The organism is Microbulbifer epialgicus (assembly GCF_041447265.1).
In the GTDB taxonomy this organism is placed as follows: Bacteria; Pseudomonadota; Gammaproteobacteria; order Pseudomonadales; family Cellvibrionaceae; genus Microbulbifer; species Microbulbifer epialgicus.
This window is the reverse complement of record NZ_JBGMEK010000005.1, coordinates 57672-115342: the sequence shown is the minus strand read 5'-3', so window position 1 is coordinate 115342 and position 57671 is coordinate 57672. Positions and strand designations below refer to the sequence as shown.

The following is a 57671-nucleotide window of genomic DNA, read 5'->3' as shown; positions in this document are numbered from 1 at the left end:
AAAAATACCAGGTGGGGATAGCACTAACCGTTGTGCTGCATACTTGAGTAAAGTACTGAAGGAGCACTTGAGCCAGCATGACTGCCTAGCTGTGGGAGAATGTGGCTTGGACGCGGCTATTGATACCCCAATGAGCGAGCAAGAGGCTGTGTTTAGGGTGCAATTAGAAGTCGCTTGTGAGTTAGAGTTGCCGCTAATTTTACATGTGCATAGGGCACACAATGAAGTGCTGAGGCTTCTAAAGCAATACCGCCCTCCATGCGGTGGGGTGATTCACGCGTTCAGTGGCAGTGAGCAGATGGCTTTAGATTACTGGAAGTTGGGTTTTTATCTGGGGGTTGGTGGCATTATTACTTATGCGCGTGCGACAAAAACCCGTCGAACGATTTCCCGAGTGCCTTTAGAGAGTTTGCTGCTTGAATCCGATGCACCAGATATGCCCTTGTCGGGTCGGCAAGGGCAGCGTAACAGTCCGGAAAACCTGCCACTAGTTGCCGCTGAACTGGCTAAATTGCGCGGCATTTCCCAGCAAGAAATTGCCGATAATACAAGAAAAAATACTGAGATATTGTTTGCCCTATGAGTTTTTCTGCAGAAGAATTTAAGCGGCAGTTTCCGCTTTTTGCCCAAGAGGAAAATTCGGAACTAGTCTACCTGGATAATGCGGCGACTACCCAAAAACCTATGTCGGTAATCAATGCGATACGCGATTACTATATTCATAGCAGTGCCAATACCCACAGATCCAGTCATCGTCTCGCACGTAAGTCCACAGAAATGGTGGAGTGCGTGCGTAAGAAGGCTGCGCAATTTGTTAATGCAGTCAGCGAAAAAGAAATCATTTTTTGTCGTGGAGCAACCGAGGCGCTGAACCTACTCGCCCATTGTCTCTGTAGTGAGATGGAGCCCGGCGATGAAATTGTTATTTCCACCGCAGAACATCATGCGAATATTGTTCCCTGGCAGATGGCGGCAGAACGCCACCGCCTGACCATTCGCTATGTTCCCGATATTGCCGGCATTCCACAGTTTGATCGGCTTGGTGAAGTACTGAATGAGCGCACGAGGGTTGTTTCCCTAACGGGGGGCTCAAATGCCATTGGCTTGCGTCCGGATTTGGCGGCTATCAGCCAGTCATTGCGGCATGTGCAGGTTAAGTGGATTGTGGATGGTGCTCAACTTGCGGCACATGAAGAAATTGATGTACGAAAAATTGGCTGTGATTTTTTTGTATGTTCAGCACACAAATTCTATGGACCGAGTGGCATCGGCTTTCTCTACGGGAGGGAGGGACTTCTCGAATCTATGCCTCCATGGCTCGGTGGTGGGGAGATGATTTCAAAGGTGGAGCCGCAGACCAGTGGTTATGCGGACCTACCGCACAAGTTCGAGGCGGGCACATCGTCCTTGGCGGCGCTCGCTGGTTTAGGAGCTGCATTGGATTTTCTTGCTCAGCAGGATCGCAAGGCGATGGCGGAGCACGAGCAAAAACTAGTGCACTACCTACATCGCAAGTTAGCAGCCTCACCTGATTTTCGGCTGATTAGCCAAGCTAGTCATAATTTGGGAATTGTGGCTTTTGTTCCCGTTCATGGTAGTGCAACTGACCTGATGCACTGGCTGGATGAACGGGATATCGCAGTGCGGGTTGGACATCACTGCGCACAGTTACTGGGGCGGGCCAGTGGTAACTTGGTGACAGTGCGTGCCTCCGTAGCGGCATACAATACCGACAGCGACATCCGGACTTTTTTACAGGCACTGGAGGATTTTTGTGAAGTCCAGCAGCAGGCAGTTATAGCTCATGAATATGAAAGCGACAGCTGGACCCGCGATGATTTTTCGATGTTATTGTTGGAACGCTTGGCGTCCCAACACAACTGGCAGGGACGCTACCGAGAACTATTGCTGTGGAGCAAGGTGGTAAGCTCCAAGCCCGAGATTCGTCATCAGGAAAATCTGGTAAGCGGCTGTGAATCCGAGGCTTGGCTAGTACACAGGGAGAAAGGGGGGCGCCATTTTTTCGGGCTCGATAGCGATAGCCGTGTAGTGAAAGGACTTGGTGCCTTACTTCTTTCACAAATTGATGGGCGTACCCTGGAGGAAATTAGCGCACTTGATTTGCCCCAGCTCTTTAAAGAGTTGGGGCTGAGTAAACATCTCAGTCAATCGCGTACTAATGGCTTCTACGCCCTAATGCGCCGCGCTATGCACCAAATAGAAGAGGGCACTGCCGGGGTGTAATACGTTTAGGTGCCTTGGGGCACAGGATCTTGGTCTTGTGCCCCTTTTGATACCAGGGGCTTCAGGCCAAGCAATAAACGCAGTAGAGGCACCCGCCTAATGAGCAATTCGTGGATGATTAGACATCCCGCAATTGTGATTGCCAACACAAATATGGGCTCAGCTACTAGTCCTAAAGACAAACTTCCCAATTCATAGATCGCCGCTACAGTAATTGTCTGGTGCAAAATGTACCAAGGGTAGACCGCTTCTGTAGCATAGGGTAACCAGGAAAAAGGTCGGTTGAGGTAGTGATACCCACAAGCCAATACTGCCAGAAGCCAGAGCCAGCGATTTGCGTAAATGATTATCAGGTTAATAAAAGATTGTCCCGGGAAGGAGCCATCTTCTAGTACTCGATCGAAGAGCAGGAACAGACAAAAGCACAGTGATGCTCCAAACAGAAGAAAAATGCGCAGACGTGACAGCAGTTGCCAGGGGGGCCGGCTACTTACAAGTAGGTAGCCAATTAAAAAGAATGTAAAAAACTGGGCGTGGGTGTACCAGTCTCCCACCACTGAGTAGTTAATACCGCCGAAGCGTGGGAAGAGAAAGAGGCCGTACAAGGTGAGCGGCAGTAGTGGCAGAAGTAGTAGGTGCCAGGATTTGATACCCGATACCCAGCGTTTCATCAGTGGCTGTCTATTTCGAAGATAGTGGGCAACAGGGACAATGGCTACCGTGTAGCAAAGCAGGTATGGCAGATACCATAGGTGATTCCAGGTGAAACCAATATGGCTGCCTGCAAAGCTATCGGCAGGCCAAGGTTGAAAGGAGAAGTAGCGCCAAAGGAAGCTGAGGTAGCCGGGCTCTATTACGCCATTGCTGAGCGCTTCATAATAGGCTTGTGGTGGCACTATAACGAGCATGCCAAACAGCAGGGGAATCAATAGCTGTCGCAATCTGTGCAGTAGGAACCCGGCACTCCCCAATTTGCCAAACAGGAAGTAGGTCGCAGCCCCAGAAATCAGGAAAAGTAGTGGCATACGCCACTGGTTAACAGCCAGCATGATGAGCTGAAGCGTTTCACTTTGATGGCTACTTTTTACATGCCAGCCCCACTCGGCGACATAAGCCATTCCAAGGTGATATAAGATCAGCAGGCCAAATGCTATTACGCGTAGGGCATCGATATCGTGGCGACGACGAGAATTGTTTTCCATTTTTTCCTTCTTGTGGGCATGGTTCGAGTCGTCACTATGCTTCCCTCTTCAATACGCCGTTTGCCACTACAAAGGGCCGACTGGCACCCGTTTAGGTACCAGCGGTGGCTTATAGGGATAAATAGCAGTTAGACTGCCGCTGAAAATATATACAGGGATGAACTAAATGACGGTGCAGGTGTACCTGGCGCGTAGAAGGCTGTTTGAAGTAGGGTTTTGGGCACTGTTTTTTCTTGTGCTGTGGTTGGTGCAGTTTACGGTGGTGTACCTTGAACATCACGATGGTGAGTCAAGCTTTCAGCCTTGGGAGTTCCTGGTTTGGGAGGGTACCAGCATTCTGGCGCTGGCCATGTTATTTCCTTTGTTATTGGCCTGGGATCGCCGCTTTCCCCTGAGTAAAGGAAAGGTCCGGCGCAATCTGTTAGTTCATCTTCTGCTCACCCTGCCGTGGTCATTGCTGCATGTTGCTGGCATGGTGGTAATGCGTACTGGGATCTACCATCTGGAGGGGGGCTCCTACGACTTTGGTAATTGGCCGGTTGAGCTTTTCTATGAGTACCTCAAAGACTTCCGCGCTTATGGCTCTCTGTTAGGTTCTGTCTATTTATATCGCTTTCTGCTGCTTCGTATGCAGGGAGAGGCGCGTATATTGCAGCAGCCGGATGGCGAGGAACCGATTGGGCAGAATGAACGTCCCGAGAGGCTTTTGGTAAAAAAACTGGGCAAGGAATTTTTGGTCCATGTGCGAGATGTTGAGTGGGTGGAAGCCGCTGGAAACTACGTCAATTTGCACCTTGGAGATCGGATTTATCCCCTGCGAGGTACCATGACAAAGTTACAGGAGCGCCTGGATTCGAAATCCTTTGTACGCGTGCATCGCTCTTATATTGTACGGTTGGATTTTATTGCGGAAATTGAACCCCTGGAGAGCGGTGATGCACGCATTCACTTGCTAAATGGGCAGCAGGTGCCTGTGAGCCGGCGTTATCGTGATCGCCTTAGAGCCCAATTGGTGCCCGCTTAACTTTTCGATTGAAGGAGTCGCTCAATAGCTTTACCGGCAGCGATAAAACCAAAGGTACCCGTGACCATGGTGGCGGCACCAAAGCCGCCACTGCAATCCAGCTTAACCCCATCCTGCATAGCACTCTTCTGCTGGCAAACCTGGCCATCAGGCTTTGGGTAGACCATTGCTTCACTTGAATAGATAGCATCAATGCCAAACAGGCGCTTGCGGCTTTTCTGGAAGTTATGGAATCTATACAGGTGCTGGCGTACCTTGGCCAACATAGGGTCATTGATAGTACGCCCGAGATCAGTGCATTCGATTGCTTGGGGTGAGCGCTTGCCTCCGGCGGAACCTATGGTGATCAGGCGAAGTTTCCGCGCCTTACAGTAGGCTATCAGGGCGGCTTTTACCCGAGCGTTGTCGATAGCGTCGACAACAATATCAATGGGCGTTCTACCTGGATCAATTAACTCGGCCAGGTTATCTGTGGCGATAAAGTCCTCAATGGAATTGACCTGAATTTCGGGATTGATCTGCCGCAGGCGTTCCGCCATTACTTCGATTTTCATGCTGCCAATGGTGGCCGCCAGCGCGTGGCTTTGGCGGTTAGTGTTGGTAATACAGATATCGTCTAGATCGATAAGGGTCAGGGACCCGACTCCACTACGGGCCAGCGCTTCTGCGGTCCAGCTGCCAACACCGCCAATGCCGACGACCAACATATGGGCACTGCTCAATGTTTCCAAAGCGCGATTGCCATATAAGCGGCCGATGCCGCCAAAGCGTTGAAGGTATTGTTCAGACAGGCTCATTGGGGTTTTCTTCCGATACTTCTTCCAGAAAGCGATGCTCGTCTGCAGCTCTTGGCAGCAGGCAACTGTTACGCCGGCCAAACCAGCGATACCGGTTGCGGGCGATCAGGTCGTACAGGAGATCGCGCGCGGGACGTGGAATGTAGCGCAAAAGGGCAATTAAGCGCCAGTAGCCGGTGAGGGAGGCTGCGATACGCAGGGCAGCATCACTCTTGTGATATTGGTGGAATGAGCCATTTTCCCGCTCCAGCAAAACCATTGTTTCAAAGTCATGCAGAGGCATTCCCAGTTTCTGCAGAAGATACTGCCCTGCGGCTGACTGCGCTCGACAGAGGGTGAAATACTGTTCCTTGTCATGCTTCAGCAACAGACGGCTCCATCCGTTACAGAGGTTGCAGACGCTGTCGAAGATAACGATCTTGTTGGGGGTGGAGGGGAGCATAGGTGAGAAGAGGGCGGTCCAAAGGATAAAATCGGCTTCAGTACCGCCCAGCAGATCAGTGCACGTGGCCGTGGTCAATCTCTTCTGTGGAAGCTTCGCGAACGGAAACGACTTCGATATCGAAGTGCAGCTCAACACCAGCCAGGGGGTGGTTGCCGTTAATTGTCACCTCGTCTCCGTCGATATCAATGATTTCCACCTCGATAGGGTGACCATCAGTGCTCTCAGCGCGAAATGCCATGCCCACCTCCAGGTCTTCAACCCCACCGAAGGCACTGCGGGGCATTGTCTGAATCAGCTCGGGGTTTTGCTGGCCGTATCCGTCTTCAGGGGCAATTATGGCGGTGAATTTGTCCCCAGGTGCCTTTTCCAGCATTTCCCGCTCAAGTCCGGGAATGATATTGCCCACCCCTTGCAGGTACTTGAGCGGCTCGCCATTGGCAGATGAGTCGATGACTGTGCCGTCTGCATCTTTCAGGGTGTAGTGAATCTCCACAACTGTGTGGTTGGCAATCTTCATGGATAATCTCTGATTTAGAAGCGTGAGTGAAGTAGCGCTTACCGCTGCGCTGGGAAACGGAAGGTAAAGGCTGTGAAGCTCTAATTGTATTGAGAGGCTGGGCGCGCCGCAACATACGCGGAGCGCCCAAAAAATCAACAGGCGATGGAAAGGTCTTGCTCGCAGCCACCGTAGAGGCTGCTAGCGGTTTGCACGAGATTTTCACTGAGCTGCCAGGGGAACCCCAGCTCTATTAAGCGCTCCTCAAGGTATTCGAGCAGTGCATCAAACAAAGCTGGGTTCAGGCCCCGCGCGAGGAAGCTTGCCCGGCTACTGCGATCTGGTTCGGGCTGCTCTGAAAGTGCGAGGTTGAGGAACTGAGCCTGTCGGCTCTGTTGTTTGCGATGATCACAAATTTCGTAACTTGATAGGTGGCGGCCTATGGCCTCGTAGAATTCACTGACTGTGTGATTGACAAATTTAGCACCACCGACCTGATCTAACAGGCTGTCCATATCTCTCCCCCCGGTGAGCAGTTGGTACTGAAATAAAAATTTCCGCAGAGCCGAAAAATATTGTGATAGCGATAGTGCACAAAGTGCGTTGGCTCAATGACGGTACAACATTAATTGGTGAGCAGCGTAAGTCATATTCGCCCTTACTGCCAACTTGCTTTCAGTAAATTGTCATTCTGTTCGACAGGTTGTTATACACTTTGCTTTTATCTACGCCAAATAAAAAATTGCAATTTGTGTTAGTGTTTTTTGCCGCACAGCACTGTGCTTTTTTCTTCCGGCAGTTAGACTGCACGATTGAACCAAATACAAAAATGCAACTTATAAGGATGATTTATGGCAAGTATTTTTACTCAAATTATGAATGGGGATTTACCCGGGCATTTTATCTGGCGCGATGATAAAGCAATCGCGATCATGACCATTTCCCCGATCAAACCGGGGCACTGCTTGGTAATTCCGGTAGAAGAAATTAATCACTGGGATGATGTTCCTGCGGATATTGCGGCGCACTTAATGCTTGTTGCGCAAAAAGTCGCCAAAGGCCTAAAGGCGACTTACTCGCCAAAGCGTGTAGGTGTAATGATCGCCGGGCTGGAAGTTCCCCATACCCATTTACATTTGATTCCTGTAGATGAGTTGACAGATTTTGATTTTTCTCTACAGAAACCTGCAACGTCTGAGCAGTTGGCAGCTGAAGCAGAGAAAATCCGCGTAGCGCTAAAGAATCTGGGTTACAGCGAAGCTGATTGCGATTGATAGTGTATTGAAAAAAGTCGTTGACTGGTTGGTCCGCTTTTGACTCCTGTATTTTTTTGGAAGCGGTGCATCCAAAGCGAATTCTCAGGTAGTCTAGTTGAACGTAACGGTGATAATTACGAGAAACCTGCAATGGCAACTTTGAAAAAAGCTTTTTTAGCCCCGATACTCGCACTGTTGGCCATTTGTTCGGCCTACAGTGCCTCTGCTCAGGCTGAGAAAATGGAAAGCAAAACCTTCGATGTCAGTGGCTTTACCCGGGTGTCCCTTAAAGGGAGCTCCCATGTTGAGGTGATCCAGGCGGACCACTTTGCTGTGAGTGCAACTGGGCCGGCTGAAGCGATGTCGCATACCAAGGTGGCGGTGAAAGGCGATACTCTCGAGTTATCTGTGGAAGACAACACTCAGCGTTGGTTTGGCGTGGTCACTATTACTCGCGACCAGGAAGTACACTTCACGGTAACGATGCCCAAGGTGGAAGGGCTTCTTGTCACTGGCTCTGGCGACGCCAATGCCGGCAGTATTGAGAGCGAACGCCTGGATCTTGGCATCAGTGGATCTGGTGCAATTTATGTGAAAAAGGCGGCGGCAGAGTCCCTTAATGCATATGTGACCGGTTCCGGGGATCTGCTGGTTGATAAGGCACTGGCGGTTAATGGCGAAGTTGGTATCACCGGCTCCGGTGACCTGCATTTTCGCAGTATCACTGGCGAAAGCCTCTCAGCGGAAATCAAAGGCTCGGGAGATATGAAAATTGGTGGTCGAGTCGCTAGTGTCGACATCAAAATTATGGGCTCTGGGGATTTTGCTGGCCGAGGCCTACGCGCTGATAGTGCTTCTGGTTCGGTGACGGGGTCTGGAGATATTGTCCTGAAACGCCCACAGCGAGATTCTTTCTCAGTCATGGGCTCTGGGGATGTCGCCTTGGTGGACTGACCCTGGTCCTCGATATTATCTTGCGCACGGCCTTGCTGGCAGTGCGTTTCTCTTTGCGAGACTGGTTTTGTTTAGTCTCGCTCGCTATTTAGGAAGTTACCTCCCGCATGGAATCCCAGGTGATAGAGCCTCGGCAGCAGAGCCTCGAAAGCGGCACTGATCAAGATAGTAGGCACGGTAAACGCCTCAAGGAAAAATTGCGTCGCTGGGGGCGTGGAGCCCAGGAAAAATCTCACTGGGCAGCAGAGCGACTGATGGATCGCCGTGTATGTGTGGGGGTGACGGGGCTCAGCGGTGCCGGTAAGTCGACCCTGCTCACAAGTCTTATCTACCAGTTGAGCCATCCGCAAAAGGCCCAGCTGCCAGGGTTTGCCCCAGCGTTAAACGGTGACCTGCTCGGTGCCGAATTGAAGCCAGCCCTTGATTCGGGCCTTCCGGTATTTGACTATCAAAGTTGCCTCGATGCACTGATGTCAGAGCCACCTCGTTGGCCGCAAAGCACCCGTGATGTAACGGCGATGGAGCTACATATTCACTTGCGCTGCCATCGTCGTTTTCGTGGCAAGGGTTATAAAACCCTGATTCTAGAATTGCGCGACTACCCGGGGGAGTGGTTAATGGACCTGTCCCTGCTGCGGATGGATTATCGTGAATGGTGCCGTCATCAGGCGCATATCATCGGCTCTGACACCAGGGCCGGCCTGGCTCCCGAGCTTGTAACACGCTTAGCTGCTCTGTCACCCCGATCTCAGGCCAAGGAAAGTGAGCTTGCGTCACTCTGGGAGGATTACAGACGATTCCTTCAGGATTGTAGAAAAGAACGGAAGCTCAGTTACCTGCAACCAGGGAGAGCCCTTCTCGATAATGAGGACTATGGGGTACTGCCGTTACTCGATTTACGTGAGTTGAGTGCCGATGAGTTGGCGGCGATGCCGGACGACAGTAACTACCAGGTATTGCGACGCCGCTATGAGGCCTATGTTCAGGGGCAGGTAACCCCCTTCGTTGAGAGCCATTTTCGCCACCTGGATAGGCAGTTGGTGTTGGTGGATATGATTGGCACATTGTTTGCCGGAGAGCAGGCCCTCGATGATATGCGCCTGGCTTTCACCCATATCGCAGATACTTTCCGCTACGGGGAGTCCGGCCTACTGAGTAGACTTTGGCGCCCAAAAGTTAACCGGCTTCTATTTGCTGCGACCAAAGTGGACCAGGTTCTGGCGGCAGATCATGATGCGCTCCGCCAGTTACTCGGGCAGCAATTGCAGCAGATATTTACCGGTGCTAGACACCGTGGTCTTCCCATTTTTAGTGAAGCAATTGCAGCGGTACGCTGTTCTCGGGAAGATCAGCGCAATGGCCGGCGCATGCTCGTGGGCCACGATCTCAAGGGGCGTTATTTGGGGTTTGAAAATGCAGAGATTTTTTCACGTCTTCCAAGCGAGGCGGAGGGCTGGAGCCACTACACCGGTGCAGCACCTCCACAGCTGCGCCCTCCCCAGGGAATGGATTCCGGTACCATTCCCCATATCCGTGTTGATGCGCTACTGAATTTGCTGCTTGGAGATAAAGTTTGATGCAAGGTGACAATAATGAGACACAGCGGCGAACCACACGTATAGAGTCATTACAGGAACCTGAAAGGGAGGTGCCACACAGGGATACGACGCGGGTTGAAGCCTTACAAGAGGAGCGAGGGGATATTCCCAGATCCATCACAACTGGGGAGTCTCTGCCGGATCGTATTGCATTTTCAGAGTTGCGCCTGCCAGTTTTTCGACTCAAGTGGTTGAAACCCGCACTCCTTTCGGCGCTGGCGCTTACGGTGGGGGTGCTGGCGTGGGAGTTGCGGCAATTATATACCTGGGCGGCGGATAAACATTGGAGCCTGGGAGCCCTTGCAGGCGTGGTTATTGCGATATTTGCAGCCGTCATTGTCAACTCTGTGTGGGAGTTCTTTCGCGCTGGTCGTCCTCTGCGAAAGCTTGAAAAAACCCAGTCGATGGCTGCGGAAATGCGTGATTGTCGCAGTCACAAAGAGGCGGAGCCATTTCGTAAGCAGTTGCAGGAACACTTTGCCAACAAGCCCCAAGGGGTCCTGCTCAATCGTGTGCTTGATGAGGCGCCGGACTACTTTGATAGTAGTGAGCTGCTCCAGCATCTCGAAGTGACCTTTCTAGATGCCCTTGACCAAGAGGCGTTGCGACGTGTAGTGCGCCACTCCACAACGACCGGTGCACTGGTGGGGTTGAGCCCGTTTGCTAGTATTGACATCCTGGTCGCACTGCGCCAGTCACTTCGTATGATTGATGATGTGGCACAAATTTATGGAGTGCGTCCGTCGCTCGTAGTGCGCTGGCGTCTCTTCAAGAAGGTACTCGCCCTTGTGGCCTATAGTGGTGCCAGTGAATATGCCATAACGGAAATGTGGCCAGAGCTGGTTGGGGATAGCATGCTCAGTACGGTTTCGGCGCGCCTGGGGCAAGGGGTTGGAGCTAGTCTGTTTGTTGCACGCATTGGTTTGGCAACCATGCAGAGCTGTCGGCCTATCCCATTTGCGGATAAGCGTCGTCCACGCCTGGGCTCCGTAATGGCACGCATTGGGCTGGGGCTGAAGGAGAGGATGCCCCAGGTTTTCTCTGCTGTAGGATTTGGCCGTAAGGAAGCGGGGCCCACGCGTAAAGAGCATGCAGGGTTTTCCCGTTCTAGCGGTGATTAGCCCCTCCATTTTCTCTAAAAATCGCCCAGCCCAAATATGGAGAAGGGCCTGAGCTGGGTAATCAGGCTCCTCTGTTAAGGGGCAGAGCTTTCTTGGATTTTTTACTGGAACTGCTTCTTCATCAGCATACGGGTGTGGTGTCGGTCTACCAGTTGGGCCAGGGCTTCAAAACGACGCTTAACATAAGGGGCAGGGTTGTTATTTCCCGCATCGTCCCGATATTCAACTCCAGAGCGAACGTGTTGCAATTCACGGGTTAATTCAGTGATCGCGCTAAAGATGCTTTGTGTGTCATCTTCGCTGTGAAAAACATAGGTTTGTGCAGTGTCTTTGAGGTAATTATTGCACTCACTCAACCACTCAAGGCGTTGTTCCAGAAAGCGTATGGTATTGCGGATGCCTCCTTTGTACTCGGGGTTGAAGTGCTCATTGATATACTTGTCGAGACTGCGCATGCCTGAATCGACGAACTGTTCCACCACGCTGCTGCAGTACTTTTCGGTGAGGTAGGATGGATGGGTATTGGCGATGCTTTGGGTGCTGGCAAATAGCAGGCATAGGAGCCCGGTGGCTCGCAGAAATGCTGAGATAGGAGAGTTCATATTCTTGCCCATGCGTTGCTCTTTTTTGTGACGGTTATTCTATCCGCCTAACACGCATTATTGGTTTACGACTTTGTCCGGCGGAGTATTTTTTGTGACAGTCTTCACATGAATATCTAAAACGCCAAAAAGTGTCAACGATTATTAAGTGAGGAGTGACAGCTTTGTCCCAAATGGTTTGTCAGATGGTAAATTTCCTTCGGCTCTTTGTTGAAAAATTAAGTGAAGTAGAGGTTTGTTTTGGCTGAATACGAGTTTGATCTTTTTGTAATCGGGGCCGGTTCTGGTGGTGTGCGAGCTGCGCGTATGGCCGCTGCCCTGGGCATGAAAGTTGCTGTGGCGGAAGACCGCTACATGGGTGGAACTTGTGTCAACGTTGGATGTGTCCCGAAAAAGCTCTTTGTATACGCTAGCGGATATAGTGAGAGCTTTGAGGATGCCAAGGCCTACGGATGGGAGAATTCTGGTGTGAATTTTGATTGGCCTACCTTGAGGGACAACAATGCAAAGGAAATTAGTCGGCTTAATGGTATCTATCGTAACTTGCTCGATAATTCCGGTGTAACAGTAATTGATGGGCGGGCTAGAATTGTTGATCCAAACTGCGTGGTTGTGAATGAAGTTAAGTTTACAGCTGAACGTATTTTAGTGGCCACGGGCGGCTGGCCATTTATTCCTGATATTCCCGGTAAGGAATTTGTAGTGACCTCCAATGAAGTTTTTTCCATGGAGGAGTTTCCACAGCGCGTACTTGTAGTAGGTGGTGGTTATATTGCTGTGGAATTTGCCGGAATTTTTGCTGGTCTTGGTGCAGATACCCACCTTTCTTATCGCAGGGATTTATTTCTGCGTGGCTTTGACCGGGATGTCCGTAATTTTGTGCGCGATGAAATGGTTAAGAAAGGAGTTGATTTAAAATTCAATCATAAAGTTAGTGCTATTGAAAAATTACAGGATGGCAGTCTCCTTGTGCATGCTGAGGATGGCTCGAGCCTGAATGTAGATATGGTACTGTACGCGACAGGTCGGGTGGCTAATACCGGGGGGCTTGGCCTTGAGCAGCAGGGTGTGGTACTTCACAAAGATGGCACCATCTCGGTTGATGACAATTTCCGTACGAATGTACATTCAATCTATGCACTAGGGGATGTAACTGGCGAGCCTCAATTAACTCCCGTTGCACTTGCAGAGGCCATGGCTCTGGTTAAGCATTGGCGGACCGGCAATACTGCAGAGATTGATTACAACAATATCCCCACAGCGGTCTTTTGCCAGCCAAATATCGGCACTGTAGGCTTGTCGGAAGAGGAGGCTCGGGACTCGGGAATCCCGGTAGCGATTTTCAGGTCCGAGTTTCGTCCAATGCGCCATACGGTGAGTGGTAATTCTGAGCGGACACTGATGAAGTTGGTGGTTGATACTAATACTGACAGAGTTATTGGTGTGCATATGGTGGGTGATGATGCGGGGGAGATCATTCAGGGAATAGCTATAGCTCTGAAAGCGGGTGCAACTAAAAAGACCTTTGATGAAACCATCGGAATTCACCCAACAGCAGCAGAGGAGTTTGTCACGATGCGCACGCCGGTGGGCGGGTGATTATCGCCCCGGTCAGTGGTTCCCTTTTGTTTGTATAATAGGGGACCCCTTGGTGGTGAGCCGATTGCGGTATGTTAGGTTGGATTATCCGGCTGCTTTTCAAATAGTCGGTTTTCAGTAGCAGGTGATACTTGCGGAGAGGCTGCACCGGGGTGCTGCCTCTTTTCCGGATCTCCTCGAATAATCTTCCTTATTCCTCTACTTCAACTTCGCATAGCGCTTGGTGGCGCTGCGCTTTTCTGCGCTCGCTACGCTCTTTCAGGCAGCGCTCAGCTGAAGCAAATGTATCATTAACCGCTCGGTGGATGGATTCATTTTCACTGCTGATAGTCACGGGGTTGCCACTGATGGCAAGCTCCAGAGAAGCTCGAAATTGTCGACCTTTGCTCTTGTGTTGGTGGGGGGCTTCCAGGACTACACGACTGCGAATGATGTCGCCACAATAACGTTCCAGCTTATGTAACTTTTTGGATACCGTGGTAGCCAGGGCGGCTGATTTGTCGATATCGCGGAACACAATGTTATCGTTAGGCGCAGATTTCATGGGCAAATACCTCCGGTTAAAGGAAACCATGCAGGCCGCGTTTGCGGTTTGCTAGAAAAAGGTAGGGCGCCCTAGTGGGAGGGGTCGTGTCTGCAGTGGAAGCACCGAGCCGCCGGGAGCGCAACGAATATTTGCTGGTAGAACAGCTATGGGTGTTTTACGTCCGGGTCGGGTTTCCGCTGTGGTCAGCGATCTTCTCCCTGCTATCCATAATGCTTCCGCTAAAAAAAAAATCAAGCGCTATCGCAGGAAAATGTCACATAAAATTTGACGAATCATCATTAAGATGACTTGTGCTTATGAGTTTTGGGGGTTTATTGAGCAAGTGAGTACTAAAGGTGGACGAGAGGTCATTGCTCGCGGGCTGCAGCCTGCGTAAAATTGACATCACTGCGCGGCGAATTTTGAGATGTTTGAACAAAATTTAAGCTCAGCGCTTTTATCTCACCACTGACAAAAAATCGAGAAATGGGTTCTGTACAATGGCGGTAATGCGGTACTGCTCGCTCTTTCTGGCGGGCTTAGTAGTTTTTGGCGGGGCTGTAGCGCAGGCGCAATCAACCCTGGGGGTGGAGAAGAACCGGCTTGCTCGGCTGGAACAGTCCCTTGAGAACAAGCAGGTTGAGCTGGAGGATATTGAAAATGAGCTTCTCTCCTATGAATATAAGCTGGAGCGTGCTCAGGAGTCCCTAAACGGGCTGCGTAAGGAGTTCGAGGAGAGTCGTCTTGAGTTGGAAGAGGCGCGCCGGGCACACGAGTCCAACGCAAACTCGGATACGGAGCGTCGCCTGACCAAAGCGAAGCACGGTTTTGCTATGGCGGAGCGCGGTGTGGATAGCCGTAGTCGTCGACTGGAGTTTATCCAGTCGAACCACAAGGAGCTACAAGCCAAGCTTACGGAAGAGCGGAAAGCAGTAGTGCAGACCAAGGCTAAGATCTCCGCACAGCAGGACAAGATTAGTCAAATGGTGGAAACTATGCTGGCTAAGGCTGAGGAGTCTGAGAGGAGGGCTGCCCTGGCCCGAAGCGCTAAGGTTGAGAAACCTAAGCCTCCAAAGCTAAAGACTGCTGCGATAGAAAAGCCAAAAAAGAAGGAAGTTGCCCCTAAGTCGCAACCGGCTCCGGTTGTGGAACGGAATATCGATCCGGAATTGCTGTCTTATGTTGAGCGTGAACAGGAGCGCCTAAGCACCCTGTTGGCTGACAAGGATGGGGAAAACAAACAGACCTTCCGTAATCTTGAGTTGCGGCCCTCTGGAGGTGAGCGACTGCCTTTCGAGTTCCTGGGTAAGAATCAATACCGGCTGGTGACAACGGTCGAAGCGGGTAGGCAGACTTACAAGATTAATACCTGGAAATTCCGTCGCACGATTCCAGCTGAAGATGATGGTACACGTTACGTATTCGTATTTGATGCGCGACGCCTCTCAAGGCCTCGCCTAGTGATGTATCCCGAATACGTTTTGGACTCCCTGAAGTGATCACGCTAGGAAAGCCCGCATTTGCGGGCTTTTTTGATTCATCTTGCATCCCCTGCGCCTGCTAATCCTGCTTCGAAAAGTGATTGATAGTGACTGCTTTCCGGGGCAGGGTTGCTTTGGTAGAGGATAATATTGTCAAGCCAAAGGGGATTATCCAGGGCAGCGGTAAATAAACTGGAAAAACCATCCTGACAACGAGCCAAGGTTATATGTGGGCGGTAGTCCAGCTTCTCGGGCTCCATACCCAGATTCATAATCAGTCTTTTGCAATCCTCATGCGCTTTCAGCAATTCTGGACTGCATGTCAGCTCAACGGCGAGTACTTTTGAATTATTTTGGGGGAAGGGGGTTATTGAGCTGATATGCCCCTCAAATTTCGCGGTGCTTTTCGCGATTTCCTCTAATCCACTTTGGATTGGCGGTATTTTTTCGTTTGGAGTCTGGCCTAGAAATGCCAGTGTCAGGTGTCGGTTCTGTCTGCCTGTCCAGCGTATCCGGTTTGATACCTGTGGGTGCATTTTCTTCTTGTGGTGTGTACATAGATCATCAAGAAAGGCCTGCGCATCGACTGGTGGGCGAATCCCAATAAATAGGCGTGAAGTGGTTTTAGGGGTCTGATTTGGTTCTTTTGACATGATATTTCTCTTTACGCCCTTGAATTACTATTTGTTACCCATATCTCTGTAGTGCGGGAGGTAGCTTTATTCAAAGTGTTTTCTGCAAAAATGCTCGGGCCTTGTGCCGAGCGAATTTTAATATTGCTCTGAATTGAGGATATAACAATGCGTAATTTTGATTTTTCCCCTCTTTACCGCTCTGCGATTGGGTTTGACCGAATGGCCAGTTTGCTGGATGCCATGACCACCAGCGAGCAAAAACAACCTTCCTATCCTCCTTATGATATAGAGTTGACTGGTGAGGACAGTTATAGGATTACTATGGCGGTAGCGGGTTTTGAGCAATCGGAGTTGGATATCCAGGTTGAGCAAAACCGCCTGACAGTGTCCGGCAAAAAGCCGGATGAGTCTTCCCGAGGAAATTTTCTGCACCGAGGTATTGCAGCCAGGAATTTTGAGCGGCGCTTCCAACTTGCTGATCACGTTAAAGTAACAGATGCGAAGCTTGCCAATGGATTGCTGCACATAGAGTTGGTACGAGAAATTCCCGAGGCAATGAAACCTCGCAAGATTCAAATCAGTGACGGTAATTTACTACAGCATACTGACGGTGAGAAAAAGTCAGACACGGTAGCAGCCTAATTTGTCACATGTATGCCCACTGTGCCGCCATGCGGCGGTACAGTTTTACTACCGCGATAAGTTCCGCAGTTATCATCAGTGTGATCGCTGCGCGTTAGTGTTTGTGCCCGCTGAATATCATCTTACCCTAGATGAAGAACATGCCTATTACGACCTTCATGAGAACTCCATGGAGGATGAGGGGTACCACCGTTTTCTCAGTCGTTGTGCTGCTCCGTTGCTGGAAGAGTTGGCACCGGCAAGCGATGGCCTGGATTTTGGTTGTGGTCCTGCACCGCTGCTAGCCAGAATCCTGGCGGATGGTGGCCACAGAGTTGAGTTATACGATCGTTATTATGCCCCCACCACTGGCGCCCTGAAAAAGTCCTATGACTTTATTGTTGCGACAGAAGTGGTAGAGCACCTTGTATCGCCTGGAGATGAATTGGCATGCCTTTGGCAGAGGTTGCGGGATGGCGGAGTGATGGCACTGATGACAAAGTTGGTGATTTCCGCAGAGCGCTTTACCAATTGGCACTATATCCGCGACCCCACACATATCTGTTTTTTCAGTGTGCAGACCTTCCACTGGCTGGCAAAGAGGTTGGGCGCGGAGCTTCAATTTGCCGATAGTGATGTCATTTTCCTGCGCAAATCAGGTGTTTACTCTGAATAATTTTGCCCGCACAGTAGTTCGATATTCACTGGGCGTTGTGGCCAGGAATTTTTTGAAGAGCGCGGTAAAGTGACCCATATCCTGATAGCCAACTTTTTCTGCAATCTCGTTAACCGACAAGTTGCTGGATTGTAAGAGTTCCCGAGCCATATCTACCCTTACATTCTGCAGGTATTGCAGAGGTGTTTGACCGGTAGCCAGCTTAAATCGCCGGTTAAATGACCGCACACTCATATCAAACATTTGTGCTACTTCGCTCAAGCGTACTTCAGAATTGCAATGTTCTTTAAGCCAGGCCTGAGCCTGAACGATATCTTCATCCGGGTGCAAGTGCACAGCGCCCTCGGAATAGGCGATCTCCTCAAATGGCCTGCGGATCTCATGGGAAAAATTTCTTTCTACATGACTCGCGACTGCTGGTCCGTATAGCTGGCGGATCATATGCACTGTGACATCAGCGAGGGCGTTGACACTTGCGGCACAAAAGAGCTTATCCGCCTGAGTAATAAAATACTGTTGTTTTAATTTAACTTTGGGGTAGTCAGAGCTGAAACGGTCAAAGTAATGCCAGTGCGTGGTGGCGGGTTTGCCATCAAGCAGACCAGCTTCGGCCAAGAAGCAAACTCCAGTACCAACTGCGTTGATCGCGGCCCCGGCTGCTGCCTGACTCTTGAGCCAGTCCAGGATTGGTACGCTTCGCTTGAGTGCGGGGCGCGGATTGCGCCACAGGGCGGGAATGTAAATCAAATCGCTGTCCGGTGCCTCGCTTAAGGCAACATCGGGCTGAAAAGAAAAACCACAACGGGTATTGACCGGATGTCCATCCAGGCTGGCAGTGACCAGCTGCAGGGATTCTTTTTTCCCCTCCACCCGGGCGCGACTCTCGGCACCGCGCAGCATTTCAAGTGGAAGTACTGTGCCGGTTGCCAGCATTTGATCAATCAGGAGAAAGGTAACCGTTCGCATTGCATACCCAAGCGCACTTGCGCCATTGGCCAAAACACTCAATTTTGCTGGCCAGTATGCCCATAACTGGGCGGAATCGCCACCCCCTACACTCCTCAATTACAAAATTTAGTGTTTAGTGCTTGGCTGGAGATCAGGATGCAGCGCCTTCCCGTAATCACCGCATTTGGCGGTTTTAACCCCGCAGGGCGTAGTTCCTTCCATCGGGGGTATTCCCGTTTGGTGCTGGACAAGCTCAGCCAGAAGGAGCGGATAGACACTCTTTCAGATCTTGCTGCGCTGATGGGGTTGCGCGCCGGAGTTGAAGCCGGAGGTCCCCTGGGAGCTGAACTTGAGCAGCAGGTGTTATGTGGAACTCTGGTTCGTGAATTGGAGACCCGCTTTTACGACTACCGCAAATGCCACTTCCACCAAGCAGCAAACCTGAGTAGCGCCGATGGCATCACTTTTGAGATGTCGGTGCGTCAGCTGCCGCATCCCCAGCCAGAGGAATGGCTTGTCGAGGCTATTGGCAGTGGCAAAGTGAGAGTGACCGCTCCGAGCCTATCGGTAATGTTGGATAGCTACAGGGAGATTCCTGTCGGTGCCGGTGGGCAACTGCCCAGTGGGTTTGAACCGGGCGATCACTACAATTCCCGTTTCCATCCCCGCGGCCTGCAGTTGGCTGTGTTGGGTGCTTCGGATGCTGTGCGTTCGATGGGGGTCGATTGGGAGGCAGTTGTCGCAGCTGCCGGGCCGGGTAATATTTCCATTTACGCCTCTTCGGCGATGAGCCAACTGGACCACTTTGGCAATGGCGGCTTGATGCAGTCTCGCCTGCGCGGTTCGCGGGTGAGTTCCAAGCAGTTGGCCCTCGGCTTAAACAGCATGCCCGCAGATTTTGTAAATGCGTACGTACTGGACAATGTTGGATCTACCGGTGCAGTGACAGGAGCTTGCGCGAGCTATCTCTATAACCTACGTGCCGGAGTGGAGGATATTCGCAGTGGCCGTGCGCGAGTTGCTGTTGTCGGTGCTGCCGAGGCGCCGCTGGTACCTGAAGTTGTAGATGGTTATTCCACCATGGGTGCCCTGGCAACGACTGAGAATTTACGCAAGCTCTACCCGGGTGAGGTGGATTTCCGTCGCACCAGTCGCCCTTTTGGTGAAAACTGTGGGTTTACCCTGGGAGAGGGGACTCAGTGGGCGATTTTGATGGATGATACACTGGCGCTGGAATTGGGTGCAAATATCCATGGTTCCGTTGCTGGCGTTTACATCAATGCCGATGGTAACAAGAAGTCTATTTCTGCTCCGGGACCTGGTAACTATCTAACCATGGCCCGGGCAATGGCGGAATCTCGAGCAATAATTGGTGATGAGGGGTTACGCAGACGCAGTTTTGTGCAAGCGCACGGCTCCAGCACACCGCAAAATAGAGTGACCGAGTCGGAAATACTCGACCGTCTGGCGGGTGCTTTTGGCATCGAGCAGTGGCCAGTGTGTGCGGTAAAAGCCTATGTCGGGCATACCGTGGCCGCCGCCAGTGGAGATCAGCTGATCTCTGCGCTGGGCATTTTTGACAAAGGTATCTTGCCGGGCATTTTGACTACTGAGAAGATCGCTGATGATGTCCATCAGGAGAACCTGAATATTTCCCTTGAGCATATTGAGAGGGATCCGCACTCACTTGATCTCGCCTTGTTGAACTCAAAGGGCTTTGGCGGTAATAACGCGACGGCAGCCGTGCTCTCTCCGCACTTAACCCGCAGTATGATCGAGAAACGCCATGGGCAAAAAGCTATGGCGAATTACCTCAAAAGCAATGAGGCTGTTACGGAGCGGGCCCTGGCCTATGACGCTAGAGCCAGTCGAGGTGAATTGAATACCATTTATCGTTTTGGTGAAGGGCTTATCGATGAGGGCGATATTTCCCTATCGACTGAAGAAGTGGTTCTTCCCGGTTTTCCCCCGATTCCTCTTCCGGAAGGGAATCCCTTTGATGATATGGTGTAGAGTGGACATAACAATGCTGCCCAAATCTGCTTTTGTTGCTGCACCGCGTTGGCTGGGTAGGAGTTTTAACGCTTTTATTTAACAGGGAAAATTAATGGCAGACAAGGATGTGTGCAATGGGCCTGAGGATGACAGCGATCTGGGGTTGCGCTTAAAAATGGTGCGCAAGATCTACGGTATCTCCCAGCGCGAGCTAGCGCGGCGGGCTGGAGTCACAAATGCCTCCATTTCCTTCGTCGAGCAGGGCCGTGTCAGCCCATCGGTTGGTTCACTAAAAAAGATATTGGCCGGTGTACCCATGTCACTGGCTGAGTTTTTTTCCCTTAAGCTTGTCGAACCCGGTCAAATTTTCTTTCGTGCAAGTGAAATGCCGGATGTTGGTGATGGCTTGGTTCGCTCTCAGTTGCTCGGTGGCGTCCACGCCGGCCGGAGTATGTCCATCCTGCGAAGAGTGTTTCCTGTTGGGCTTGGATCCGGGCCCGATCTTTCGGTTACCGACGGAGAAATAGGCGGGATAGTGGTGGCGGGTGAGCTCGAGGTTACTGTTGGCTCCGATCTGGCTCTATTGGGTGTGGGGGATGGCTTCTATTTTAGTGGCAGGCGACCCCACCGTTTTCGTAACTCCGGTCATTGTGACTGCATAGTTGTTCATGCGACAGCACCGGCTCAAGCGCTTTCCAGCCAATTCTGAAGGTAAAGGCCTATTAAGGGTAAATCGCGCCAAATGGCTGAAAACGCGAATCAATCCACGATAGGCTAGCCTGGGCTTCTGCACCCAGCCGCCGTCCCCCCGGGTGGTTGTTTTCTGTACTTGGGTGCCCTTGGCGCCACTCCATTTGTAAGAAATAGTATTCAAACAATCGTTTGAATCTGGCTATACTACGGCTGACCATATTGGGCTCAAGTGTCACCGCACCCGCGGGGCGGCCTATGGTTGCACAAAAATTCCGACCCCGGGCCCAGGATTGCGGCCCAGAATAAAAGAGGTCAATCAATGTTATTTAGTGGCAAAGCGCTCACGGTACAGATGCTGGATAACGGCATTGCTGAGCTCAAGTTCGACCTGCAAGGTGAATCCGTCAACAAGTTTAACCGCCAGACGGTTTCTGAATTTTCCCAAGCGCTGGATGCTATCGAAGCAGCAGATGGTGTTAAAGGCGTACTGCTGACCAGCGGTAAAGGCGTCTTCATTGTTGGTGCTGATATTACCGAGTTTGGTGATGCTTTTTCCGCTGGTGCGGAAGGTGTTGCTGATCTGATGAATCAGAACAATGAAAATATCAACCGCCTGGAGGACCTACCGGTTCCGACTGCAGTGGCAATCAATGGCTACGCACTTGGCGGTGGCTTTGAGGTGTGTCTGGGCTGTGACTTCCGCGTGATGGGCGAGGGAGCCAAAGTTGGTCTTCCGGAAGTTAAACTGGGCCTGATCCCAGGCTGGGGCGGCACTGTTCGCCTGCCGAGGGTAGTAGGTGTTGATGTGGCAGCTGAGTGGATTGCCGCGGGTAAAGAGCAGAAGCCGGCTGCGGCGCTGGAAGCTCACGCGGTTGATGCCGTGGTACCCACCGACAAACTCAAAGATGCGACTATCAAGTTGCTTGAGCGCGCGATCAGTGGCGAGCTGGACTACAAAGCGAACCGCGAGATCAAGAAATCCCAGATTCCCTTGAACGACACCGAAGCGCTGATGGCCTTCTTTACCACCAAGGCATTTGTAGGGCAGCAGGCGGGCAAGAACTACCCATCTCCGGTAGCTGCGGTTGAGTCAATCGAGCAGGGTTACAAATTGACCCGCGACGAAGCGCTGAAAATTGAGCAGGAGAAGTTTATCTTCTGTGCCCAGACTGGCACTGCCAAGTCCCTGGTAGGCTTATTCCTGGCAGATCAGGCGATCAGTAAGGTTGCCAAAGGTTGGGAAAAGAAAGCTGACAAGCCGATTGAGCGTGCGGCGGTATTGGGTGCCGGCATTATGGGGGGCGGTATCGCCTACCAGTCCGCCTACAAAGGCACTCCGATAAAGATGAAGGATATCGATCAGAAAGGTATCGATCTCGGCCTGAATGAAGCGAATAAACTGTTATCCAAGCTGGTTGATCGTAAGCGTCTCACTCCAGTGAAAATGGGTGAAGTACTCAATCGCATTGAACCTACCCTGAGCTACGACGGCTTCGATAATATCGATGTTGTTGTAGAAGCCGTTGTCGAAAATCCCAAGGTGAAGCACGCCGTGCTGAAAGAAGTGGAAACTAAGGTGAGCGAAGACACTGTAATCGCTTCCAACACTTCTACTATTTCCATTAATCACCTGGCTGAGCCGCTTTCCCGTCCGGAAAATTTCCTGGGTATGCACTTCTTCAATCCAGTGCACAAAATGCCATTGGTTGAAGTGATTCGTGGAGAAAAAACTTCTGATTCTGCTGTGGCTCGCGTTGTTGCTTACGCTAACAAAATGGGCAAAAAAGCCATTGTTGTGCGTGACTGCCCTGGATTCCTGGTAAACCGCGTTCTCTTCCCTTACTTTGCCGGCTTCTCCATGTTGGTGCGCGATGGTGCTGACTTCCAGGTCGTCGATAAAGTCATGGAGCGCTGGGGTTGGCCAATGGGCCCCGCTTACCTGATGGACGTTGTCGGTATTGATACCGGCGTTCACGCAGAGAGCGTAATGGCCGCAGGTTTCCCTGATCGCATGGGTAAAAACTTTACCGCCGCTTCTGATGTTATGTATGAGGCGGGCCGTTACGGTCAGAAGAATAACAAAGGCTTCTACAACTATGAGCAGGATAAAAAAGGTCGCCCGAAGAAAGTGGCTACTGAAGAATCCTATGAGTTGCTTAAGCCGCACGTAGCTGAGCGTCGCGAGTTTGAAAAAGACGAAATTATCGAGCGCATGATGGTGCCAATGGCAACCGAGCTGGCTCGCTGCCTGGAAGAGGGTATCGTCGACTCCCCGGCTGAGGCCGATATGGCGCTGATCTACGGCATCGGATTCCCTCCGTTTCGTGGTGGGATCTTCGCGTGGCTGGATAGCATTGGCTTGGATGAATTCGTGAAGATTGCCGATAAGTACGCCGATCTGGGTGAGCTGTACCAGCCGACCGATCGCATGCGAGAAATGGCCGCAAGTGGCATAACCTACTACGGCAACAAGTAAGGAGATTAGCGATGAGTTTAAATCCTAGAGATGCCGTAATTGTCGACTACGCACGTACGGCCATGGGTCGCTCGAAGAATGGTGTTTACCGCCATGTTCGCGCCGATGATATGTCTGCTGAATTGTTGAAAAAATTCTTGCAGCGCAACGACAAGCTCGACCCTGCTGAGATCGACGATCTGATCTGGGGCTGTGTCATGCAGCGTGATGAGCAGGGCTTTAACGTAGCTCGCTTTATCCTGCTACGCGCAGGCCTGCCGCACACTATCCCGGCTCAGACGGTTAACCGTCTGTGTGGCTCTTCCATGTCCTCTTTGCACACCGCTGCGGCCAATATCCAGGCCGGTGTTGGCGATGTATATGTTGTGGGTGGTGTAGAGCATATGGGCCACCTGAACATGATGGAGCATATCAGCCCTAACCCGATGCTGGGTCGCTATATGGCGAAAGCTGCAGGTTCCATGGGTATGACTGCTGAATACCTGGCGATGATGCACGGTATCCAGCGTCAGCAGATGGATGAGTTCGGTGCTCGCTCCCACCACCGTGCTGCCGAGGCTACCAAAGCCGGCAAATTCAATCGCGAGATTATTGCCATTGAAGGCCACGACGACGACGGCGTACCTTTCCTGGTTGAAACGGACCAAACCATTCGTCCGGACACCACAGTGGAAGGCCTGGCTCAGCTGAAGCCGGCATTCGATCCAAAGCATGGTCAAGTAACTGCCGGTACTTCCTCGCAGATCACTGACGGTGCTTCTGTGATGCTGGTAATGTCCGCCGAACGCGCTCAGGCTCTGGGTATGACCCCCATTGCCCGCGTGAAGGAAATGGCGCTAGCTGGAGTCGATCCGTCTATCATGGGTTACGGCCCTGTGCCCTCCACCAAGAAGGCACTCAAGAGCGCTGGCCTGGCAATTGGCGATATCGATAAGGTTGAACTGAATGAGGCGTTTGCGGCCCAGGCGTTGCCAGTGCTGAAGGATCTGGATCTGCTTGAGCAGATGGATGAGAAGGTTAACCTGTATGGTGGCGCTATCGCTCTCGGCCACCCCTTTGGCTGCTCTGGTGTGCGCATTACCGGTACCCTGTTGAGCGTTATGCAAAACGAAGGCGGTAACCTGGGTGTATCCACCATGTGTATTGGTCTGGGGCAGGGTATTACCACTATCGTAGAGCGCGTCTAACTGCGTTAGATCTCGGAAAAAGGCGCCTTTGCGGCGCCTTTTTTTATTTTGTGAGGAAAGTGTTCAGTAAAGTGTTGAAGCCCTCAAAATGCTGTGGCACAATCTGCACCCCTTGTCGCAATGGGCTCTTGTTTTGAGCTGAAACTCTTTACTTTTCAATGGGTTAGCGGCGAAAAAGTTCTGGGGACGTGGTGAAATTGGTAGACACGCCAGATTTAGGTTCTGGTGCCGAAAGGTGTGGGAGTTCGAGTCTCCCCGTCCCCACCAAATTAAGAACTCTGGAGTCCGCATGACTTGCCCTGGAGGGGTGAGTGCGGGCTCCTTGTATTTGGTGTTGGCCGGAAATTGCTGTGCAATTCTGACGGCTATGCCTACGAGGCGGTTGGCTAAGTCCCGGCGGCCCGGTATTCGTTGGCGCTGCGGCGCGATAAAAGAGATAGTCTCACGAGGATAAACATGCAGGTTTCCATCGAAACTACTTCCGGTCTGGAGCGTCGTTTAACGGTTAATTTGCCGGCGGAAATCGTCGATAAAGAAGTGGACAAGCGTCTCCAGCAGGCTGCCAAGACCGTTCGCGTAAATGGTTTCCGTAAAGGCAAGGTGCCTTTAAAAGTAGTGCGCCAGCGCTTTGGTGCCGGTGTTCGCCAGGAAGTACTCGGCGAGGTTATGAGCCGCTCCTTCTATGATGCAGTTCAAAAAGAAGAGTTGAAGCCGGCCGGCCAGCCCAGCATTGAAGCCAAGCAGACTGCTGCTGGTGAAAATCTGGAATATGTTGCCACTTTTGAAGTGTACCCCGAGGTTGAGCTGTCTGATCTGGCGGAAATCAGCGTTGAGCGCCCAATCGCTGAAGTAGCGGATACTGATGTAAACAACATGATTGATGTGTTGCGCAAGCAGCAATCCTCTTGGAAAGACACCAAGCGTAAAGCGCAAAAAGGTGACCGTGTTGTTATCAACTTCTTAGGTCGTAAAGACGGCGAAGAGTTTGAAGGTGGTAAAGCAGAGGGTCACCAGCTGGTGCTCGGTTCTGGCCAAATGATCCCCGGTTTTGAAGAGGGCATTCTCGGCATGAAGCCGGGTGAGGAAAAAGACCTGGATCTGACTTTCCCTGAAGACTATCAGGCTGAAGACCTGCGAGGTGCTGCAGTAACCTTTAATATCAAAGTGACCTCCTCCGAGAAGCCTGAGTTGCCTGAGTTGGATGAAGAGTTCTTCAAAGCTTATGGTGTGCAAGAGGGTGGCGAAGAGAAGTTCCGCGAAGAAGTTCGCAACAATATGGAGCGCGAACTCAAGAATGCAGCCTTGAACAAAGTTAAAACCCAAGTGATGGATCAGTTGTTCGAGAAGCACCCGGTTGAACTGCCTTCCGCACTGGTAGCTGGTGAAGTTAGCACTCTGCGTGGTCAGATGGTTCAGCAGTTTGGCGGCCAAATCAAAGCGGAAGATGCGGAGCGTATGCTGCCTGACACCATGTTTGAGGAGCAGGCTAAGCGTCGCGTAGTACTTGGTCTCGTTGTGGGTGAGATCGTTAAGCAAAACAACTTGTCAGTTGACGGAGATCTTGTAAAAGCGAAGGTTGAGGAGCTGGCCTCCACTTACCAGCAGCCGGAAGAGGTGGTTGAGTACTACTACAGTAATCGCGAACTGCTGTCTGGTGTTGAGTCCGTAGTCCTGGAAGACCAGGTTGTAGACTTTGTTCTGGAGTCTGCAAAAGTCGAAGAAGTTAAAAGTAACTACGACGACGTAATCAAGCCGCAAAAGCAGGGTTAATTTCCTCGTTTCGTAAGAATGCGTTGGCGTCTGACTTTGTCGGGCGCCACAGCATCTCCTCCCTTTTTGCCAGCTGGCTTTATCTCGCCTGACCGGTTAAGCTCTGAAAACCGAATTTATCAGCATGGGCGATAGTCGCCTGTTTGCTGGCCCGCCGACTACGCCACAATAAGGAAGCAATGGTACCTATGGCACGAAATGATTTTCCTCAAGCCTCGATTGACCCTTCAGCTACCGGTTTGGTACCTATGGTGGTGGAGCAAACTGCTCGAGGTGAGCGCTCATTTGATATTTACTCCCGCCTACTCAAAGAGCGGGTTATTTTCCTGGTCGGGCCTGTGGAAGACCACATGGCCAATCTGGTGGTCGCCCAGCTGTTATTTCTTGAAGCAGAAAATCCTGATAAGGATATCCACCTGTATATTAATTCCCCTGGTGGTTCCGTGACTGCGGGCATGTCCATTTATGACACCATGCAGTTTATCAAGCCTGACGTAAGCACCATGTGTATTGGCCAAGCGTGCAGCATGGGTGCATTCCTGCTTACCGCGGGAGCTTCCGGCAAGCGTTTTGCTACCCCAAATTCTCGGGTAATGATTCACCAGCCTAGCGGTGGTGCGCAGGGCCAAGCCAGTGATATTCATATCCAGGCTCAGGAAATTCTCAAGATTCGTCACCGGTTAAATGAATTGATGGCGCACCACTCCGGACGCCCGGTCAGCGATATTGAGCGGGATACCGAGCGCGATCACTTCTTGAGCGCTGATGAGGCCAAGGAGTACGGTCTGGTAGACGATGTGCTATCCCGTCGCGAGGCTCTGGAAAAATAGTATTTCAACGAAAAAAATTTGCTAGCGGCGTTTTCTTGTTGATATGTGAGATTTTGAGTGGCCTCGATGGGGAAGGGACTTGAAAAATACGCCAAAAAACAGCATCTTGCTGTAATAGCTAAATTTGAAGGCCCTGGCCGGCCAGTGACCACGGAGTATTTTGATGACCGACAAAAGCAGCGGAGAAGACAGCGGCAAATTGCTGTACTGCTCTTTCTGTGGCAAAAGCCAGCAGGAAGTGCGGAAGTTAATCGCTGGGCCGTCAGTCTTTATCTGCGATGAATGTGTCGAGCTGTGTACTGACATTATTCGTGAAGAGGTCCAAGAGAGTGCGGAGGGCCCGGAGGGGCGCCTGCCCACACCGCGCGAGATTACTGAGATCCTTGACCAATACGTCATTGGCCAGGAGCGAGCCAAGCGCGTACTGGCGGTTGCCGTATACAACCACTATAAGCGTTTGCGCAGTAAAAGTAGTGCGAAAAGCAAGGATGAGGTGGAACTGAGCAAGTCCAATATCCTGCTGGTGGGCCCCACCGGCAGTGGTAAAACTCTGCTTGCTGAAACCCTTGCCCGCCTCCTTAATGTACCTTTCACTATCGCCGATGCCACTACGCTGACCGAGGCGGGTTATGTCGGTGAGGATGTTGAGAATATCATCCAGAAACTGCTGCAAAAGTGTGACTATGATGTCGAAAAGGCGCAGCAAGGCATTGTCTATATCGATGAGATCGACAAGATTTCCCGCAAGTCTGACAATCCATCTATTACCCGGGATGTGTCCGGTGAAGGTGTGCAGCAGGCGCTCCTGAAGCTGATTGAAGGAACTGTAGCCTCTGTTCCTCCGCAGGGTGGCCGCAAGCACCCCCAGCAGGAGTTCCTGCAGGTGGATACTTCTAATATCTTGTTTATTTGTGGTGGCGCTTTTGCTGGTCTCGATAAAGTGATTCGGGATCGCTCCGAGAAAGGCGGAATTGGCTTTAGTGCGGAAGTGAAGTCAAAAGACGGCACCAGCAATTTTGGTGAGATCCTCAGGGATCTAGAGCCCGAAGATCTGGTACGTTACGGCCTGATCCCAGAGTTTGTCGGTCGCCTCCCGGTGACCGCAACACTTGAGGAGCTGGACCGCGAAGCCCTGGTGCAGATTTTGACTGAGCCTCGGAATGCCCTGACCAAGCAGTACGGAAAGCTATTTGAGATGGAGGATGTGGAGCTGGATTTCCGCCCCGACGCCCTGGATGCCGTAGCCACCAAGGCAATGGAGCGCAAAACCGGAGCCCGCGGCTTGCGCTCTATTATGGAATCGGTCCTGCTTGAGACTATGTACGACATACCTTCCACTGATAATGTCGTCAAAGTGGTTATTGATGAAGCTGTGATTAAGGGTGAATCCGCCCCACTGCTCGTTTATGAGAGCGAGGGGCAACCACAAAAGGCCGCTCCAGAAGAGTAGTGCCTTAATGCCAAAAGCCCCGTTCAGGGGCTTTTTTATAACCTCTATTTATCAAAAAAGACGGCTTTCTTGCTTGAAGTGACAGCTGATGTGCAGGCGGCCAACTCGTATCAAGTTGAAGTCGGCACAAATTGGTCGCGAGATTAGACTTGTATTCCGGGCTCTCCCCCCCCATCTCTAGCAACTAAAGGGCGGTGGCCCAAATTAGGCTGTCATTTACTACAGCAGCATGATGCCGCGCCAAATACCCAGTGATAGGGCCGAGAGGAGTTCTATGGATCAGTCATCCGACACCAAACTTGAATATCCGTTGTTGCCATTGCGCGATGTTGTTGTTTACCCCCATATGGTGATCCCGCTGTTTGTCGGTAGGGAAAAATCCATTGAGGCTCTGGAAGAGGCCATGCGCAGGGATAAGCAAGTCTTACTCGTAGCCCAGAAGAAGGCATCGGAGGATGATCCTGGCGCTGAGGACATCTATCGCGTAGGTACAATTGCTAGTGTTCTACAACTCCTCAAACTCCCTGACGGCACAGTTAAAGTGCTAGTGGAAGGGGGGGAGAGAGTTAATATCCTTGATGTAGTGGAGCGCGATAACCATTTTGAGGCCAGTGTGGAGCCCAAGGAGACAGTGGAGTTGCCTGAGGCGGAGGCCGAAGCTTTGGTGCGCTCGGTGATGGCTCAGTTTGAACAGTATGTCTCGGTAAGCAAAAAGGTACCCAACGAGGTAATTACTTCCCTTTCGGGTATTGATGAGCCCGGGCGCCTGGCGGACACTATCTCGGCTCATATGTCTCTTGAACTGGCACAAAAACAGGAGCTTCTAGAAACTTCCAGTGTGAAAGAGCGCCTGGAGCATTTGCTTGGCCTGATGGATGCGGAAATTGACCTGATCCAGGTAGAGAAGCGCATTCGTGGCCGCGTGAAGAAGCAGATGGAAAAGAGCCAGCGCGAGTACTACCTGAATGAGCAGATGAAGGCGATTCAGAAGGAGTTGGGCGAAATTACCGAAGAGCCCAATGAGATCGAAGAGCTGGAAAACAAAATTGCGGATTCTGGTATGAGCGCCGAGGCAGAGAAGAAAACCCGCGCTGAGCTTGGCAAGTTGAAAATGATGTCACCGATGTCGGCAGAGGCATCGGTTCTGCGCAGCTATATCGACTGGATGCTGAGCCTGCCATGGAAAAAGGCCAGCCGCGTACGGCACGACCTGAAAAAGGCTGAGGAGATTCTTGAGAAAGAACACTATGGTCTGGAAGAGGTTAAAGAGCGCATACTTGAATACCTTGCCGTGCAAAAGCGGGTCAAAAAGGTTAAGGGCCCAATCTTGTGTCTGGTAGGCCCCCCCGGGGTTGGTAAGACCTCACTCGGTCAATCCATAGCGCGAGCCACCAACCGCCAGTACATACGTATGGCCCTCGGCGGGGTGCGTGATGAAGCGGAAATTCGCGGGCACCGCCGCACCTATATCGGCTCGCTGCCCGGTAAACTGGTGCAGAAGATTTCCAAGGTTGGCGTCAAAAACCCTCTATTCCTCCTTGATGAGGTCGATAAGATGGGCATGGATCAGCGCGGGGATCCAGCTTCAGCGCTGCTTGAAGTTTTGGACCCGGAGCAGAACAAGACCTTTAACGACCATTATCTCGAGGTGGATTACGACCTGTCAGATGTAATGTTCGTGTGTACCTCGAACTCCATGAATATTCCCGGTCCGCTACTGGATCGCATGGAGGTTATCCGCATCCCCGGCTATACCGAGGACGAAAAACTCAATATTGCGCAACGCTACTTGGTACCCAAACAGCGCAAGGCCAATGGCTTGAAAGACGATGAGTTGGACCTGTCCGATGAGGCAATACGCGACATAGTTCGTTACTATACACGCGAAGCTGGTGTGCGTGGACTGGATCGCGAAATTGCCAAGATCTGCCGCAAGATTGTGACCGAGCATGTACGTAACCCTTCGGATAAAAGGGCTGTAGTTAAGTCTGACCAATTGGAAGAGTTACTGGGTGTGCGCAAGTTTGACTTCGGTCGCGCCGAGGAAGAAAACAAAATCGGTATCGTTACCGGTCTTGCCTGGACTGAGGTCGGTGGTGAGTTGCTTAATATTGAAGCGTCCGCCGTGCCCGGTAAAGGCCGTATGATCAAGACTGGCTCCCTGGGTGATGTAATGCAGGAGTCGATCCAGGCTGCCTTGACTGTAGTGCGTTCACGCTCGCAGGCCCTGGGAATAGGGCCGGATTTCCACGAGACGCGGGATATTCATATCCATGTGCCAGAGGGCGCCACACCAAAGGATGGCCCCTCTGCGGGTATTGCTATGTGTACGGCATTGGTTTCAGTGCTTACCGATATTCCGGTGCGATCCGATGTGGCGATGACCGGTGAAATCACTTTGCGTGGAGAAGTTTTACGAATCGGTGGTCTCAAGGAAAAGTTATTGGCAGCGCATCGTGGAGGTATTCAAACTGTACTGATTCCTGCAGATAATGAACGGGACTTGAAAGATATACCCGACAATATCCTTCAGGACTTGGTGGTAAAACCGGTCAAATGGATCGATCAGGTACTGGAGCTGGCACTAGAGCACAAGCCTGAATCCCTGTCAGACGAGGAATACTCCGCCTTACAAAAGAAGGCGGAAGAGCGTTCGCAAAGATCTATCCAGACCCATTAATCTGTTACGGGGTGGCAATTGTCACCCCGTAACAATTTGCAAGACCAAAACATAACCACTCTGTTGATTTTTGCTGCTTGAGTTTTGTTCAGCTGGCCGGAAACCCGCATGGTTCCTTGACCCACTACCGGCCAGTTGGTATAAAACGTGGCTTATTGCCCGGCGCCTAAATTGCCGGTGGTTAAAAAGTTACAATTAGGGGTGCCTGACCTGAGGGCGCCCCGAACATATTTAAAAAGAACAGAGGGATTAAGCGTGAATAAGTCCGAACTGATTGAAGCAATTGCCGCATCTGCAGATATTCCAAAAGCAGCAGCTGGCCGTGCTTTGGACGCAATGGTTGATAGCATTACTGATGCGCTTAAAAAAGGCGATCAGGTTGCCTTGGTAGGCTTTGGTACTTTTGCAGTTAAAGAGCGTGCAGCCCGCACCGGCCGCAACCCGCGCACTGGTGACCCCATTGAAATTGCCGCGGCAAAAATTCCAAACTTCAAGGCCGGTAAAGCCCTGAAAGACGCCGTAAACTAACTTTGTCGGTGAACTTCGAGACTTTGGAATAGAGTCGAAGCTTCAAAGAGGCGTGTCAGTTCGGATACGCCTTTTTTATATCTGGTAACAGTCAAATAATTAGAGTCAAATTTCGGAGCTGAGCATGCTTCAGTCCATGCGCGATAACCTGAAAGGGACGGCGGCAATTATTCTCGCGGCTTTCTTTGGGTTCATTATGGTCATTGGGGGAATTGATTTTTTCACCGGGGCTAGTGGTGGTGCCGCTGATGCGGTAGCCGAGGTAAATGGTGAGAAAATTACCGAATTGGATTTACAGCGTGCGATCCAAAATCGTCGCAGTATGATCATGAGTCAATATGGGGAAAATGTCCCGGCTGATCTGATCAGTGATGAACAGCTGCGTGAACCGGTATTGCGCCAGTTGATCTCCAGTTCGGTGATGCGCCAAGCCGCCCAGGAAAGCGGTATGGTAATGAGCACTGCTGCTGTCAATAAGGCGATCACCGATATACCAGCTTTCCAAGTGAACGGTACTTTTGATCCCCAGCTGTACCGCGATGCGTTACGTCGGATGGGGTACAGCACTGCCAACTTTCCGCAGATTGTGGAGAGCGACCTGGCTCTGCAACAATTTGCGGATAGCGTAACCGAAAGCGCCTTTACTACCGAAGCGGATGCAGAGCAAGTTGTCGCGGCCTCCATGGAGGAACGCGATTTCGATTATGTAGTAATGCCGGTGCAAGAGCTGCTCGCAACCACTGAAGTCAGTGATGCAGAGATAGAGCAGTATTACCAGGAAAACCAGAGCCAGTATCAGCGCCCCGAGCAGGTGGCTGTGGAGTATATCGAGCTGACCCCCGAGGTGTTTGCTGCCAATATCGATATTTCCGAAGAGGATGTGCGCTCCCAGTACGATCAGGAGATTGCCAGCTTTGGTTCTGATCTTCGCCGCCGCGCAGCCCATATCCTGTTGGAGGATGCGGATCAGGAGAAGATCGAAGAGATCCAGACCAAACTCAATGCTGGTGAGGATTTTGCCGAATTAGCCAAAACTTATTCGGAAGATATTGCTTCTAGTGAAGAGGGGGGGGATCTCGGCTTCACTACTGGCGATGTATTCCCCCAGGCTTTTGAGCAAGCTCTGGCATCCTTGGAGGTGGGCCAGGTATCCGCTCCTGTGGCCACAGATAGTGGCACACACTTCATTAAGTTACTGGAAGTGGAGCAGAGTGAGCCACCGACCTTTGAAGAGCGTAAGGGCGCGATTGAAGGGCAATTGCGTACAGCAGCGGCCGAGAGCGAATTTGTTGATGCCCTGAGCCGCCTGGCCGACTTGGCATATAATGCCGAAAGCCTCGCTGGCCCGGCTGAGGAGCTGGGTGTTCCACTTCAAACCAGTGGCCTTTTTGCCCGCGATAGTGGTGCGGGCGTCCTGGCTAATGCTCAAGTGGTTGAAGCGGCTTTCTCTCCTGAAGTTATGGAGGATGGTAATACTTCAGATGTGCTAAACCTTAACAATGAACACTCTGTGGTATTGCGCGTTACCGAGTCCAAACCTGCTGGTACCTACCCATTGGCAGAAGTTCGTGAACAGATTGTTGACCGTCTGAAGCGCGACAAAGCCAGCGAACAGCTGGCCAAGCAGGCCGAAGCCTTCAAAGAAAAGCTGGCTGCAGGTGAAGATTTTTCCAAGTTGGCGGAAGAGCAGGGTCTTACCCTGGAAACCAGTGACAAGACTCGTCGCGGTGGATTCGGTGAGCGTGGCGAAATTAACAATAAGGCTTTCACCCTGCCGGTGCCGGCATCAGGCTCAGATGAATTGTCGGTATTTGCTACCAGTAGCGGTGACCAGGTTGTACTTGAATTGCGCGACGTGCGTGAAGGTAGCCTTGCGCAGCAAAGTAAGGAGCAGCGCCAGGCGCTCATGCAGCAACTGGCCTCTGTTAATGGGGGCGCGGAGCTTGCCGCAATTCGACGCTTCCTTTCGGATCAGGCAAAAATTGAGCTGAGCTCTGAAAGTGAATAATGTAGTTTGAGAAGTTAAAAAAACCGGCAACTGCCGGTTTTTTTATTTGTGAGTTCAATTAATTATGGTCGCCCCGGTGACTTTTTTGGGGGCACAGAAAACCTAACTGTTGCCAGCACTGTCCACGAATAACGTCAAACGCTGGCCGGGCTGCAAATACTTTGATTTGGTAATTTTATTCCAGCGCAGTATATCGTCGATTTCAATACTGAATTTGTTGGCGATACGATAGAGAGAGTCGCCATTTCTAACTTTGTAAGAGACTTTGCGAGTGGTGCGACTGTTGTTGCCTGATACGCTGCCATAGGCAATTAGGGTGCGGCCGGGGCGCAGGGTATCTCCGGGTGCCATACTGTTCCAACTGGCCAGTTGTTTCACACTTACTTTCAAGCCGCGGGCAATAGCCCAAAGACTATCCCCAGGTTTCACAGTGTAACTGGTTTTCTGTCCCTTTCCCTGTCCGGAGGATTGGCGATTTTTCACGCGTTGATCCAAGGCGTAGGCGTATTGCCCGGTAGGGCCCGACGCACTGGGGATTAGTAGAGTCTTACCGGCACGGATGTTGTTATTGTGAAGTTGGTTAGCCTCGCGGATGGCTGTAATTGTCGTCTGGTATCGCCGTGCGATAGTAGAGAGGGTATCACCACGGGCGATGGTATAACGCTGCCAAGTTACCCGCTGGTCCTCGGGTAGCTCCTTCAATGCCGCCTCAAATAATGCCTGACTTTCGATGGGAATCAGCAGCTGGTGGCTGCCATTTGGATCGGTTGCCCAACGGTTGTATCCGGGGTTCAGCAGGTAAAGTTCATCAATTTCGATTTCGGCAAGGTCGGCCGCCTGAGCCAAGCCAATCTGGCTGCCGACATTGACACGGGCATAGTAGGGTTTATTGGCTACTTCGTGCAAAGGCACTTTATAGTAGTCGGGGCGTGAAACCACCTCTGCCAGGGCAAGAAGCTGAGGGATATATCGCTTGGTTTCCCGCGGCAGCTTCAGCTCCCAAAAACTGGTGCCCTGGCCCTTGCGGCGATTGCGCTCAACTGCCCTGCGTACTGTACCTTCGCCAGCATTGTAGGCGGCCAGAGCCAGCTCCCAGTCGTTATCAAAGCGTCCGAGAAGGTAGCTGAAGTATTTAACAGCTGCGCGGGTTGATTCATGTACATCCCTGCGACCGTCATACCACCAGTTCTGCTTCAGGCCAAATGAGCGGCCGGTAGACGGAATAAACTGCCACATGCCAGAGGCTCGGGCATGAGAGTAGGCAAAGGGGTCGTAGGCACTCTCCACAATCGGCAGCAGGGCCAACTCCAGTGGCATATTGGCTTGTTCCAATTCCTCAGCCACGTGGAAAATATAGCGACGTGAGCGCTCGCTAACGCGCGCCATATAGCCTTCATTGCGGGAAAAATAGGCAATGTAATCCTGGACTTGGGGATCATCGACATGGTGATTGAGGCGGAAGCCGCGGCGTAGGCGTTCCCAGATATCTGTCGGTGGCAGTGTTTCTTCGGGAGGTTGGAACCTGGTGGTAGTATTATTCGCAGTTGTGGTTTCTTCTGCTTGGGGTAATTCGCTCTCGGGCGATGAGCTCTTATTTGGCATTTGTGAGCAGGCCCCGACCGTGGCAGCTAACAAAGCCACGGCAAAATTCTTGTGAACCATTTTTGTATCCGCGAGTATTTCTTTTAATTCCAGACTCAGAGCGCGCCTTGGCGCTTATATTTTGCTGACGCTGAGCATTAGATCATAGCCATAGATTCTAAATAGCCGAAATAGTTTCGGTCAACGCGGGAGAGTAACATTTAAACAATTCGCCCGCAGATGACTCTTATAGGATTCTAGCTGACGGCCTTCGTTTAGAAGTGGTCCTTCCAGTCGCGAAGGCTGGAAAATATCTCGACTTCATTCAAGCCATCAGGGTTTTTGCGTCCCAGGTGATGGGCGCCACTTTGCATAATCTCAGCGATGCCGCAGCGCAAAAACGGATTGGTTGCCTGCTCCAGGGCCATATTGGATGGCAGGGTGGGCTTGTTGGCGGCCCTGAGAGCTTGGCACTGTGCGAGCCTCTGGGTGACCTCTTTATTACCTGGCTCGATAGTGTTGGCAAAGTTCAGATTACCCACTGTGTACTCGTGCGCGCAATAAATGCGTGTTGTAGGAGGTAGGGCGCTTAATCTTTGTAAAGAGTGGAACATCTGTTCTGGAGACCCTTCAAATAGGCGCCCACAACCAGCGGCAAAAAGAGTATCACCACAAAATAGGTGGGTTTGAGTAGTGCCGTCAGCCGCTTGCTCTTCAAAAATGAGTGCAAGGTGGTCCAATGTGTGTCCTGGAATACTCCAGACACTCAGGGGAACCCCCAAAACCGTAAGGCTGCTTCCCTCTACAATTTCATTTGTCACCTCTTTGACGGAAGCGGGCCCAAAGATCGGGCACTGGTAGCGTTTACGCAGTGTGGCAGCGCCGCCAGTATGGTCGAAATGATGGTGGGTAATCAAAATGCCATTCAGAGAGGCACCCTGAAGTGCCTCGACAACCGGGGTGGCCTCACCAGGGTCAACAACCCAATGTTCATCATCCCTACTAAGATGCCAGATATAATTGTCGTTCAGTGCCGGAATGGGGGTTATTAAGAGCATTTTGTTCCTGCCTGCTTACTGAGTTTGAAAACGATACCATGTAAATAAAGTGTTAGTGTGCCGAGAGAGTTTTCGGTGCTCGACATTTGGCATTTTCTCTGCTGGTAAATGACGTTACGCTATTGAGCTGAACTTGCGCGGGTGCTGTGTCGTGAATATTTAGGTGAGGTTGGTTTGAGACTCTGAATGTAATGGTTTCCAATAGGAGATTAAATGACTGAAAAGTCCAGGTCGCAGAGCGACTGGGAGCTGCCGTCACTGGCAAAGGCATGTCCGGCGTTGTCTCACTGGTTTTCCAGTAGCTTGGGGCAGGAAATATTGTCCCAGCAACTGGCGCTTAGCCAACCTCTGGTGGAGGGGTTCTTTGGGTATCATCTCCTGCAGGCAGGGGTCACCGATGCAGTCGACTTTGCCGTCTCCAGCCGGATCAATCACCGTTTCCGTCTAGCTACCTGCTCAGAGCAGGTTGGTGCGGCTCAGGTGGAACTGGAGCATTTGCCGCTCCCATCTGAATCTATAGATGTTGTTCTATTACATCATCTGTTGGATTTTTCTGTGCATCCTCACCAGGTTCTGCGGGAGGCCGCCCGGGTGCTGATACCCGGCGGTCATATGTTGCTCATGGGGTTTAACCCTTTTTCCCTTCTCGGTTTATCACGGCTGTTGTTTTCCCGGGGAGCCTACCAAAAGGGCAATCAATTGCGTGCAGCACGGGTTGCCGATTGGATGAATTTATTGGATCTTCAAGCTGAGGGGGTTCATCGGGGCTACTTTCGGCTTCCTTTGCAGCAAAAGGAGCTTCTCGCTAGAACTGCCTGGATGGAGCGTTTAGGCTCCCGCTGGCGCTTGCCTTGGGGTGGCTTTTACATCATAGTCGCGCGCAAAGAAGTGGCGCGCATGCGCACCATAAAAATTAACTGGCGCACTCGGCGGAAGCCCGTTTTGGTAGCCACCCCAACTAGCCCCCGCGTAGCGGCGCGGGGGAAGTATCAGAAGCGTTGATCCTGTGGACCTCCACAGGATTCGGCTTCACTCCTACTTTGGCATTGATTTTGAAACAAATTACTATTTATACCGATGGTGCCTGTCGCGGTAATCCAGGACCAGGCGGCTGGGGAGCCCTACTGGTTTTTGGGGACTTGGAGAAAGAATTGTTCGGAGGTGAGTCTCATACCACCAATAACCGGATGGAACTGATGGCGGCAATCCAGGCCCTCAAGGCACTGAAACAGCCGTGCCAAGTTGATCTGCATACTGATTCACAGTATTTGCGGCAGGGTATTACTGGCTGGATTAATAACTGGAAGAAAAATGGCTGGAAAACGGCCAGTAAGAAACCGGTCAAGAATGCCGACCTCTGGCGCCAGTTGGATGAGAGTGTTACCAGGCATCAGGTGGAGTGGCACTGGGTGAAGGGCCACGCTGGTCATCCTGGTAACGAACGGGCGGATCAGTTGGCCAATCGCGGTATTGATGAGCTCAAATCCTGAGGGGGAAGTAGAATATGCGTCAAGTTGTGCTCGATACAGAAACCACCGGCCTTGACCCCAAAAGTGGCCATCGGATTATTGAAATCGGCTGTGTGGAACTGGTAAACCGTAAGCTCACCGGACGTCATTACCACCAGTACATTAATCCGCAAAGGCAGGTGGATGACGGCGCGATTGAAGTCCATGGAATCACCAATGAGTTTCTCGCTGATAAGCCGGTCTTTGCACAGGTTGCTGATGAATTTATGAGCTTCTGCGAGGGAGCTGAGCTGGTCATTCACAATGCTCCCTTCGATGTTGGCTTTATCAACGCTGAACTGAAAATACTGCGGAGCCCGCGTTGGCAAAGTGTAAATGCGCACAGTACTGTCTTGGATACCCTGGCGTTAGCACGGGAGAAGCACCCAGGTCAGAAGAATAATCTGGACGCTCTCTGTAAGCGCTATTTTGTTGATAATTCTCAGCGCGACCTGCACGGTGCTTTGCTGGATGCGGAGATCCTCGCCGACGTTTATCTTATGATGACTGGCGGCCAGACGGATCTGGTGCTCGGCGGCAGTGATACACAAAACCCGGAGGATAGGGAGCAAGGCCAGAGCGAGGCAGCTTCCACAGCAGTTCGCAGGCTTTCCCCGAACAGGCCTTCCCTATCTGTAATTCAGGCCGGTGCAGTTGAAGCAAAAGCCCATCAGTCCATGTTAGAACTATTACAGAAGTCTGCGGGTAAGCATTTCTGGTAAACAAAAAAGCCCGCGTATAGCGGGCTTTGATCGGGCGGTTTAATTTCTTCAACCGTTCCAGCGTGGGTCACTTCCTGTTGCCCATACTAACTTCTTTTGTTTCATATTGCGTAAATCACGCAGGTCAAGGCTACGATGCTGAGTACGATGGTGTACGGCAGGGCCATCAATACCATGCGCCCGTAAGATAAGCGAATCAATGGGGCCAACGCAGAAGTCAACAAGAATAGAAAAGCTGCCTGGCCATTGGGTGTTGCGACACTGGGCAGGTTGGTTCCCGTGTTAATGGCGATCGCCAGTTTGTCGAAGTGCTCCCGGGTAATATCGCCAGCAGTAAGCGCTGCTTTTACTTCATTGATATACACCGTAGCTACAAACACATTGTCACTGATCATGGACAGAATACCATTGGCCAGGAACAGCAGGGCGGGCTGCTGTTCAGGCTTCTGCGAAAGTACAAAATGGGTTACCGGTTCAAATAGATGCTGCTGGTGAATTACCGCCACGATGGCAAAAAATACTACCAGTAGCGCAGTAAAGGGCAGAGCTTCTTCAAAAGCGTGACCGATGCGGGCCTCTTGCACAACCCCGTTAAAGGAGGTCAGCAATACAATAATCATCAAGCCGATAATACCGACTTCCGCAACATGGAAAGCCAATGCGAATACCAGCAATAGGGCAACGATACCTTGTACCCAAAGTTCTGCAACTTGAGCTGGGGTACGCTTTTTTTCCTCTTCCCTTGAGAAATTCAGCAGGACTTCACGAACCGCGAGGGGAAGTTGGGCACCATAGCCAAGTATTTTGGATTTTTCCAAGATTACACAGGTAATAAGTCCGGCGAACAGGGTGGGGATGGTTACAGGGGCCATCTGCAGGAAAAACTGAAGGAATTCCCAGCCGGCTTTCTCTGCGATCAACAGGTTTTGTGGCTCACCTACCAGGGTACACACACCTCCAAGGGCTGTGCCCACTGCACCGTGCATAATAAGGCTGCGTAGATAGGCGCGAAATTGGTCCAGGTCCTCTCGGTGGTACTCTACGACATGTTCATCGTTGGAGTGGTCGTGATCATGATGGTGATGGGGTTGTTGCGAGGCAACCCGGTGATAAACTGAATAAAACCCTACAGCGACCGCAATCAAAACGGCAGTTACTGTAAGTGCATCGAGAAAAGCTGATAGCACGGCAGCCACTGCACAAAATAGTAGCGACAGCATGCTTTTGGAGTTCACATTAATCAGAATTTTTGTGAATACAAAAAGTAGCAGGCTCTTCATAAAGTAGATACCGGCCACCATAAACATCAGCAGCAGTATGACTTCAATATTCTCGATTACCTCGTGATAGACAGCATCGGTGCTTGTCATCCCCATTAAAACAGCTTCAATAGCGAGTAGGCCACCGGGTTGCAGTGGATAACACTTGAGTGCCATTGCCAAAGTGAAAATGAATTCTCCAATGAGTACCCAGCCGGTGGTAAAGGGGCCGCTGACATAAAGTATTAATGGATTCAACAGAAGAAAGGCAGCTATGGTCAGCTTGTACCAGTCCGGGGCCTCACCGAGAAAATTATCCGCAAAAGCTCGGCCAAAACCGTTTCCGGCGGCCGTAAGTGTATTGTTGTAGGTGTTCATCATTTACTTCCCTGGTTAACCCTGTATTTGGGTCAAATTGGAGTGTCGGGTGGTCCCTGCCCTTTGTGACATTGTGGGGAGCCCCCAGCCACGATGTTTCCTTCCTTTGTGTTCAACCTATACAGGTTGGTTGTTTTTTGTGCGCAATCAAGAAAAAGTGCACCGCTGTACACTTGAAAGTAGCAAACGCTACTGGGTTTTCCGGAAAATTCAAGTAATTTAGGAGCGGCAGAGGACGTCGCAAAGGATTTGTCGAATATTCGGTGGAAAATATATGCGGAAAGGTGGACTCTTTCCCCTATTGGTATAAATTGCCCCTTATCAAGCTAAAACCCCAGGTTTTGGTTGTTTTTTGTTCGGTTACAGGAAGAGTGCAGCGGTGCAGGCAAAGAGTGAATTGCGAAAGATCAACATCACTTCTGTCAATGTAGTCAAGGATGAGCTGGTAGTAGCAATAGACAGTGCTGCCTCTCACCTGGATAAATTTGCAGCGGAGACCACCCAGAAGCAGGCGCTGGAGCAGTGTCTGGCTGCTTTAAGGCAAGTGAGCGGGGTGCTACAGATGGTGCAGCTTCACGCTGGCGAGTTGCTTACCCAGGAAAAGATTACAGCTTTAACCGAGGTCCTGGAAGGGCACCAGCAGGCTACCGAAGAGCTATTGGAGGCTCTGGGTACTGGCTTTTATGTGTTGGGCCGCTATCTGGACTTTGTACAGAGTCGCGCCATTGCCAGACCTGAGCTATTGATTCCTTATATAAATAACTTGCGAGCTGCGCGTTCCCAGCCACCGGTGCCGGAGAGCCATTTTTTCCGTTGTAATCTAGATGCCTCTATTCCAGCTATCGGCGCATCAGCTGTGATGTCTGAGGACTTACGAAGTTTTGTTCGCAGATTCCGCCATATGTACCAAGTGGGCCTTTTGGCACTTTTACGCGGTAAGCCCCGTGGCCCTGCTTTCACCATGATGGCTCGTGCACTGGAGCGTATTGCCAGTATTACCACCGGTCGCCCTAACGGGCGTCTGTGGGTAGTGGCCGGTGCTGCCCTGACGGGCATGGCTTCCAGTGAAATGCGTATCAGTCGTTCACGGGTGATGGTATTTAGCATGTTTGACCGTTGGTTGCGTGCACTGCAAAAGGAGTGTGATACCGCTCTGGACCAGCCAGCACCACCGATACTATTAAAAGAGTGTATCTATTGGCTTGCTCTTTCACGACCCGCGGAGGCTGGGACCAAGCTTCTCGAGATTTTCTCGGCCGAATCCCCCGAATATACAGAGGAAGAACTGGAGCGGGAGCGCGCGAGCTTGGGAGGCCCCGGCGCTACCGCAATTTCCGCTGTTGCCAGTGCGCTGGATGAAGAGTTATCCAGTGTGCGTAGGATGCTGGATGATATTGAGTTAATTGGTATTTCAGGTATTGATGAGGATGATGGCTTGGCCGGTGTGTTGCAACGGGTTGCAGGTACCCTGCAAATGTTGAACTTTAAACGTGTGGGGGAAAGCCTGCGCAACGCGGTAGCTGAGTACCAAAGTGCTGCAGGAGCTGGTGGATCTGTTGCAGAGTCGGCCCTGCAAAAGCTTACTGGCCAAGTGCTGATGGTTGATAGTACGGTACGCGCCTTAAAACAGAGCACCTCCATTGACCTTGATGAATATGGCCACGCGGATATTGCATTTGAGCACAGCCAGTTGGCCGAAGCAGAGGTTGCAGTATTGAAAGAAGCAGAGGCGGGACTTGCGCTAATTAAGCGGGCGCTGGCTGCTTATGCGGAATCCGGATTCGACCACGGTCATATCCGCAACGTTTCTACTACCCTCAATTCAGTGCGTGGAGGTTTGATCGTACTTAAATTGCAGCGCGCGGCTTCAGTAGTTCAAGGGTTACTCAATTTTGTCGAAACGGTGGTTGATCGCCACGATTCGGCGCCCGATGTTGAGCGGTCACTGGAAATTTTTGCCGATGCCATTATCAGCCTCGAATATTATCTAGGTGAGGTGAAGTTGCACCGCCAGGCAGATGTCCAGTCTTTGAATCTCGCGGTGGAGAGTCTGGCCGCACTTGGTTACCCTGTTGAGGCGGCTTAAACAGGAGGTTCTCTTGGTTGATCGCTTTGAGCCCGCCGTAAATGTGTGGGCGGTTCCCGAATTTTCTCAGCAAATTATTGTGGCTCAGGGGCTGGTACTTTGCCGTGGAGACCAGTTTATTCATGAGGTCGATCTGCTCCAGGCCGAAGCTGTAGTTTCCAGTCATTACCTAGGGAAGTTAAGTGGGCGCAGCTGCGGTGTTCATGTCTTGTCCGGTCAGCAGGATATTCGTGGGCATGAATGGCGCAATCTGCGCAGTTTGCTGACTTCCACAGAAGAGCATTTATTTGCCCTGGCTGGGCGTGCGCTACAAGTGGCTTACTGGGACCGTGATCATCGCTTTTGTGGTCGTTGTGGCTCTGCTACTCAGTACCACTCCATTGATCGGGCCAGGACTTGTCCAAATTGCCAGCTGACAGTTTACCCGAGAATTTCCCCCTGCGTAATTATGTTGGTTACCCATGGCGAGCAATGCCTGCTTGCTCGCCATGCTAACCGCAGAAATATTACCTACACCGCGCTGGCAGGGTTTATCGAGCCGGGAGAGAGTGCCGAACAGGCGCTCAGGCGTGAAGTCCGTGAAGAAGTGGGGCTTGAGGTGGGTAAATTACAATATGTCGACAGCCAGCCCTGGCCGTTTCCTGGTCAGCTGATGTTGGGGTATCTGGCTGAATGGCAGGGTGGAGAGCTTTGCCCGGACCCGAATGAAATTGAGGAAGCGCAATGGTTTCACTACCAGTCCTTGCCGGCAATCCCACCTGTACAAACCCTGTCGGGTCAGCTGATTCACACATTTTCTGAGCAGGTGGTTGCTAGAGTGCGACCATAATTTGCACTGGCTGCGTCCAAAGAGAGATATGGAGATGAATCAAAAATGTATATCGCAATTACTTTCCTAATAGCCATATTGGCGTTACTACTGGTTTTTTGGGGAGTCCGGGTACTTCTTAGCGGAAGTTGGGTGATGGGTTTTCTGCGTGGTTCTGTGGGCTTGATCTTTTTCGGTTTGGCCTTATGGATAGTTTTGGTGGCGGCTGATGTATTTAGCTATCGCAACCTGGCGCTGGAGCATAGCGTAGGTATCGTATCGTTCAGGAAGATTACTGAACAGCAATATGAGGTCAAATTTTCTGATGCCGATGGTATTTCGCAAAAATTTGAATTACATGGAGACCAGTGGCAATTGGATGCCCGGATGTTGAAATGGCAGGGTCCTCTTGCGCGTTGGGGGGTACAGCCGGCATATCGACTGGACCGCTTGAGTGGCAGATACCTGACCTTGCAGGATGAGCGAGCCAGGGAGCGTTCGGTCCATCAGATTGACGGCACTAATTACGGAGTGGATGTTTGGCAGTTTGTTCGAGGGGTAGATAAAACTCTTTCCTTTGTCGATGCAGTATATGGCAGCGCAACTTTTTTGCCGATGGAAGATGGAGCGGTTTATGATGTCCGTATAAGCCATAGTGGATTGCTTGCGCGACCACTAAACCAGCAAGCAAGCTCCGCACTGGATGGTTGGAAGTAAAACGGATAAATAAATTTTTGAATTTTCAGTGTAGCAATCTGGAGTGTAAGTGGAATTTCTAATTGAGTACGGCCTTTTCCTGGCAAAAATCGTCACTGTGATTGTGGCCTTGATGGTGTTAATCGGTTTTATCTTTGCCAATCGTGAACAATTGAAAGAGCGTGTGCAGGGACATATTAGTGTTACGCACTTGAACAACCGTTATGAGCAGTTTAAAGAGGCTCTGCTCGAAGCGGTGATGGAGAAGCATGAATTTGCACACCGTAAAAAGAAAATTGCAAAAGAAAAAAAGGCTGAGGAAAAGGCCTTGGTGAAAAGGCATAAAGCTGAGGCAAAAAAGAAAGCGGCAAAAATTGGCGATAGTGAAAAAGCTGACGCTGATAGTTCAGTTGCGCGAACAGAACATACGGCGAAGCAGTTAATAGAGTCGTCTGAGGATCGAAAGCGTATTTTTGTAATGCACTTTAATGGAGATATTAAAGCCAGTGCGCTCGCCCATTTGCGGGAAGAAATTACCGCAATTTTACAGGTCGCGGTAGCTGGTGACGAGGTGCTGCTTTGCCTGGAGAGCCCGGGTGGCATGGTAGCCAACTATGGCCTAGCGGCCAGCCAACTGGCGCGTGTACGCAACGCCGGTATCCAGCTTACCATTGCAGTAGACAAGGTTGCAGCCAGTGGTGGATATATGATGGCCTGTGTTGCTGATCGTATTCTCGCGGCGCCGTTTGCAATGCTGGGTTCCATTGGTGTTCTTGCGCAACTACCTAATTTCAATCGATTACTGAAGCGCCACGATGTGGATTATGAGCTGTTTACCGCTGGTGAATACAAGCGCACAGTAACCATGTTCGGAGAGAATACGGAAGAGGGTCGTGAGAAATTCCAGAGTGATCTGGAAGAGATTCACGTGTTGTTCCAGCACTTTGTCAGCGAATACCGCCCGAGTCTGGATGTAGCCAAAGTTGCCACCGGCGAAGTCTGGTTTGGTCAGAAGGCCCTGTCTCTTGGGCTTGTCGATGAACTGAAAACCTCTGATGAATACCTGACCCACTGTGCAGCGAACGCAGACCTCTATCAAGTGGAGTACAAGGAAAAGAAAAATATCGCTAAGAAAATGGGGCTGGCTGCAGAAGCTGGAGTAGAGTCTGTGCTGACACGGCTATTTTCAAAGTTGACCGCCTGGCGCCATCACGCCCAATAAATGGTGGGGTTGAACCGGAGCCGTTGGTAGATGAAAAATTTCAGGGATGAGGAGTTTCGGGCTATCCAGGTGAAGGAAGTTGCCAAGGGAAAGTTCGACCAGCTATTAGTGCGAAGGCAGGTTCGAGATTTACCAGATAACCCACTGTTGCTTGCGGTTTCCCACTCCTCCCTGAATTATAAAGATGCCATGTCTGCTTTTGGTAATCGCAGCATTACCAAAGAGTACCCCCATACACCGGGGATTGATGCGGTGGGCAGGGTGGTTGATGACCGTAGCGGTACTTTTAGTGTTGGCGCGGAATTGTTGGTCACGGGCTATGATTTGGGCATGAATACTTCGGGCGGGTTGGCGGAAATGATCGCCATTCCCCCCGGATGGGCGTTAAGCCTTCCCCAGGGACTGAATGCCTGGGAGTCAATGGCGCTGGGAACGGCAGGCCTCACGGCAGCTTTATGTGTAGAGAAGCTTCTCGAGTCTGGTGCGGTGCCGGAGGATGGTGAGGTGCTAGTGACTGGGGCCACAGGTGGAGTTGGTTCTATTGCAGTAGCACTTTTGTCCAAGCTAGGGTTCCGTGTAGCAGCGGTAACAGGCAAGCTTGAAGCTGCAGATTTCCTGACCGGATTGGGGGCTTGGAAAGTCCTGGATCGGGACACCCTAGCCCCGTTTGCCAGTAAGGCTATGGCAAAGCCCCTATGGGCGTGGGCGATTGATACGGTAGGTGGTGATACGCTCTTTAATGTTATCAAGTCACTGGACTATGGAGGTGGCGTAGCAGCTTGTGGTATGGCCTCTGGAGCACAGTTCCATGCCAATGTATTTCCTTTCATCTTACGTGGCATCAGTTTGCTAGGCGTTGATAGCGTTGAGTTGCCAATTGAGAAAAAGGCGGCAGCTTGGCACCGGCTGTCCAGTGAGTGGCATATCGGTGATCAACTACACCGGATTGCAGAGGATATTTCTTTGGAGCAGTCGTCGGAGTTTCTTGCCCGTCTTCACCGTGGGCATGGAATTGGCCGCTATGTAGTTGATATGTCCCTGTAGACAACTACCTAATTTGGAATAATAAAAACTGTGTTCCGGTTGTGGGTTGAACTGAATAATTGGCCGCATATAAGCAATGGCATTTGTTTGTGTGCTTTTTTTTCAATAGCCTTATAGCAGCTCCTGCTATTTGCAGTCTGTTTTTATTGGAAGAACACATTGACGAAAGGTAACAGCGAAACCTTACTCCAGGGTGAAAATAGTGCGCTGGTTCTCTCTGGTGGCGGTGCCCGTGCGGCATATCAAGCAGGTGTGCTAAAAGCCCTTGCAGAGGTAGTTCCAGATGATAATCCGCGACCCTTTAAAATAGTTTGTGGCACATCCGCAGGTGCCATGAATGCAATGATGCTGGCTTCACATCCTGGAACTTTTAAAGAAGCTGTCGATACAATGTGCTCCGTCTGGATGAACCTCAGTGTAGAGCGGGTTTATCGTACCAGTTGGCACAGCCTAATTAGCAATTTATTTTCGATCAGTCTCTCTCTATTCAACCAGGGGGTTGGGCGGGAAAAGCCCCTGGCACTTCTTGATAACGCACCACTGCGAAATTTGCTGAGGGAAGTTATTGACTTTGGCAATATCCAAAAAAATATTGATGCAGGGCATTTGCATGCGACCTGTGTCAATGCACTTTCTTACAGTGAAGGCGAGTCAGTTAGTTTTTATCAAGCTGCTGAAAGTGTGCAGAGTTGGCAGCGATTCCGACGTTTTGGCGTGCCCACAGAGCTGACTGTAGAGCATTTATTGGCATCGGCGGCTATTCCCGCAATATTTCCCGCAGTGAAGATAGACGATATCTATTTTTGTGATGGTGCTATACGTCAGATGGCCCCTATCAGTCCGGCACTACATCTCGGCGCCAAGCGGGTATTTGTCGTTGGGGTGTCAGATAATCGCTCCCCAGTGCATTGGGGCAGCCGAAAAAATGATAGGCAAATACATTCCCCCTCAATGGCCCAGATTGCTGCCCAGTGGTTCAACGCGGCCTTTATTGACAGCCTGGAGGGTGATTTGGAACACATGGATCGGGTCAATAACTTGCTGGACTCCGTGGAAAAAGACAAATATGCAGATTTGGCACCGTTGCGGCCGGTTGAGTCGGTGGTGATTGAGCCTTCGCAAAGCCTCGCCCGGTTGAGTGGTAGAAAGTTGCAGTTTCTTCCCCCGGCGTTGCGCTGGCTATTCCGATCCACTGGTGCCACCAGCGCCGGGGGTGGTGTTTCAGCTGCCAGCTATCTACTTTTTGAGAGACCCTATATTGAGGAGTTGATTGAGCTTGGATACCAGGATGCCATGTGGGAGAAGGATAAGTTGAGGTATTTCCTAAGACCTTTACCGGAGATTCAGGAGGAGAAGAAAAGCTTTTTTAGCAAGCGGACCAAGGGTACAGAGGAGCAAGCTGGGCAGGATGATCAGGGCTGACCTGGCTAAATCTAGGCTCGGCAAGAGTTTATGGATAAATATAGAGTTTAATTGGGGGCTGTCTTTAACCGGGTTTTTGTACTTTTTCTTTTCAACTTGGAGATGTATAAATTTGTCCGCTGCTCAGCTGTAATGGTGTGGCCAATTTAGTTGACACAATAATTCTCTGAATCCTCCCCTCGGTGTCGTGCCAAGTTCTAATCTTCTTTTACTGACAGGGTGGTCCAGCTCCAATTTGACTGCATGCAATAACAGGCGCGCACTCCCAAAGTGATCGGCAAAAAAACGATTATGGCTGGATTTCCCATATTTTGGGCAGCCTATTAAGGGGTGGTGAATATGTTTGAAGTGTCTGCGAATTTGGTGACGTCGACCGGTTTTTAGTTGGATTTCAACCAGAGAGTAGCGGCTGGAGGGGTATCGGTCGACCTCATAGGGCAGCTCTATGGTGTCAATTCTGCGAAAAAGGGTGATTGCCGACTGGCGGGGCAGTTCGGCTTTTGGACGTTTTCGCTGGTGTTTAAAATCGGCGACCGGAGGTAATGGATAATCAATGGTTCCCAGTTCCGGGCAGTAGCCTCGGCACACAGCAATATACTTTTTAACAGATTCATTGCTCTCCAGCTGTTGTTGCAGCTGAGCGGCGGCCTCTCCGGTTTTTCCAAAGATAATGACCCCGGAAGTTGGCTTGTCCAGCCGGTGTACCGGAAATAGAAGGTGACCACTCAGGTCTCTCAGGTGCTGTAATAGAATGCGACGCTCATGGCGGTCTATTTCTGAGCGGTGCACCAGCCAACCCTCCGGTTTGTATGCGGCCAGCAGGTGTTCATCCTCAAAAATAATTTCCGGCTCGTTGTTCATCGGTTCTATTCGAATATTTAAAAATGTGCATTGTATGGCGGGACGGGAATTATTGCATTCGAGAATATAATGCTCTGCTGGAAATTACACTTTGGTATCTATGCTCTGAGTAACAAGTTCCAAGTATTTTTTTATTTTGGGGTTGACATACTATTTTTGAAGCATAAACTGCACAAGAAATTCGATTGGTGATTTAGCATTTAACTTCTGATTGCCAGCTTAACAAATGTACATTTAGAGAAACGTGGATCGCAGCCACGAAGGAGCCATGAAATGCGAAATGTAGATATAGACAACCTATTTATCTGATCGCTTTTCATGCGCGTTTGCTTGAAAAGTGATTGAGCTTTTCAAGCCAGAATTCTCTAGAGCCCTGGCAATTGCCGGGGCTTTTTCGTTTGAGGCTTTGGGAAGCTGTTAATAAGTATTGGACTAACCCAAGGACTCTTTATGCCTGTAAAAATGGCGCTTTACAAAAGTGCACCGCAAGGAAGTGTGCCGGTAAAGATATATACCGATAAAGTTGAACCGGCTGCCTTGCAACAATTAAAGAATATTGCCCAGTTGCCAATTATTCATTCCCATGTGGCGGCAATGCCGGATGTGCATTTGGGTAAGGGGGCGACTGTCGGTTCAGTGATACCAACAGTAAGTGCCATTATCCCATCCGCTGTGGGAGTGGACATTGGTTGTGGAATGAATGCAGTGAGAACTTCGTTGCATGCCCATGAGTTGCCTGACAACCTGAAAGCATTGCGGGAGGCCATTGAGGTGAAAGTACCCATTGGACAGGGTCGTCACAAGATGATTTCTGCCAGGGAATCTGCCTGCAAACTTTTAGCTCCCGGTGTGGACAGGTTGTTTGGAAAGCATCCTGCGCTTTTGAAAAAGTTGCGTCAGCCACAGAAAACCTGGGTTAGCCAGATGGGGACCCTGGGGGGGCGGCAACCACTTTATCGAGATTTGCCTGGATGAGAGTAATGCGGTTTGGGTGATGTTGCATTCCGGCAGCCGGGGTGTGGGTAATGCGATAGGCCAGCATTTTATCCAGATGGCGCGCCGGGATATGGCGGGTCATATGCATAATATGCCAGATAAGAATCTGGCATATTTTTCCGAAGGGAGTGTCCACTTTGATGATTACATTGAGGCGGTAAACTGGGCCCAGGAGTATGCACGGGTAAATCGGCAAGAAATGATGAAGCTTGTACTGAATTGCCTGAAAGTGCACTTACCGAAATTTTCATTAACGTCCGAAGCGATTAACTGCCACCACAATTATGTGGTGCGGGAACATCATTTTGAACGGGATGTATATGTAACGCGAAAGGGGGCGATAAGTGCGAAAAAAGACCAGCTAGGGATTATCCCAGGTTCTATGGGGGCAAAGTCATTTATAGTGCGTGGACGAGGGAATCCTGAATCCTTTTACTCCTGCGCTCATGGTGCAGGCCGAAAAATGAGTCGCGCTGCTGCACGCCAGCGGTTTACCCGCAAAGATCTTGAAGCTCAAACTCGTGGAGTGCAGTGTAGGAAAGACAGGGGGGGGATCGATGAGATACCGGCGGCTTATAAAGATATTGATCAGGTGATGCAGAACCAATCGGATCTTGTAGATATCGTGCATACCCTCCGCCAAGTGATTTGTATTAAAGGGTAGTTATAAAAAAGATGAGTGGTATCCAACTGATATTGACCGGAAATTCGTGGTTATTGATGATTTTAAACAAGGTGACTTTTTATGAAGAAAGAAACTCCCAAGGGAAGCAGTAAACCGCGTAATTATGTTGCTCGCAATCCTTTGTTAAGAAAGGGGGGCGCTCATGTGGCGGCCAAGTCAGGCGTTCGATTTAAAAGTAAGCAAAAGATGCTGAAGGAGGCGCGGGGGCAGGGTAGCTCCCGTGATAACTTCCTAGCTGCAGATTTTCTCCGCATCTTCCTACCGCTTCCCCTTTTCCTTGTCTGATTCGCCGCGATAAATTGAGTTAGGGCCATTTTGTCAGTGGTCTGATGTATACCCAGCGCTTTTTGTAGAGTTTGAATAGGGATATCTCATGAATAACATGTTCCTGATCATTCTCTGTATACCACGCCTTAAACTCTACCACTGACTGCTTCAGTCCGGGTTTGCTTTTGATGACTTCCAGGCGTGTCCATTGGGTCTCCAAATCCTCCTCATTGAGATTTGGGCAGGTATCTGGATGCCAAGTCTTACGCAGGTAAGCCAGGTTACCCATTGAATAGGCGCAGTAACGGCTGCGCATCAGTGGTTCTGCCGCGTTCGGGTAGGCCTGGTCTGACAGGTAGAGTTCACAGCAGGCTTTGAACTTTTTACCTGAGCCGCAAGGGCAGGGCTGATCCGTCATAAATTACTCCAGTTTTGAGCCGCAGGAGATGTCCAGGTGGTCATCATGGGCCTTGTAAACACTTTTTAACCTTGCTTGACGTTGGCAGAGGGTAGCATAGCTTGACGTTTTCCAGGTTGGCGCTAAGATACCGACCAGCCGGTTGGTTTGGTTAATGTTGCCTGGGAGGTCATGTGTCGAGAGTCGACAAAGCTGCCATAGTCCGTGCGGCGGAAGAGGTAGTTCGGGAAAAAGGGGCGCGAAAGCTCACCCTGGACGCAGTTGCTGCCCAGTGTGGTTTGAGTAAGGGTGGACTTATCCATCACTTTCGTACCAAACAGTCACTGCTGAAGGCGATGCTGGAGGCTGCGATTGCCAGGGAGGACGCCAGTGCAGAGACCTTCGCCGCCGCTGGTGATGATGTGTTGGCTTCACGCCTTAAAGCGATTTTCGAGCTGATGGAAGATGATGAGGGGCTGCCGCGCGCATTGATTGCGGCAGTCGCTGAAGACCCCGCCCTGCTTGAGCCGGTCAAGTGCAACGTCATCGAAATGCGCGGTGAGATTGACGGCTCCTACAGTGATCCTGAGCTGGCCCAGCTATTGATCCTTGCCGCCCAAGGCATGTTCCTGGGGCGTGTGCTGGGTGTTATGGAGTCCGAGGACCCAATGTTTTCCCGCTTGCGTGAACGACTGCTGATGCTGTCGGCAGAACTCACCTGAATACCTGATCTCCAGATAAACAATTTATTGGATAGTGAATATGAAATTGTCGGTAAATTCTCGTATTTCCTTTGCCTTGGTGGTGGCGGCAGCGGCGATTCTTGCGGGGTGCTCTGGTACCGAAGCGGATGAGCAGCAGATTGAGCGCTTATGGCCGGTAAAGGTAGCTACTGTCACCAACGCAGCTGAAGTGACGGATCGCCAGTTTGCTGGTCGTGTAAAGGCGGTCCAAAGTGTGGACCTGTCCTTTCAGGTCGGGGGCAAGTTGGACAAGCTGAATATCCGGGAAGGGGAAATTATTCCTAAGGGTACCCTGATTGCCGAGCTGGATGATCGAGACTATCGCCGTCGAGTGAAGGAAGCCAAAGTAAACGTAGAGTTGCTGGAAAAAACCTTGAAGCGCCAGCGCTCCCTTGCCGGATCAAAAGTTATTTCTCAACAGCAGCTGGATGAAACGGAAAGCAATTTTGACTTAGCCAAGGTGACACTGGAAAAGGTTGAGCAGGATTTGGCTTATACCCAATTGCGCGTACCTTTTGATGCTCTGGCTACGCGCCAGTTAGTAGAAAATTATACCAACGTACAGCCGGGCCAGGCTATCGTGCGCCTGCAGAACATTTCTGAAGTGCGTATCCAGATTTCAGTGCCTGAAAAACTGCTGGCAACGGTTCATGAAGACCAGATCAGCGCAATCACCGCAGAATTTGAATTCCTTCCCGGCAAGGAATTCGCGCTTAAGTATCGCGAACATCAGGCTGAGGCGGACAGTGTTACCCAGACTTACGTGGTCGAGTTGGGTATGCCGCGCCCGGAAAATGTGCAGATCCTTCCCGGTATGACTGCGCGCGTCAACGTTAAGCTAAAGGAGGCCAGTGGGGATTTCTTGATCCCGTTGGCAGCTGTGCAGACTGATGCCGAAGGCCAATCCTATGTATGGCAGATTAATGAAGACCAGACGGTGTCCAGAGTCCAGGTTGCCCTTGGCCGAACCAATGGAGAAGCGGTGCAAATTACCGATGGCTTGTCACCGGCGATGAAGCTGGTGGCCGCTGGAGGTCAACACCTGTATGACGGTGCAAAAGTACGCAACTATGCGCAACGTTAATTTCCAATTGACCTCAGGCCCTGGCAAGAGTGGGGAAGTATCGTGAAGATTTCTGATGTATTTATTCAGCGCCCAGTGTATAGCTGGTTATTGATGCTGATTTGCCTGGTAGGTGGGATCTGGGCACTGTCGGATATTGGCCGACTTGAAGATCCGGCTTTTACCATTAAAGAAGCTCGAGTGTTTACTCTCTATCCCGGCGCAAGCGCGCAGCGGGTAGAAGAGGAGGTAACGGAAAAGCTAGAGGTTGCGATCCAGCAGATGGGACAGCTGGACAAGGTGACCTCAACTTCCAGTCCGGGTATGTCGGAAATTCGTGTCCAGATCAAGGACCAGTATGCGTCAGAAGAATTGGCGCAAGTCTGGGATGAGCTGCGTCGCAAGGTCAACGATGCGCAGCGTGAGTTGCCGAGTGGCGCCATGCAGTCTGTGGTCAATGATGGCTTCGGTGAAGTTTATGGCATTTACTATGCGGTGACCGGTGATGGTTTCTCGCTGACAGAAATGCGTGAAATTACCAAAGCAATTCGTCGTGAACTGCTGAGTGTTGAGGGGGTAGCGAAAGTTTCCCGCTCCGGCATTATCGACGAAGTGGCTTATTTGGATATCGACGAATCGCGCCTTGCCCAGTTCGGTTTCTCCCTTGATGATCTGGCTCAGGTACTGCAGGTGGAAAGTTCTACCCAGCGTGTAGGTGAAATAGAAGGCCAGGATCTGCGAACGCGTATTGTGGTCGACAACCCTGCCAGTGATCTTGAATCCGTTCAGAATATTCTCGTGGGTGTGCCAGGTTCGACTGCGATGTTGGCAGTGCGCGATATTGCTGATGTATCCCTCGGTTATGACGAGAACCCAAACTTTATTGCGCGATTCAACGGCAAGCCGACTATTTTGATTGGTGTGGCCGGAGCTGAGAATACCAACATCGTTAACGTGGGAGCAGCGGTGGAGGCCAAGCTCAATGAGCTCAAGCTGGGCTTGCCTCTCGGGGTAGAAATCCAGCCGGTTTACGAGCAGCATAAAGTGGTTGAAGAGAGTGTTGACGGTTTCCTCTTTAACCTGATCTCTTCGATAGTGATCGTTACCCTGGTCCTATGCTTGTTTATGGGGTGGCGCTCTGGCGTAGTGGTTGGTGTAGTACTTGGACTGACTGTGCTCGGTACTGTATTGATTATGAACCTGTTCGGTCTGAATCTTCAGCGTATCTCCCTGGGTGCCCTGATTATCGCCATGGGTATGCTGGTAGACAACGCTATTGTGGTAGCCGAAGGCATGCTGATGGGAGTTCAGAAAAAAGAGGCACCACAAAATGCTGCTCGTCGGGTGGTTCGCCAAACCTTCTGGCCGCTTCTGGGCGCGACCATTATTGGGATTATGGCTTTCTCCGGTATTGGCCTTTCCGATGATGCCACCGGTGAATTCCTCTTCTCCCTGTTCGCTGTGATTGGTATCTCACTATTGTTGAGCTGGATTTTGGCAATCACTATTACTCCTTACCTGGGCTACCATTTGTTCAAGCCGGGTAAGAATGCTGATAGTGATGACCCTTACAGTGGCCGTTTTTACCGCATGTACGCGGGAGTCCTATCCGGTGCCCTGAATCGCCGTGGAGGCACTATCGCCTTGCTGGTTGTCGTGACCATGGTCAGTTATTTTGGCTTTGGCTTTGTTAAGCAGGGTTTCTTCCCTAACTCCAATGCTCCGCTTTTCTACGTGAATTATCTCCTGCCCCAGGGCAGTGATATAAATCGCACCGAAAGTGCGCTGCAAAAAGCTACAGGCTATCTGTTGGAGCAGGAAGAAGTGGTTTCGGTGACTGCGGTTGCCGGTAGTGGTGCAGACCGCTTTATGCTGACCTATGCCCCTGAGCCACCCAATTCTGCCTATGGCCAGCTGATTGTGCGCACAGAAAATCGCGAGCAAATTGCGGGCCTGATCGAGCGGGCTAAAACAGAGCTGCGGGATTCCCAGCCGGAAGCGCTTATCACCTTTAAGCGCCTGGTATTTGGGCCAGGTGGTGGCGCCGATGTGGAAGTGCGTATATCCGGCCACGACTTCAACACCCTGCGTGCGCTCGCCGAAAATACAGAGCAGCTTTTCCGGGAAAATGGTCTGGAGGATATACGCCATAACTGGCGTGGCCGAGAGCCCACAATTCGTGCCCACCTCGATAATGAGCGGGCCCGTGTAGCTGGCGTTACGAATACCGATATCAGCCGCACTATCCAGTTTGCAACTGCCGGTTATCGTGTGGGGGATTTTGAAAGTGGCGACCGTATTATCCCGATTGTAGCGCGTATGCCAGAAGGTGATCGCAACCAGGTTGGCTCCCTGCATGACCGCTTGGTGTGGAGTCCGAATGAGCAGGGATACATTCCAGCAGGGCAGTTGGTCAAAGACTTTGCGACTACCGCTGAAGAAGGCTTGATTCAGCGTCGCAATCGGGTCCCGACAATAACGATTAGTGCCGAGGCCCCAGAGGGTGTCACCGCTATGGCTGCGTTTAATCGTATTCGTGCTGGGGTGGAGGGGATGCCTTTGCCGCCGGGTTACCACACTGAATTCGGCGGTGAATATGAGAGTTCTACGGATGCGCAGAAGTCATTGGGTAAGGGCTTGCCGCTCGGCTTCCTGATTATGATCCTGGTGTCGATTCTTCTATTCGGCACTGTACGAGAGCCGCTGATTATCTGGCTGGTGGTGCCCATGTCTCTGGTGGGTGTGGTGGTAGGCTTGCTGCTGACAGGCTTGCCATTCGGCTTTATGTCATTGCTTGGCGTATTGAGCCTATCAGGTATGTTGATCAAAAATGCTGTGGTACTGGTGGATGAAATTGAGGTGCAGACTGAAGCCGGCCTGCCACGGTTAACGGCTATTCAGCGAGCCAGTGTTAGTCGTTTGCGTCCGGTGTTCCTGGCTGCGGTGACAACCATTCTGGGTATGTCCCCACTACTATTTGATGCCTTCTTCGCCGATATGGCAGTGACCATTATGGGTGGACTGGGCTTTGCAACGGTACTTACTCTAATTGCTGTGCCGGTGTTTTATGCGATCTTTCATAAGGTGAAGTCCACTGAGGTGGTGGGCTCAGAAGAATGCTCGAAAAAGAAACTGGAGCCGCAATCCAGTTCGGAGCCAGTATCAGCCTAATGAGGAAAAAGCCGGGTAAAGCTGGTTTTATTGGATAGAAAAATTGGGGGCGCAGAAAGGATAACTTTTTTGCGCCCTTTTTTTTCGGGAAACGCCCTCCCTATTTTACTGGCAACCCTCTTGCGTCTTCAGTCAGGAAGTCTAGTTTTATTGGGAGCTCGCGAATCAAAATTTGACAGAGGTAATATTCAAAAGCAGGGTTTTCAAGTAGGCTAGTAGCCGGATTTGATTGGTAGTAGTTGTATGAGTGTTCGATCAATTTCAAAACAGTTCACAGTGATCTGTTTCTTGTTTTTCAGTGTTACCGCAATTGCTGCACCCTACGAGCGGGCCGAATGGCTGCCACGTTGGTCAGACTTCGATAGTGACTGCCAGGATACCCGCCATGAGCTGTTAATCCGCTTTTCCCTATCCCCGGTTACCTATACTCGCAGTAACGGTTGTAAGGTAGATACCGGTTTATGGTTGGATCCCTATACCGGCAATTTTTACAGCAAGGCGTCAGACCTGGATGTGGAGCATATAGTACCGTTGAAGTGGGCACATGATCACGGCGGGGCAGCTTGGACCCGTGAGAAGAAAAGAAGATTTGCCGAAGATATTGAGAATCTGTGGTTAGTGGATGATGGGCGCAACCAGAGTAAGGGGCACAAAGGGCCCGATGAGTGGATGCCCCCTTACGAGCCTGTTGGCAAAATTTATGTTCAGCGCTTTATTTCCATTGTAGAAAAGTATGGATTGCGCTTGAGTATTGCTGAATCCAAACAGCTCCGCGCACTGGCAGGTGATGGCTAGGGCAAAAGAGATATTTTGCCTGTCATAGCGGCGGGATTTCGTATAGCATTTTCGCTTTATGGGTAAAACGGCGAATATGCAGGGAAGACAACGATTACTAATTGAGTATTTCCGCCGCTGTTATCAGGCCGATAGCCACGATCTGTCGCTTTCAAATATTGCTCGACTGGCCGAAAATCGCTGTTCGTTCATTGCTGAACAGGATTACCTGAGTAGCGGTGAGTTATACAGGATTCCATTACTGGATGCCTCTGCCAAAAAGCTGATAGAGCTGGCAGATGCTTACAGAAAAGAGCGCCAGCTAATCTACACTAGTTTTTTTATTTGTGGCCAGCTTTCCAGTCAAAACGGCGTAATAAACCAACGTAAGCTTTTTGCACCTCTTTTATATTTTCCCGCCCGGATTTATCGTGAAGATAATAGTTTCGTTGAGATCAATACTACCGATCTGCGAATTAATTTTTCTGTGCTTCGGCTAGTTCTTAAGCCTGATATTGACTCTGAGGTGATGGATTCTTTTCCACAGCTTCAGTTTCCTTTGGATTCCTCTCAATTGGCTGATGTAGGGCGCTGGTTGCATGAACACAGCTTGCTCTGTGGGTTGGAGGAATTGGGTCGCTGGCCGAGTCTTCAGTCAGGAACCCTGATTAGGGACAAGACTAATTCCTCACAGCCAGAGCTAATCAGTGCCGCTGCAATAATCCTGGCTGATCGATCCAGAGGCTCACGTGGCGTTTTGCACGATGTTAGGGCAGCTGGCTTGTGAGCAAAATCTCCAGGTGCCGCTGCATTTAGTTTTGGGTGGGGAATCTGACAGCTTTATTGCAAGCCGCAGCGAACCCGAGATGTTACCTGGGCTATTGAGCCAGGCTCAGGAGCGAGCATTACGCAATGCGGCTCATTTCCCTCTTAGTCTTGTCTCTGGCCCACCGGGTACGGGAAAGAGCTATACCATTGCAGCTATGGCTATAGACCAGATGTTGCATGGCGACTCTGTTTTGGTTGTGTCCAAAACTCCTGAAGCCATTGATGTGGTAAGAAATAAATTGCGTGAAACCTATGGGCTT

General features: G+C 51.0%; 53 protein-coding genes and 1 tRNA gene (2 of these 54 cut by a window edge). 40 read left to right on the top strand and 14 right to left on the bottom strand.

The features are described from left to right. Together ACCI49_RS04340 and ACCI49_RS04335 are read left to right on the top strand one after the other, a co-directional pair. Window positions 1-583, top strand: partial view of a TatD family hydrolase gene (locus ACCI49_RS04340; RefSeq protein ID WP_371837750.1) — the 3' portion only. The gene continues 206 nt to the left of window position 1, outside the view; 583 of the gene's 789 nt are visible here — the last part of the coding sequence; its start codon lies off the left edge, out of view; the stop codon is at window positions 581-583. Further along, complete coding sequence (locus tag ACCI49_RS04335; RefSeq protein WP_371837749.1) at window positions 580-2244, top strand: aminotransferase class V-fold PLP-dependent enzyme; 1665 nt, start codon at window positions 580-582, stop codon at window positions 2242-2244. Before ACCI49_RS04340 ends, ACCI49_RS04335 begins: the two co-directional genes overlap by 4 nt. Window positions 2245-2249: 5 nt before the next feature. Here ACCI49_RS04335 and ACCI49_RS04330 read toward each other — a convergent pair whose 3' ends face one another. Continuing rightward, window positions 2250-3446, bottom strand: a complete 1197-nt coding sequence (locus ACCI49_RS04330; protein WP_371837748.1) for an acyltransferase family protein — start codon at window positions 3444-3446, stop codon at window positions 2250-2252. A 166-nt stretch (window positions 3447-3612) separates the two neighbouring features. Here ACCI49_RS04330 and ACCI49_RS04325 point away from each other — a divergent pair, with 166 nt between their 5' ends. Further along, complete coding sequence (locus tag ACCI49_RS04325; RefSeq protein WP_371837747.1) at window positions 3613-4470, top strand: LytR/AlgR family response regulator transcription factor; 858 nt, start codon at window positions 3613-3615, stop codon at window positions 4468-4470. On the opposite strand, the gene tcdA is transcribed toward ACCI49_RS04325, so the two are convergent. The 4 genes from tcdA to ACCI49_RS04305 form a co-directional block, all read right to left on the bottom strand. Then, window positions 4467-5267 (bottom strand): tRNA cyclic N6-threonylcarbamoyladenosine(37) synthase TcdA, encoded by an 801-nt coding sequence (gene tcdA / locus ACCI49_RS04320; protein ID WP_371837746.1) that lies wholly within the window; start codon window positions 5265-5267, stop codon window positions 4467-4469. The two genes, ACCI49_RS04325 and tcdA, sit on opposite strands and share 4 nt — an antisense overlap. Next, window positions 5254-5787 carry a thiol-disulfide oxidoreductase DCC family protein gene (locus tag ACCI49_RS04315; RefSeq protein ID WP_371837745.1) on the bottom strand — a complete coding sequence of 178 codons (534 nt, stop codon included), beginning with the start codon at window positions 5785-5787 and terminating at the stop codon, window positions 5254-5256. The genes tcdA and ACCI49_RS04315 overlap by 14 nt, the downstream gene beginning before the upstream one ends. Next, window positions 5765-6229: an FKBP-type peptidyl-prolyl cis-trans isomerase gene (locus tag ACCI49_RS04310; RefSeq protein ID WP_371837744.1), complete on the bottom strand. Its 465-nt coding sequence runs from the start codon at window positions 6227-6229 to the stop codon at window positions 5765-5767. The genes ACCI49_RS04315 and ACCI49_RS04310 overlap by 23 nt, the downstream gene beginning before the upstream one ends. A gap of 134 nt (window positions 6230-6363) precedes the next feature. Beyond that, complete coding sequence (locus tag ACCI49_RS04305; protein ID WP_371837743.1) at window positions 6364-6723, bottom strand: globin family protein; 360 nt, start codon at window positions 6721-6723, stop codon at window positions 6364-6366. A gap of 336 nt (window positions 6724-7059) precedes the next feature. On the opposite strand from ACCI49_RS04305, the gene ACCI49_RS04300 reads away from it, so the two are divergent. From ACCI49_RS04300 to ACCI49_RS04285, 4 genes are all read left to right on the top strand, one after another. After that, window positions 7060-7482, top strand: a complete 423-nt coding sequence (locus ACCI49_RS04300) for an HIT family protein (RefSeq protein ID WP_371837742.1) — start codon at window positions 7060-7062, stop codon at window positions 7480-7482. A 132-nt stretch (window positions 7483-7614) separates the two neighbouring features. Further along, window positions 7615-8418, top strand: coding sequence for a GIN domain-containing protein (locus ACCI49_RS04295; protein ID WP_371837741.1), 804 nt, complete (start codon window positions 7615-7617; stop codon window positions 8416-8418). A gap of 107 nt (window positions 8419-8525) precedes the next feature. After that, window positions 8526-9995, top strand: coding sequence for a YcjX family protein (locus tag ACCI49_RS04290; protein ID WP_371837740.1), 1470 nt, complete (start codon window positions 8526-8528; stop codon window positions 9993-9995). Then, window positions 9995-11137 carry a TIGR01620 family protein gene (locus ACCI49_RS04285; protein ID WP_371837775.1) on the top strand — a complete coding sequence of 381 codons (1143 nt, stop codon included), beginning with the start codon at window positions 9995-9997 and terminating at the stop codon, window positions 11135-11137. Before ACCI49_RS04290 ends, ACCI49_RS04285 begins: the two co-directional genes overlap by 1 nt. Before the next feature lie 101 nt (window positions 11138-11238). Here the strand turns inward: ACCI49_RS04285 and ACCI49_RS04280 are convergent, their stop codons facing one another. After that, a complete protein-coding gene (locus ACCI49_RS04280) occupies window positions 11239-11739 on the bottom strand; it encodes a hypothetical protein (RefSeq protein WP_371837739.1) in 501 nt (166 codons plus the stop codon). A gap of 240 nt (window positions 11740-11979) precedes the next feature. On the opposite strand from ACCI49_RS04280, the gene gorA reads away from it, so the two are divergent. After that, a complete protein-coding gene (gene gorA, locus ACCI49_RS04275; RefSeq protein WP_371837738.1) occupies window positions 11980-13338 on the top strand; it encodes a glutathione-disulfide reductase in 1359 nt (452 codons plus the stop codon). Between the two features lie 190 nt (window positions 13339-13528). Here the strand turns inward: gorA and ACCI49_RS04270 are convergent, their stop codons facing one another. Beyond that, a complete protein-coding gene (locus ACCI49_RS04270) occupies window positions 13529-13882 on the bottom strand; it encodes an HPF/RaiA family ribosome-associated protein (RefSeq protein ID WP_371837737.1) in 354 nt (117 codons plus the stop codon). Between the two features lie 482 nt (window positions 13883-14364). Between ACCI49_RS04270 and ACCI49_RS04265 the strand changes: the two genes are divergently transcribed. Then, entirely contained in the window at window positions 14365-15363 is a 999-nt protein-coding gene (locus ACCI49_RS04265; RefSeq protein ID WP_371837736.1) for a hypothetical protein, read from the top strand. 38 nt (window positions 15364-15401) lie between these two features. On the opposite strand, the gene thpR is transcribed toward ACCI49_RS04265, so the two are convergent. Then, complete coding sequence (thpR, locus tag ACCI49_RS04260; RefSeq protein ID WP_371837735.1) at window positions 15402-15998, bottom strand: RNA 2',3'-cyclic phosphodiesterase; 597 nt, start codon at window positions 15996-15998, stop codon at window positions 15402-15404. A gap of 147 nt (window positions 15999-16145) precedes the next feature. On the opposite strand from thpR, the gene ACCI49_RS04255 reads away from it, so the two are divergent. Then, entirely contained in the window at window positions 16146-16622 is a 477-nt protein-coding gene (locus tag ACCI49_RS04255) for an Hsp20 family protein (protein ID WP_371837734.1), read from the top strand. Window position 16623: 1 nt separating this feature from the next. Beyond that, entirely contained in the window at window positions 16624-17277 is a 654-nt protein-coding gene (locus tag ACCI49_RS04250) for a class I SAM-dependent methyltransferase (RefSeq protein WP_371837733.1), read from the top strand. On the opposite strand, the gene ACCI49_RS04245 is transcribed toward ACCI49_RS04250, so the two are convergent. Continuing rightward, the gene (locus ACCI49_RS04245; RefSeq protein WP_371837732.1) at window positions 17257-18243 is read right to left on the bottom strand and encodes a GlxA family transcriptional regulator; all 987 of its coding nucleotides are present in this window, start codon (window positions 18241-18243) and stop codon (window positions 17257-17259) included. The genes ACCI49_RS04250 and ACCI49_RS04245 overlap by 21 nt on opposite strands. Before the next feature lie 138 nt (window positions 18244-18381). Between ACCI49_RS04245 and ACCI49_RS04240 the strand changes: the two genes are divergently transcribed. From ACCI49_RS04240 to ACCI49_RS04190, 11 genes are all read left to right on the top strand, one after another. After that, a complete protein-coding gene (locus tag ACCI49_RS04240) occupies window positions 18382-20238 on the top strand; it encodes a beta-ketoacyl synthase (RefSeq protein ID WP_371837731.1) in 1857 nt (618 codons plus the stop codon). Window positions 20239-20332: 94 nt separating this feature from the next. Next, window positions 20333-20929 (top strand): helix-turn-helix domain-containing protein, encoded by a 597-nt coding sequence (locus ACCI49_RS04235; RefSeq protein ID WP_371837730.1) that lies wholly within the window; start codon window positions 20333-20335, stop codon window positions 20927-20929. A 303-nt stretch (window positions 20930-21232) separates the two neighbouring features. Next, window positions 21233-23389 (top strand): fatty acid oxidation complex subunit alpha FadB, encoded by a 2157-nt coding sequence (fadB, locus tag ACCI49_RS04230; RefSeq protein ID WP_371837729.1) that lies wholly within the window; start codon window positions 21233-21235, stop codon window positions 23387-23389. Between the two features lie 11 nt (window positions 23390-23400). Then, the gene (fadA, locus tag ACCI49_RS04225; RefSeq protein WP_371837728.1) at window positions 23401-24576 is read left to right on the top strand and encodes an acetyl-CoA C-acyltransferase FadA; all 1176 of its coding nucleotides are present in this window, start codon (window positions 23401-23403) and stop codon (window positions 24574-24576) included. A gap of 182 nt (window positions 24577-24758) precedes the next feature. After that, window positions 24759-24843, top strand: a tRNA-Leu gene (locus ACCI49_RS04220). A 189-nt stretch (window positions 24844-25032) separates the two neighbouring features. Next, window positions 25033-26346, top strand: a complete 1314-nt coding sequence (gene tig / locus ACCI49_RS04215; protein WP_371837727.1) for a trigger factor — start codon at window positions 25033-25035, stop codon at window positions 26344-26346. A gap of 188 nt (window positions 26347-26534) precedes the next feature. Beyond that, window positions 26535-27176: an ATP-dependent Clp endopeptidase proteolytic subunit ClpP gene (clpP, locus tag ACCI49_RS04210; protein ID WP_371837726.1), complete on the top strand. Its 642-nt coding sequence runs from the start codon at window positions 26535-26537 to the stop codon at window positions 27174-27176. A gap of 163 nt (window positions 27177-27339) precedes the next feature. Continuing rightward, entirely contained in the window at window positions 27340-28626 is a 1287-nt protein-coding gene (gene clpX, locus ACCI49_RS04205) for an ATP-dependent Clp protease ATP-binding subunit ClpX (protein ID WP_371837725.1), read from the top strand. A gap of 274 nt (window positions 28627-28900) precedes the next feature. Next, a complete protein-coding gene (gene lon / locus ACCI49_RS04200; RefSeq protein WP_371837724.1) occupies window positions 28901-31306 on the top strand; it encodes an endopeptidase La in 2406 nt (801 codons plus the stop codon). A gap of 210 nt (window positions 31307-31516) precedes the next feature. Next, window positions 31517-31834 (top strand): non-specific DNA-binding protein Hbs, encoded by a 318-nt coding sequence (gene hbs / locus ACCI49_RS04195; protein WP_371837774.1) that lies wholly within the window; start codon window positions 31517-31519, stop codon window positions 31832-31834. 124 nt (window positions 31835-31958) lie between these two features. Then, complete coding sequence (locus ACCI49_RS04190) at window positions 31959-33842, top strand: SurA N-terminal domain-containing protein (RefSeq protein ID WP_371837723.1); 1884 nt, start codon at window positions 31959-31961, stop codon at window positions 33840-33842. Window positions 33843-33944: 102 nt separating this feature from the next. Here ACCI49_RS04190 and ACCI49_RS04185 read toward each other — a convergent pair whose 3' ends face one another. Together ACCI49_RS04185 and gloB are read right to left on the bottom strand one after the other, a co-directional pair. Then, entirely contained in the window at window positions 33945-35504 is a 1560-nt protein-coding gene (locus tag ACCI49_RS04185) for a LysM peptidoglycan-binding domain-containing protein (protein WP_371837722.1), read from the bottom strand. 194 nt (window positions 35505-35698) lie between these two features. Then, complete coding sequence (gene gloB / locus ACCI49_RS04180) at window positions 35699-36481, bottom strand: hydroxyacylglutathione hydrolase (RefSeq protein WP_371837721.1); 783 nt, start codon at window positions 36479-36481, stop codon at window positions 35699-35701. Window positions 36482-36694: 213 nt separating this feature from the next. Here gloB and ACCI49_RS04175 point away from each other — a divergent pair, with 213 nt between their 5' ends. Genes ACCI49_RS04175 through dnaQ form a run of 3 tightly spaced genes read left to right on the top strand, consistent with a single transcriptional unit; the run spans window position 36695 to window position 38711 of the window. Continuing rightward, on the top strand, window positions 36695-37483 hold the full coding sequence (locus ACCI49_RS04175) for a class I SAM-dependent methyltransferase (RefSeq protein WP_371837720.1): 789 nt from the start codon (window positions 36695-36697) through the stop codon (window positions 37481-37483). Between the two features lie 50 nt (window positions 37484-37533). Then, a complete protein-coding gene (gene rnhA, locus ACCI49_RS04170) occupies window positions 37534-37971 on the top strand; it encodes a ribonuclease HI (RefSeq protein WP_371837719.1) in 438 nt (145 codons plus the stop codon). Window positions 37972-37985: 14 nt separating this feature from the next. After that, window positions 37986-38711 carry a DNA polymerase III subunit epsilon gene (dnaQ, locus tag ACCI49_RS04165; RefSeq protein ID WP_371837718.1) on the top strand — a complete coding sequence of 242 codons (726 nt, stop codon included), beginning with the start codon at window positions 37986-37988 and terminating at the stop codon, window positions 38709-38711. A 101-nt stretch (window positions 38712-38812) separates the two neighbouring features. On the opposite strand, the gene nhaB is transcribed toward dnaQ, so the two are convergent. Next, window positions 38813-40348, bottom strand: a complete 1536-nt coding sequence (nhaB, locus tag ACCI49_RS04160; RefSeq protein ID WP_371837773.1) for a sodium/proton antiporter NhaB — start codon at window positions 40346-40348, stop codon at window positions 38813-38815. Between the two features lie 379 nt (window positions 40349-40727). Here nhaB and ACCI49_RS04155 point away from each other — a divergent pair, with 379 nt between their 5' ends. The 6 genes from ACCI49_RS04155 to ACCI49_RS04130 all read left to right on the top strand — a co-directional run bounded on the left by ACCI49_RS04155 (window position 40728) and on the right by ACCI49_RS04130 (window position 47626). Next, complete coding sequence (locus ACCI49_RS04155; RefSeq protein WP_371837717.1) at window positions 40728-42434, top strand: FimL-related protein; 1707 nt, start codon at window positions 40728-40730, stop codon at window positions 42432-42434. 13 nt (window positions 42435-42447) lie between these two features. Further along, a complete protein-coding gene (gene nudC, locus ACCI49_RS04150; RefSeq protein ID WP_371837716.1) occupies window positions 42448-43263 on the top strand; it encodes an NAD(+) diphosphatase in 816 nt (271 codons plus the stop codon). A 45-nt stretch (window positions 43264-43308) separates the two neighbouring features. Continuing rightward, window positions 43309-43959, top strand: coding sequence for a cation/multidrug efflux pump (locus ACCI49_RS04145; RefSeq protein WP_371837715.1), 651 nt, complete (start codon window positions 43309-43311; stop codon window positions 43957-43959). Between the two features lie 49 nt (window positions 43960-44008). Beyond that, complete coding sequence (gene sohB / locus ACCI49_RS04140) at window positions 44009-45160, top strand: protease SohB (RefSeq protein ID WP_371837714.1); 1152 nt, start codon at window positions 44009-44011, stop codon at window positions 45158-45160. A gap of 30 nt (window positions 45161-45190) precedes the next feature. Further along, window positions 45191-46204, top strand: a complete 1014-nt coding sequence (locus ACCI49_RS04135; RefSeq protein ID WP_371837713.1) for a YhdH/YhfP family quinone oxidoreductase — start codon at window positions 45191-45193, stop codon at window positions 46202-46204. Between the two features lie 159 nt (window positions 46205-46363). Next, the gene (locus ACCI49_RS04130; RefSeq protein WP_371837712.1) at window positions 46364-47626 is read left to right on the top strand and encodes a patatin-like phospholipase family protein; all 1263 of its coding nucleotides are present in this window, start codon (window positions 46364-46366) and stop codon (window positions 47624-47626) included. Window positions 47627-47749: 123 nt separating this feature from the next. Here ACCI49_RS04130 and ACCI49_RS04125 read toward each other — a convergent pair whose 3' ends face one another. After that, complete coding sequence (locus ACCI49_RS04125; protein ID WP_371837711.1) at window positions 47750-48487, bottom strand: pseudouridine synthase; 738 nt, start codon at window positions 48485-48487, stop codon at window positions 47750-47752. A gap of 450 nt (window positions 48488-48937) precedes the next feature. Between ACCI49_RS04125 and ACCI49_RS04120 the strand changes: the two genes are divergently transcribed. From ACCI49_RS04120 to ACCI49_RS04110, 3 genes are all read left to right on the top strand, one after another. After that, window positions 48938-49462, top strand: coding sequence for an RtcB family protein (locus ACCI49_RS04120; protein WP_371837710.1), 525 nt, complete (start codon window positions 48938-48940; stop codon window positions 49460-49462). Next, complete coding sequence (locus tag ACCI49_RS04115) at window positions 49443-50147, top strand: RtcB family protein (protein ID WP_371837772.1); 705 nt, start codon at window positions 49443-49445, stop codon at window positions 50145-50147. The genes ACCI49_RS04120 and ACCI49_RS04115 overlap by 20 nt, the downstream gene beginning before the upstream one ends. A gap of 81 nt (window positions 50148-50228) precedes the next feature. Beyond that, window positions 50229-50453 carry a hypothetical protein gene (locus ACCI49_RS04110; RefSeq protein WP_371837709.1) on the top strand — a complete coding sequence of 75 codons (225 nt, stop codon included), beginning with the start codon at window positions 50229-50231 and terminating at the stop codon, window positions 50451-50453. A gap of 19 nt (window positions 50454-50472) precedes the next feature. Here ACCI49_RS04110 and ACCI49_RS04105 read toward each other — a convergent pair whose 3' ends face one another. Beyond that, on the bottom strand, window positions 50473-50853 hold the full coding sequence (locus ACCI49_RS04105; RefSeq protein WP_371837708.1) for a YchJ family protein: 381 nt from the start codon (window positions 50851-50853) through the stop codon (window positions 50473-50475). A 173-nt stretch (window positions 50854-51026) separates the two neighbouring features. Here ACCI49_RS04105 and ACCI49_RS04100 point away from each other — a divergent pair, with 173 nt between their 5' ends. The 6 genes from ACCI49_RS04100 to ACCI49_RS04075 form a co-directional block, all read left to right on the top strand. Further along, window positions 51027-51554: a TetR/AcrR family transcriptional regulator gene (locus tag ACCI49_RS04100; RefSeq protein WP_371837707.1), complete on the top strand. Its 528-nt coding sequence runs from the start codon at window positions 51027-51029 to the stop codon at window positions 51552-51554. Window positions 51555-51594: 40 nt separating this feature from the next. Beyond that, complete coding sequence (locus ACCI49_RS04095) at window positions 51595-52659, top strand: efflux RND transporter periplasmic adaptor subunit (protein WP_371837706.1); 1065 nt, start codon at window positions 51595-51597, stop codon at window positions 52657-52659. A gap of 42 nt (window positions 52660-52701) precedes the next feature. Then, entirely contained in the window at window positions 52702-55809 is a 3108-nt protein-coding gene (locus tag ACCI49_RS04090) for an efflux RND transporter permease subunit (RefSeq protein WP_371837705.1), read from the top strand. 243 nt (window positions 55810-56052) lie between these two features. Continuing rightward, entirely contained in the window at window positions 56053-56604 is a 552-nt protein-coding gene (locus ACCI49_RS04085; protein ID WP_371837704.1) for an HNH endonuclease family protein, read from the top strand. 58 nt (window positions 56605-56662) lie between these two features. Next, window positions 56663-57370: a hypothetical protein gene (locus ACCI49_RS04080; RefSeq protein WP_371837703.1), complete on the top strand. Its 708-nt coding sequence runs from the start codon at window positions 56663-56665 to the stop codon at window positions 57368-57370. Further along, window positions 57333-57671 carry the start of a DEAD/DEAH box helicase gene (locus ACCI49_RS04075; RefSeq protein WP_371837702.1) on the top strand. It continues 1728 nt past the right edge of the window, so the window shows 339 of its 2067 coding nt (coding positions 1-339); the start codon lies at window positions 57333-57335; its stop codon lies beyond the right edge, outside the window. The genes ACCI49_RS04080 and ACCI49_RS04075 overlap by 38 nt, the downstream gene beginning before the upstream one ends.

Coding starts and splice junctions, on each gene's coding strand:
- ACCI49_RS04335 (WP_371837749.1), top strand. CDS start 580: ATGAGTTTTTCTGCAGAAGAATTTAAGCGGCAGTTTCCGCTTTTTGCC.
- ACCI49_RS04330 (WP_371837748.1), bottom strand. CDS start 3,446: ATGGAAAACAATTCTCGTCGTCGCCACGATATCGATGCCCTACGCGTA.
- ACCI49_RS04325 (WP_371837747.1), top strand. CDS start 3,613: ATGACGGTGCAGGTGTACCTGGCGCGTAGAAGGCTGTTTGAAGTAGGG.
- tcdA (WP_371837746.1), bottom strand. CDS start 5,267: ATGAGCCTGTCTGAACAATACCTTCAACGCTTTGGCGGCATCGGCCGC.
- ACCI49_RS04310 (WP_371837744.1), bottom strand. CDS start 6,229: ATGAAGATTGCCAACCACACAGTTGTGGAGATTCACTACACCCTGAAA.
- ACCI49_RS04305 (WP_371837743.1), bottom strand. CDS start 6,723: ATGGACAGCCTGTTAGATCAGGTCGGTGGTGCTAAATTTGTCAATCAC.
- ACCI49_RS04300 (WP_371837742.1), top strand. CDS start 7,060: ATGGCAAGTATTTTTACTCAAATTATGAATGGGGATTTACCCGGGCAT.
- ACCI49_RS04295 (WP_371837741.1), top strand. CDS start 7,615: ATGGCAACTTTGAAAAAAGCTTTTTTAGCCCCGATACTCGCACTGTTG.
- ACCI49_RS04290 (WP_371837740.1), top strand. CDS start 8,526: ATGGAATCCCAGGTGATAGAGCCTCGGCAGCAGAGCCTCGAAAGCGGC.
- ACCI49_RS04285 (WP_371837775.1), top strand. CDS start 9,995: ATGCAAGGTGACAATAATGAGACACAGCGGCGAACCACACGTATAGAG.
- ACCI49_RS04280 (WP_371837739.1), bottom strand. CDS start 11,739: ATGAACTCTCCTATCTCAGCATTTCTGCGAGCCACCGGGCTCCTATGC.
- ACCI49_RS04270 (WP_371837737.1), bottom strand. CDS start 13,882: ATGAAATCTGCGCCTAACGATAACATTGTGTTCCGCGATATCGACAAA.
- ACCI49_RS04265 (WP_371837736.1), top strand. CDS start 14,365: ATGGCGGTAATGCGGTACTGCTCGCTCTTTCTGGCGGGCTTAGTAGTT.
- thpR (WP_371837735.1), bottom strand. CDS start 15,998: ATGTCAAAAGAACCAAATCAGACCCCTAAAACCACTTCACGCCTATTT.
- ACCI49_RS04255 (WP_371837734.1), top strand. CDS start 16,146: ATGCGTAATTTTGATTTTTCCCCTCTTTACCGCTCTGCGATTGGGTTT.
- ACCI49_RS04245 (WP_371837732.1), bottom strand. CDS start 18,243: ATGCGAACGGTTACCTTTCTCCTGATTGATCAAATGCTGGCAACCGGC.
- ACCI49_RS04240 (WP_371837731.1), top strand. CDS start 18,382: ATGCAGCGCCTTCCCGTAATCACCGCATTTGGCGGTTTTAACCCCGCA.
- ACCI49_RS04235 (WP_371837730.1), top strand. CDS start 20,333: ATGGCAGACAAGGATGTGTGCAATGGGCCTGAGGATGACAGCGATCTG.
- fadB (WP_371837729.1), top strand. CDS start 21,233: ATGTTATTTAGTGGCAAAGCGCTCACGGTACAGATGCTGGATAACGGC.
- fadA (WP_371837728.1), top strand. CDS start 23,401: ATGAGTTTAAATCCTAGAGATGCCGTAATTGTCGACTACGCACGTACG.
- tig (WP_371837727.1), top strand. CDS start 25,033: ATGCAGGTTTCCATCGAAACTACTTCCGGTCTGGAGCGTCGTTTAACG.
- clpP (WP_371837726.1), top strand. CDS start 26,535: ATGGCACGAAATGATTTTCCTCAAGCCTCGATTGACCCTTCAGCTACC.
- clpX (WP_371837725.1), top strand. CDS start 27,340: ATGACCGACAAAAGCAGCGGAGAAGACAGCGGCAAATTGCTGTACTGC.
- lon (WP_371837724.1), top strand. CDS start 28,901: ATGGATCAGTCATCCGACACCAAACTTGAATATCCGTTGTTGCCATTG.
- ACCI49_RS04190 (WP_371837723.1), top strand. CDS start 31,959: ATGCTTCAGTCCATGCGCGATAACCTGAAAGGGACGGCGGCAATTATT.
- ACCI49_RS04185 (WP_371837722.1), bottom strand. CDS start 35,504: ATGGTTCACAAGAATTTTGCCGTGGCTTTGTTAGCTGCCACGGTCGGG.
- gloB (WP_371837721.1), bottom strand. CDS start 36,481: ATGCTCTTAATAACCCCCATTCCGGCACTGAACGACAATTATATCTGG.
- ACCI49_RS04175 (WP_371837720.1), top strand. CDS start 36,695: ATGACTGAAAAGTCCAGGTCGCAGAGCGACTGGGAGCTGCCGTCACTG.
- dnaQ (WP_371837718.1), top strand. CDS start 37,986: ATGCGTCAAGTTGTGCTCGATACAGAAACCACCGGCCTTGACCCCAAA.
- nhaB (WP_371837773.1), bottom strand. CDS start 40,348: ATGAACACCTACAACAATACACTTACGGCCGCCGGAAACGGTTTTGGC.
- ACCI49_RS04145 (WP_371837715.1), top strand. CDS start 43,309: ATGTATATCGCAATTACTTTCCTAATAGCCATATTGGCGTTACTACTG.
- ACCI49_RS04135 (WP_371837713.1), top strand. CDS start 45,191: ATGAAAAATTTCAGGGATGAGGAGTTTCGGGCTATCCAGGTGAAGGAA.
- ACCI49_RS04125 (WP_371837711.1), bottom strand. CDS start 48,487: ATGAACAACGAGCCGGAAATTATTTTTGAGGATGAACACCTGCTGGCC.
- ACCI49_RS04120 (WP_371837710.1), top strand. CDS start 48,938: ATGCCTGTAAAAATGGCGCTTTACAAAAGTGCACCGCAAGGAAGTGTG.
- ACCI49_RS04110 (WP_371837709.1), top strand. CDS start 50,229: ATGAAGAAAGAAACTCCCAAGGGAAGCAGTAAACCGCGTAATTATGTT.
- ACCI49_RS04105 (WP_371837708.1), bottom strand. CDS start 50,853: ATGACGGATCAGCCCTGCCCTTGCGGCTCAGGTAAAAAGTTCAAAGCC.
- ACCI49_RS04095 (WP_371837706.1), top strand. CDS start 51,595: ATGAAATTGTCGGTAAATTCTCGTATTTCCTTTGCCTTGGTGGTGGCG.
- ACCI49_RS04085 (WP_371837704.1), top strand. CDS start 56,053: ATGAGTGTTCGATCAATTTCAAAACAGTTCACAGTGATCTGTTTCTTG.
- ACCI49_RS04080 (WP_371837703.1), top strand. CDS start 56,663: ATGGGTAAAACGGCGAATATGCAGGGAAGACAACGATTACTAATTGAG.